This is a genomic window from Cytobacillus depressus (genome assembly GCF_008923245.1).
GTDB lineage: Bacteria > Bacillota > Bacilli > Bacillales > Cytobacillaceae > Cytobacillus > Cytobacillus depressus.
This window is the reverse complement of record NZ_WBOS01000009.1, coordinates 1-57,671: the sequence shown is the minus strand read 5'-3', so window position 1 is coordinate 57,671 and position 57,671 is coordinate 1. Positions and strand designations below refer to the sequence as shown.

Annotated in this window: 43 protein-coding genes and 2 pseudogenes (1 of these 45 running past the window's edge); 15 read left to right on the top strand and 30 right to left on the bottom strand. The window is 35.1% G+C overall.

Going from position 1 to position 57,671, the window contains the following annotated elements:
• Positions 1 to 525 carry the 3' portion of a UV DNA damage repair endonuclease UvsE gene (gene uvsE / locus F7731_RS16955; protein WP_151535996.1) on the top strand. 429 nt of this gene lie to the left of the window's left edge, so only the last 525 of its 954 coding nucleotides appear in the window; its start codon lies beyond the left edge, outside the window; it ends in the stop codon at positions 523 to 525.
• A 140-nt stretch (positions 526 to 665) separates the two neighbouring features.
• Here the strand turns inward: uvsE and F7731_RS16950 are convergent, their stop codons facing one another.
• Positions 666 to 1,313: a YczE/YyaS/YitT family protein gene (locus F7731_RS16950; RefSeq protein WP_151535995.1), complete on the bottom strand. Its 648-nt coding sequence runs from the start codon at positions 1,311 to 1,313 to the stop codon at positions 666 to 668.
• A gap of 756 nt (positions 1,314 to 2,069) precedes the next feature.
• Between F7731_RS16950 and F7731_RS16945 the strand changes: the two genes are divergently transcribed.
• Together F7731_RS16945 and F7731_RS16940 are read left to right on the top strand one after the other, a co-directional pair.
• A complete protein-coding gene (locus F7731_RS16945; protein WP_170289733.1) occupies positions 2,070 to 3,176 on the top strand; it encodes an ATP-binding protein in 1,107 nt (368 codons plus the stop codon).
• Between the two features lie 4 nt (positions 3,177 to 3,180).
• Positions 3,181 to 4,113 (top strand): response regulator, encoded by a 933-nt coding sequence (locus tag F7731_RS16940; RefSeq protein WP_151535993.1) that lies wholly within the window; start codon positions 3,181 to 3,183, stop codon positions 4,111 to 4,113.
• Positions 4,114 to 4,267: 154 nt separating this feature from the next.
• On the opposite strand, the gene F7731_RS16935 is transcribed toward F7731_RS16940, so the two are convergent.
• From F7731_RS16935 to F7731_RS16900, 8 genes and pseudogenes are all read right to left on the bottom strand, one after another.
• Positions 4,268 to 5,446, bottom strand: a complete 1,179-nt coding sequence (locus tag F7731_RS16935) for a M14 family zinc carboxypeptidase (RefSeq protein ID WP_151535992.1) — start codon at positions 5,444 to 5,446, stop codon at positions 4,268 to 4,270.
• A 325-nt stretch (positions 5,447 to 5,771) separates the two neighbouring features.
• A pseudogene (locus F7731_RS16930) lies at positions 5,772 to 6,182 on the bottom strand (cysteine hydrolase family protein); the annotation flags it as partial.
• A 133-nt stretch (positions 6,183 to 6,315) separates the two neighbouring features.
• A complete protein-coding gene (locus F7731_RS16925) occupies positions 6,316 to 7,611 on the bottom strand; it encodes a purine/pyrimidine permease (protein ID WP_151535990.1) in 1,296 nt (431 codons plus the stop codon).
• Between the two features lie 154 nt (positions 7,612 to 7,765).
• The gene (locus F7731_RS16920) at positions 7,766 to 8,944 is read right to left on the bottom strand and encodes a tetratricopeptide repeat protein (RefSeq protein WP_151535989.1); all 1,179 of its coding nucleotides are present in this window, start codon (positions 8,942 to 8,944) and stop codon (positions 7,766 to 7,768) included.
• Between the two features lie 113 nt (positions 8,945 to 9,057).
• The gene (locus F7731_RS26900; protein WP_151535988.1) at positions 9,058 to 10,602 is read right to left on the bottom strand and encodes a xanthine permease; all 1,545 of its coding nucleotides are present in this window, start codon (positions 10,600 to 10,602) and stop codon (positions 9,058 to 9,060) included.
• Positions 10,603 to 10,794: 192 nt separating this feature from the next.
• On the bottom strand, positions 10,795 to 12,222 hold the full coding sequence (locus F7731_RS16910) for a YlbE family protein (RefSeq protein ID WP_151535987.1): 1,428 nt from the start codon (positions 12,220 to 12,222) through the stop codon (positions 10,795 to 10,797).
• A 2-nt stretch (positions 12,223 to 12,224) separates the two neighbouring features.
• Positions 12,225 to 13,769, bottom strand: a complete 1,545-nt coding sequence (fdrA, locus tag F7731_RS16905; protein WP_151535986.1) for an acyl-CoA synthetase FdrA — start codon at positions 13,767 to 13,769, stop codon at positions 12,225 to 12,227.
• The gene (locus F7731_RS16900; RefSeq protein WP_151535985.1) at positions 13,769 to 14,644 is read right to left on the bottom strand and encodes an oxamate carbamoyltransferase subunit AllH family protein; all 876 of its coding nucleotides are present in this window, start codon (positions 14,642 to 14,644) and stop codon (positions 13,769 to 13,771) included. Before F7731_RS16900 ends, fdrA begins: the two co-directional genes overlap by 1 nt.
• 319 nt (positions 14,645 to 14,963) lie before the next feature.
• Between F7731_RS16900 and F7731_RS16895 the strand changes: the two genes are divergently transcribed.
• Positions 14,964 to 16,670: a PucR family transcriptional regulator gene (locus F7731_RS16895; protein WP_151535984.1), complete on the top strand. Its 1,707-nt coding sequence runs from the start codon at positions 14,964 to 14,966 to the stop codon at positions 16,668 to 16,670.
• Between the two features lie 216 nt (positions 16,671 to 16,886).
• Positions 16,887 to 17,603: a 3-ketoacyl-ACP reductase gene (locus tag F7731_RS16890; RefSeq protein WP_151535983.1), complete on the top strand. Its 717-nt coding sequence runs from the start codon at positions 16,887 to 16,889 to the stop codon at positions 17,601 to 17,603.
• Positions 17,604 to 17,755: 152 nt separating this feature from the next.
• On the opposite strand, the gene F7731_RS16885 is transcribed toward F7731_RS16890, so the two are convergent.
• Both F7731_RS16885 and F7731_RS16880 read right to left on the bottom strand, forming a co-directional pair.
• Positions 17,756 to 18,766, bottom strand: a complete 1,011-nt coding sequence (locus F7731_RS16885; protein ID WP_151535982.1) for a serine hydrolase domain-containing protein — start codon at positions 18,764 to 18,766, stop codon at positions 17,756 to 17,758.
• Positions 18,767 to 19,121: 355 nt separating this feature from the next.
• Positions 19,122 to 20,090: a ribose-phosphate diphosphokinase gene (locus F7731_RS16880; RefSeq protein ID WP_151535981.1), complete on the bottom strand. Its 969-nt coding sequence runs from the start codon at positions 20,088 to 20,090 to the stop codon at positions 19,122 to 19,124.
• A gap of 422 nt (positions 20,091 to 20,512) precedes the next feature.
• Between F7731_RS16880 and F7731_RS16875 the strand changes: the two genes are divergently transcribed.
• The gene (locus F7731_RS16875) at positions 20,513 to 21,781 is read left to right on the top strand and encodes a mechanosensitive ion channel family protein (protein ID WP_151535980.1); all 1,269 of its coding nucleotides are present in this window, start codon (positions 20,513 to 20,515) and stop codon (positions 21,779 to 21,781) included.
• 696 nt (positions 21,782 to 22,477) lie between these two features.
• On the top strand, positions 22,478 to 24,079 hold the full coding sequence (locus F7731_RS16870; RefSeq protein ID WP_151535979.1) for an FMN-binding glutamate synthase family protein: 1,602 nt from the start codon (positions 22,478 to 22,480) through the stop codon (positions 24,077 to 24,079).
• 263 nt (positions 24,080 to 24,342) lie between these two features.
• Here the strand turns inward: F7731_RS16870 and F7731_RS16865 are convergent, their stop codons facing one another.
• Together F7731_RS16865 and F7731_RS16860 are read right to left on the bottom strand one after the other, a co-directional pair.
• On the bottom strand, positions 24,343 to 25,482 hold the full coding sequence (locus F7731_RS16865; RefSeq protein WP_151535978.1) for an acyltransferase: 1,140 nt from the start codon (positions 25,480 to 25,482) through the stop codon (positions 24,343 to 24,345).
• Positions 25,483 to 25,794: 312 nt separating this feature from the next.
• Positions 25,795 to 26,562 carry a SurA N-terminal domain-containing protein gene (locus F7731_RS16860; protein ID WP_151535977.1) on the bottom strand — a complete coding sequence of 256 codons (768 nt, stop codon included), beginning with the start codon at positions 26,560 to 26,562 and terminating at the stop codon, positions 25,795 to 25,797.
• Between the two features lie 717 nt (positions 26,563 to 27,279).
• Here F7731_RS16860 and F7731_RS16855 point away from each other — a divergent pair.
• From F7731_RS16855 to F7731_RS16840, 4 genes are all read left to right on the top strand, one after another.
• Entirely contained in the window at positions 27,280 to 28,677 is a 1,398-nt protein-coding gene (locus F7731_RS16855; protein WP_151535976.1) for an amino acid permease, read from the top strand.
• 134 nt (positions 28,678 to 28,811) lie between these two features.
• Positions 28,812 to 29,669, top strand: coding sequence for a MurR/RpiR family transcriptional regulator (locus F7731_RS16850; RefSeq protein WP_151535975.1), 858 nt, complete (start codon positions 28,812 to 28,814; stop codon positions 29,667 to 29,669).
• Positions 29,670 to 29,832: 163 nt separating this feature from the next.
• Positions 29,833 to 30,633, top strand: coding sequence for a nitrilase-related carbon-nitrogen hydrolase (locus tag F7731_RS16845; protein ID WP_246197255.1), 801 nt, complete (start codon positions 29,833 to 29,835; stop codon positions 30,631 to 30,633).
• A gap of 265 nt (positions 30,634 to 30,898) precedes the next feature.
• On the top strand, positions 30,899 to 32,281 hold the full coding sequence (locus F7731_RS16840) for an aspartate aminotransferase family protein (protein WP_151535973.1): 1,383 nt from the start codon (positions 30,899 to 30,901) through the stop codon (positions 32,279 to 32,281).
• A gap of 327 nt (positions 32,282 to 32,608) precedes the next feature.
• On the opposite strand, the gene F7731_RS16835 is transcribed toward F7731_RS16840, so the two are convergent.
• From F7731_RS16835 to F7731_RS16805, 7 genes are all read right to left on the bottom strand, one after another.
• Positions 32,609 to 33,787, bottom strand: coding sequence for a M24 family metallopeptidase (locus tag F7731_RS16835; protein WP_151535972.1), 1,179 nt, complete (start codon positions 33,785 to 33,787; stop codon positions 32,609 to 32,611).
• Positions 33,768 to 34,781 (bottom strand): ABC transporter ATP-binding protein, encoded by a 1,014-nt coding sequence (locus tag F7731_RS16830; RefSeq protein ID WP_246197253.1) that lies wholly within the window; start codon positions 34,779 to 34,781, stop codon positions 33,768 to 33,770. The genes F7731_RS16835 and F7731_RS16830 overlap by 20 nt, the downstream gene beginning before the upstream one ends.
• Position 34,782: 1 nt before the next feature.
• Positions 34,783 to 35,766 carry an ABC transporter ATP-binding protein gene (locus F7731_RS16825; protein ID WP_151536061.1) on the bottom strand — a complete coding sequence of 328 codons (984 nt, stop codon included), beginning with the start codon at positions 35,764 to 35,766 and terminating at the stop codon, positions 34,783 to 34,785.
• 16 nt (positions 35,767 to 35,782) lie between these two features.
• Positions 35,783 to 36,685 carry an ABC transporter permease gene (locus F7731_RS16820; protein WP_151535970.1) on the bottom strand — a complete coding sequence of 301 codons (903 nt, stop codon included), beginning with the start codon at positions 36,683 to 36,685 and terminating at the stop codon, positions 35,783 to 35,785.
• A gap of 9 nt (positions 36,686 to 36,694) precedes the next feature.
• Positions 36,695 to 37,612, bottom strand: coding sequence for an ABC transporter permease (locus F7731_RS16815; protein WP_151535969.1), 918 nt, complete (start codon positions 37,610 to 37,612; stop codon positions 36,695 to 36,697).
• Positions 37,613 to 37,692: 80 nt separating this feature from the next.
• Positions 37,693 to 39,261, bottom strand: a complete 1,569-nt coding sequence (locus F7731_RS16810) for an ABC transporter substrate-binding protein (protein ID WP_151535968.1) — start codon at positions 39,259 to 39,261, stop codon at positions 37,693 to 37,695.
• A 20-nt stretch (positions 39,262 to 39,281) separates the two neighbouring features.
• A complete protein-coding gene (locus F7731_RS16805) occupies positions 39,282 to 39,635 on the bottom strand; it encodes a MarR family winged helix-turn-helix transcriptional regulator (protein ID WP_170289731.1) in 354 nt (117 codons plus the stop codon).
• 494 nt (positions 39,636 to 40,129) lie between these two features.
• Here F7731_RS16805 and F7731_RS16800 point away from each other — a divergent pair, with 494 nt between their 5' ends.
• Positions 40,130 to 41,641 carry an amidohydrolase family protein gene (locus tag F7731_RS16800; protein ID WP_151535966.1) on the top strand — a complete coding sequence of 504 codons (1,512 nt, stop codon included), beginning with the start codon at positions 40,130 to 40,132 and terminating at the stop codon, positions 41,639 to 41,641.
• Between the two features lie 526 nt (positions 41,642 to 42,167).
• Here the strand turns inward: F7731_RS16800 and F7731_RS16795 are convergent.
• Positions 42,168 to 43,763, bottom strand: coding sequence for a hypothetical protein (locus F7731_RS16795; RefSeq protein WP_151535965.1), 1,596 nt, complete (start codon positions 43,761 to 43,763; stop codon positions 42,168 to 42,170).
• Between the two features lie 478 nt (positions 43,764 to 44,241).
• Here F7731_RS16795 and F7731_RS26535 point away from each other — a divergent pair, with 478 nt between their 5' ends.
• Positions 44,242 to 44,394, top strand: a complete 153-nt coding sequence (locus F7731_RS26535; RefSeq protein WP_170289730.1) for a hypothetical protein — start codon at positions 44,242 to 44,244, stop codon at positions 44,392 to 44,394.
• Between the two features lie 143 nt (positions 44,395 to 44,537).
• Here F7731_RS26535 and F7731_RS16790 read toward each other — a convergent pair whose 3' ends face one another.
• Positions 44,538 to 45,965, bottom strand: a complete 1,428-nt coding sequence (locus F7731_RS16790; RefSeq protein WP_151535964.1) for an SIR2 family protein — start codon at positions 45,963 to 45,965, stop codon at positions 44,538 to 44,540.
• 374 nt (positions 45,966 to 46,339) lie between these two features.
• Here F7731_RS16790 and F7731_RS16785 point away from each other — a divergent pair, with 374 nt between their 5' ends.
• Positions 46,340 to 46,771, top strand: coding sequence for a DDE-type integrase/transposase/recombinase (locus F7731_RS16785; RefSeq protein WP_151535963.1), 432 nt, complete (start codon positions 46,340 to 46,342; stop codon positions 46,769 to 46,771).
• A gap of 29 nt (positions 46,772 to 46,800) precedes the next feature.
• Positions 46,801 to 46,989, top strand: a complete 189-nt coding sequence (locus F7731_RS16780) for an IS3 family transposase (protein WP_281352565.1) — start codon at positions 46,801 to 46,803, stop codon at positions 46,987 to 46,989.
• 58 nt (positions 46,990 to 47,047) lie between these two features.
• Here F7731_RS16780 and F7731_RS16775 read toward each other — a convergent pair whose 3' ends face one another.
• The 8 genes and pseudogenes from F7731_RS16775 to F7731_RS16745 form a co-directional block, all read right to left on the bottom strand.
• Positions 47,048 to 48,895: an AIPR family protein gene (locus F7731_RS16775; RefSeq protein WP_151535961.1), complete on the bottom strand. Its 1,848-nt coding sequence runs from the start codon at positions 48,893 to 48,895 to the stop codon at positions 47,048 to 47,050.
• A 12-nt stretch (positions 48,896 to 48,907) separates the two neighbouring features.
• Positions 48,908 to 49,921, bottom strand: coding sequence for a PD-(D/E)XK motif protein (locus F7731_RS16770; RefSeq protein ID WP_151535960.1), 1,014 nt, complete (start codon positions 49,919 to 49,921; stop codon positions 48,908 to 48,910).
• Complete coding sequence (locus F7731_RS16765) at positions 49,914 to 52,613, bottom strand: Z1 domain-containing protein (RefSeq protein ID WP_151535959.1); 2,700 nt, start codon at positions 52,611 to 52,613, stop codon at positions 49,914 to 49,916. The genes F7731_RS16770 and F7731_RS16765 overlap by 8 nt, the downstream gene beginning before the upstream one ends.
• Positions 52,594 to 54,078: an ATP-binding protein gene (locus tag F7731_RS16760; RefSeq protein WP_151535958.1), complete on the bottom strand. Its 1,485-nt coding sequence runs from the start codon at positions 54,076 to 54,078 to the stop codon at positions 52,594 to 52,596. The genes F7731_RS16765 and F7731_RS16760 overlap by 20 nt, the downstream gene beginning before the upstream one ends.
• 90 nt (positions 54,079 to 54,168) lie before the next feature.
• Entirely contained in the window at positions 54,169 to 55,932 is a 1,764-nt protein-coding gene (locus F7731_RS16755; protein WP_151535957.1) for a DNA cytosine methyltransferase, read from the bottom strand.
• A gap of 358 nt (positions 55,933 to 56,290) precedes the next feature.
• Positions 56,291 to 56,815: a hypothetical protein gene (locus F7731_RS16750; RefSeq protein WP_151535956.1), complete on the bottom strand. Its 525-nt coding sequence runs from the start codon at positions 56,813 to 56,815 to the stop codon at positions 56,291 to 56,293.
• 536 nt (positions 56,816 to 57,351) lie between these two features.
• Positions 57,352 to 57,554 (bottom strand): annotated as a pseudogene (locus F7731_RS27335) (hypothetical protein); the annotation flags it as partial.
• A gap of 35 nt (positions 57,555 to 57,589) precedes the next feature.
• A partial coding sequence (locus F7731_RS16745) for an IS3 family transposase (protein ID WP_151536060.1) occupies positions 57,590 to 57,671 on the bottom strand: 82 nt, incomplete at its 5' end.

Sequence of the window (57,671 nt, the reverse complement as noted above, 5' to 3'; positions counted from 1 at the left end):
GCTCACAAAACGGGTTTAATAAATATTCATATTGGCGGAAGCTATGGCGATAAAACAAAGTCATTATATCGGTTCCACCAAAATTTTAAAAAATTACCAGATGAAATAAAAAAGCGAATGACATTAGAAAATGATGATAAAACATATAATGTCCAAGAAACACTCACTACTTGTGAAAAGGAAAGCATTCCAATGATCCTTGATTACCATCACTACATGGCAAATAAAGGAGAGGTTAAACTTGAATCCTATTTACAACGAATATTTAACACTTGGAAAGCCTTTAATACTGTACCTAAAGTTCATCTTTCGTCACCAAAATCGGACGAAGCCTATCGTTCGCACGCCGATTTTGTCTCCCTACCTTTCGTACTTCCCTTTCTGAAAATGGCAAAAGAGCTAAATCAAGACTTTGACATCATGATAGAAGCCAAACAGAAAAACCTTGCCATGCAAAGACTAGTAGAAGAGGTAGCAGCGATAAGGGGGATTAAACATATTACGAGCTCTTCAATAGAATGGTAAATAGTGTTAAATTCAGTCATTATATATCCTACCCCATTGTAAAAATACTAGGAGACAAATTCAATAGTCAATATCTCAATTTAAAAATATGTAAAAAACGGCGAACAGCTTTGATTCTGTTCGCCATTTATACAAATACTTCAATTTTTTAAGTGTGTGTTATCAGTGGGTAAAAGCTCATCTTTGAGGAAAAATGCAAAGATTTTTTTACATTGAGGGATCGACACTCCTAAAATTGGCCCTAACCCAAAAGCAATAAACACCGTGCCTATGCCGACAGGACCGCCTAACAACCAACCTAGAAGAAAAACTAATACTTCAATTCCATTTCGTACCCAAGGAATGCTCCAACCCGTTTTTTCAACAATTAATAGCATAAAACTGTCTCTTGGACCCGCTCCAAGGTTAGCTGAAACATAAAATCCAATGCCATAACCTAGTAAAATAACACCGAACAAATACGCCAATGTTTCTCCTACTAACCCATCAATTGGCGGTAAAAGCCAATTGAAAAAATCAATAAATAATCCAAGAAACACCATATTAAGAAGTGCCCCTATTTTAGGCCAAGCTTTTTTCACCATGGTAATAAGCAACAACAAAAAACAGCCGCTTATGATTGACCAAGTACCAATTGATAGCCCGAACTTAAGAAATAGCCCGTAATGAAAAACATCCCACGGACCAATACCTAATTGCTTCCCTTTTATGGTTAAAGAAATCCCAATAGCGACAATCATCAATCCAAAAACAAAAAATGACCAGCGCAGAAACCATTCTTTTCTCATCATTACTGCTCCTTCAACTTATAGCATGCTGTTCCAATATACCATAGGATTTAAGCAGAAATGGTAATCTATATTTTGCGAATATTTACTTTAATATGTACCTTAATTTCAGTTGAATGGTCGAGCATTCTAATTCCTTATCGCTACCATTCAAAAAAGAAGAAGAGATCAAAATTAGCAATCTTTTAAAACAGGCGAACAGCCTTTGTTCTGTTCGCCTGTTTTTAACTAAATAATCGTAGCTCCAAGTGTATTCTTAAAATGCGTAAGTGCCCACTCGTAACCGTTTGTGTTAAACTCTTTCCACTTCGTTTCAAGTACTACTCTGATGCTATTAATGACCTTTTGTGTTTGGATGCTCAAAACTAAACGCGTGTAATAGCTTGTCAGGATCCTATTCATAACCATTTGCTAATCTTGGCATCGTATGACTTTCCTCCCGCTTCATTAAAGACTAACGTAATACAAACTAGTCTGAATAGACTGTTTTTTCTGTAAATTGTAGCTTTAATTCACATCGATATATATAATTTCTTATATAAAGTTCAGGATGTGGATGGTTTGAATTTTTTACTCAACAAAAGAGATCCTTATATTTTTTTTATGATGTTGATATTGGTTCCTTTGGCGGGTCAATTATTTTTTTATCCTTTCAATGATTCGTTTCGGATTAGTTTCGGTACACCGACATTTTTCTTTTCTTTATTACTTCTACGAAAAATACCGTCTATTCTCTCTGGTTTCATAGTAGGAATCATGGTTGTATTATTTAGAATCCTATTAGACCTGATTATTTACGGTAAGGTGTTTACAGACTCTTTTATCGCTCATTATCCCACTTTTTTTTATTATCTAACTTTTGCCTTTCTTTTTTATACCATAAAAATGAAACGCTTACATCATCGTCCAGTGCTAATGGGGATTTTGGGTATTATCATAGAAATATCATCCAGCATTGCGGAAATCACTTTTCAATACATTGCATTCGACGCTTATACTTCTCCTTCCGCTATACATAAAATAATCGTGATTGCCATTTTTCGCAGCTATTTTACGATAGGATTTTTCAATCTCCTGAAATTATATAAGACCAAACTGACAGTTAAGCAAACACGCCAACAAAATGCTCATCTTCTCATGATTATCTCAAGCTTATACGAAGAAACAATCCACTTAAAGAAAACATTAATAAACAGTGAAAAAATAACACAGGATTCCTATTTTTTATATCAAAAGCTAATGGAGTTTGAAGAGCAAAAGGAGACGCTGCCAATTCAATGTCTGGCCGCCAAAACATTAAAAATTGCCGGAGAGATACACGAAATAAAAAAGGATAACCAGCGAATTTATGCTGGACTTTCCAAATTAATATCGGATGAAAGTTTTAAAGAATACATGACCATATATGAACTCCTTGATCTCATTATACGAGCTAATAATAATTATGCACTTTCCTTAGGAAAAGAGATTGAGTTTAAACAAGAGATTAACGGGGATCATCCGGACTATCATATTTTTAAAATTCTATCGATCCTTAATAACTTAGTAATGAACTCCATTGAAGCCATAAAACAATTAGGAGTTGTGAAGATTTCTGTTTCCAAACAAAATAATTGGGTTCATTTTCAAATAAGTGATAACGGTCCTGGCATCCCAAATAAACGAAAGAATTTAATTTTTGAACCTGGATTCACTTCAAAATATGAAAGCGAAGGAAGTTCATCAACAGGGATAGGACTGTCATATGTACAAAGAATCGTTGAGGAACTTGAAGGCAAGATCCTTTTGAAAAGTGAACCAGAAGTAGATGGTACGATCTTCACTATAAAATTACCAGTTAATTATTTGGTCAAGAAAGAGTGATGTTATGTTCTTTTACATAGTGGATGATGATATAGCCATTCGATCCATGTTAATGGAAATAATCGAAGACGAAGATCTTGGGGTTATCGCAGGTGAAGCGGAGGATGGTACACTCATAGATGGAGATCTATTAACCTTAAAGAAAACAGATATTTTGCTTATTGATCTTTTAATGCCAAAAAGAGATGGGCTGCAAACAATCCGCAATATTAAACCTGAATTTAAAGGGAAAATTATTATGATTTCACAGGTAGAGTCAAAAGAGTTAGTAAGTAAAGGATACACCCTTGGTATTGAGTATTACATAACGAAACCTATTAACAAGATTGAAGTTATATCTATAATAAAAAAAGTGAGCGAACGGATCCGTTTGGAGAAGTCTATATTAAACATCCATCAATCATTGAGCAATATACTTGCGTTGGATCAAATTTTTGTACATGAGCAGGCGGCTTCATTGGTACCAACCATTATAGATTCTGGTCAGATTCTTTTATCTGATTTAGGAATTATGGGTGAAAACGGATATCGAGACCTATTAAATATATTAGAGTATTTATTCCAATGCGAACGGACTGAGACATTTACGAATGGTTTCCCGCGACTAAAGGATATATTTTTGCAATTGGCTCAAAAAAAGCTTGGAATCTCCGTAAGCCAAAGTGAAGTAATGAGAGAAATGAAAGCTTCGGAACAACGTGTTAGAAGGACAATTTATCAATCATTAAATCATCTATCATCACTTGGACTGGATGATTACTCCAATCCAATCTTCGAAAATTATGCTCCTAAACTATTTGAGTTTAAGACTGTAAGGGATAGAATGGCTGAATTAAAAAAAGAGCAAGCACTTTCAACCACTCAAGTTCGGATAAATGCGAAAAGGTTTATCCAAACCCTATATTTTGAAGCAAAACGGCTAATGCCCGAGCTTTGATAATGAATACCTCTGTTTGACTTCTTTAATAATTTTTTTACTAAGTCAAGTTTTTTGAAACACCTCCGATTTTTCGGAGGTGTTTCCTTATACCATTTTCCCTCTAATTACTTAGCAGTCCTGAGCTTTGATGGAGACACAGAATCAAAATGACCTACCAGTACTTTGGTAAGTTGTAGAAATCATTACCGTTAAGCTTGTCTACCGAACCATCAGCCATGCGATTGGCGATACCGTACAGCCCGTTCTTTACTGCTTTAGTTAGCATTCCCTTCTGTTTCTGGCCCCAGTTATGCTGCTGTCCACGAACTTCGAACAGAACTGTTGCAGTACCGTTAAGAGCAAAAGATGATCTGGCCTGACCAGGCAAGTCTCGATCAGATGCGTGGAAATAGCGGCTAGCTCCACCCCAGAATGGGGAAGTTTCGGCATTACCATTTCCAGCGTGATCTTTCATGCCAAGCGCTGCCGCTAGTACGTATCGTCTGGACTTCTCCTGGTCGAGTAGTGGATATTGTTTATATTTAGGATTGTTTTCAGGACCAAGCGGCGGATAGTCTAATGAAACTGTCACATATTGATCACTACCCTCATTTTTGTTACATGCTCCCATGTGATGTAAATCAACGTACGCCTCAACCTCACCAAATTCTTTTTTCAAATTAACATAAAGGTTACGAAGAGCACGGGACTCGTTCGTTAAGAAAAATCCAGGTTGGCTTCCATCTTTAGTCATATCTTCGGCACGAGGTTCATAGTTTAGGTCAGGGTTAAAATCGCGGTTAACATCGAAACCACCGCCTCTAGATGCAGAGTAGTACCAAGCTCGCTTGGCATCTTTAAGCTGTGGAAAAGTGTTTACGACTTCTTCCCATGGGAAAACGTTTTGACGTTGGTTCAAATCTGCTCCATCTGGATTAAACTTTGGCACAGCAACGATAGTTACGTTGTTCCGAATCGCCTGAATTTCGGGATTATTGCCGGATCCCAGCTCCTTTAACATTTGCAACAAAGCTTCAGTACCAGTTTTCTCATTACCATGAATTTCGCTGGTAACAAGCATGACACGATCTCCGGTTCCAACACGGGCTGCATATATGTCCTTGCCAAGGCGCGATTGCCCAATAACATCCAATTCCACACGTCCAAAACTTGTTTTTTCAATTTGGCGAAGACTTTTTACCATTTGTTCGTAGTCGACCCAACCTTCGACAGATGGATCGGTAAGATTACTACAATCAGCGTTACCATTTTGAGCATTTGCGCCTAGTGGAAATTGGGTAATCAGCAGGACTAGGGCAACGAACAAAAAACTGAGCTTACGAATAGGCATCTTGTATCCTCCTTTAAAATAATTGATTACAATCTTTATTTTAAAGATGGACTACAGAAATATACGGAAAAATACAAATATACTAAATATATATATAATTATTCATTAAATTAATTTGAAAGTTGAAAACTTAATATCTTAACGACTTTCCACCCCAAGGGGTTGCCCCCTCTTCTTCAACGAATAACCGGCTAGATAGCAACTTTCTTCTTTTCTCTTACTTTGTACTGCCATAAAAAAGCCCCTTTGCTTTGCTGAGGGTCCCAACAAAGCAAAAGAGGCTACAAGTCTATTTGAAAGAACACTTTCGGATTTCTAGTATTCATAAACAGATATCTGTACAAACACCCACTAAATAAATATCAGTAATCCCTCTTTCTCTAAGTTTTATCGAAAGATCTGTCCCGGCAAAAGCAGAAAATCTTGTTTTATCCATATAATGAACATTCTTTTTCAGCTTATTTTCTTCATAAACTTCTTTCAATACCCCATACAAGTCCCTTCCTTTTGTTCCTCTAATATTATGAGGCGGGAACTGGTCCGTTTCTGGATGAAATGGGTCACCTTCTTCATGGACGTCTATTGCAAAAACGACATATTCATCCTGTTCAATAAAGTCTTTTGTAATTTCTGTAATTCTCTCTTCTATTGCTTGACCAGGTTTTCCGCATGTTAATTTACCGTCATCAGCGACAAAATCATAGGTGTAGTCTACATTAATTAAAGCTTTTTTCATTGCAACGCACCCCTATCATAATAGACTTCTATTTTGAATCACATATTACCAATATTATACTAGCCAATCCCCTTTAAACTCAAAATAAGCGCCTTTAACAGATACTTTATTCGTAATATCCAATTCATCACTATTATGCAATGGCCTTTTGATCAACTTTCCACATCCGTTCAAGGATGATTGCTGAGAATGTGCCTAATAATAAACCATTTCTTGCAATATACTGTATTAAATACGGGAGGCCGTTAAAAGACTCAGCTGATAAAAACATGGTTCCGATTCCAAACAGCAATGAAACACCAATAATAGTTCTATTTCGGTTAGTTAATGGTTGTATTGTTAAAGAGCGAATGCTTATTCCAAGCATCTCGATCAATGTTGCTAGAAGAGCGGCACTAGCTACTGGTAAAGGTAATGAAGCCAAAACACCTACAATGCTTGGAAATAACGAAATGACACTTAAAATTCCACACGCTAAAAGAAACGGAATGATTCGATATTGTTTTGTTAGTTTAATGAACCCAGCGGTAACGGGCAATGGGACAACCGCGATCGTTGAGAATATTGCTGAAATAAAATGAGATACTCCCCCTATCCATGTACCGGAATAAAGCCTGTTTTGTACATTTTCTTGATTGTTAGGGATCGCCTCACCGACCGCGTTCATTGCAGCAATCGTATTTGAAATGAGTAAAAATGAAAATAATACAGCGGTAACGATGATTCCACCATTTACGGCCGGGAGTCCCCAAGGGAATATTTCCGGAAACTTGATCAATTCAGATGAAATGGAGAAAGATTGGTTGCTTTTACCTAAAAGAATAAAGACAAGCCACCCAAATAGAATCCCAAGTAAGATTGCATAACTTTTCAACCAGCCCTTTCCCTTTGCCGAAAGAACAAGAATGAAGAAAAAAACAAGCAGTGAAATTGCAAAACTTAGCAAATCCATTTGCCCCGTGCGACCACTGTTTGAAATCATCCCATTTAAAAAAACACCGCTTAATTGGAGTGCGAGAATAAATAGAAACACACCTGTTACGATTGGCGTAAACAGAAACAGCAACCGTTGAACCCACTTCGTAATTCCTAAAATAAACAAAATCAATCCTGCGATGATTAGCCCCGCTTCCAGTGTTCGTAAGGTTTCGAGCATTGTATTCCCTTGCTGCATACCAAGACTGGCATAAATAACAAAAATGCTTACCCAAGAACCAGCTGGACCATCTGCGATCGGAAATCGGTGTCCAAATTTAGCCTGTAAAAACGAACTCAATCCGACAACTAAAAACGTTCGTTGCATTAGCGCAGATATTTCCGTCCCCGACAGGTGAAATATATTTCCGATAACTATAGGAAGCGCAATCGAATTGGCGAGTAAGTAGATAAACCATTGAAACGTACTTAAATAATTATTTTCAGTATTCATTCATGCTTTCCTTTCAACTTTTGTAACAGGTATTGCATTAATTGCAAAATGTTAAAGTCCGGTACTATTAAAACGCACCGGACAAGAATTTTTTTATAACATAAATTTCGGGAATCCATTAAACAGTCACAAAGTGACACCCACGAAAATTATTCTATTTATTAGTTGTTTGTGTTGCAAGAAGTTTTAAAGATTGTTCTTTATGCAAATGATATAAAGAATTTGTTGGATCATTCGTTATTGCATTTTCAATTGCTGCGATTGCTTCATGATGTTTTCCTAGCGATCTAAGACTATTTGCTTTATGAAAGGAAAAATCGTATCGATGTGGTTGTTGGGATAGAAGTTTATCCATTTCGATCACCGCTTCTTCATGTCTGCCAAGTTCCCTTAAATAATTCGATTTATGGTAACGGTAAAACGTCTCATTTGGGTCTAGTTCAATGGCCTTATCATACTCGTTAAGAGCTTCTTCAGACTTTTTCATTAATCTTAAGCAATTCGCTGTATAGAAATAAAAATCAAGATCTCTTGGATCCATTGTAAGTGCTCGATTGTATTCTTCAAGGGCTTCCTCATATCGCTTCAGCTCTTGAAGAAAGTAACCCCGGTAATAGATTAATTCAAGATTTTGACTTTCATTTTCGAGCGCTTTATCAATCTCAGCAAGCGCTTCATCAAGCTTGTCAATCCTTGCATATGACTTTGCCTTTTTAATATTTTCACTTTTCACTATAAATTCTCCGTTTAAGATCTTAACAACCCTCTGCTGCTTCATTTCCTTTGCATGCTGAAGTGATGACTTTCCATTTCGGTCCGCTAAGTTTACATCTGCTCCAGCATTGACTAAATCTTGAACAATATCAGAATATAAGCGTCCGCCATTTCCTAAAATTACAGACTCTAGCAAAGCGGTCCAGCCTAAATCATTCGCATGATTTACAGGGATACCCGCGTCCAAGCATTTTTCTACAGTTTTAAGATAACCTTTTTCACTTGAAGGTAATAATGCAGTGCCTCCAAAGCGATTCACACTTTTAAGATCAGCACCAAACCCAAGCATTAGGCTCAATATTTCATGAAATCCATTTGCTCCAGAACAAATAAATGGTGTTAATTGTGTAATATCTCTCGCGTTTACATCACTTCCCGCAACTAACAACAATTCCACTGATGAAATTTGATTTTTTTGAGTTGCTGCCATCAAAGCCGTACGACCATCGGCATCTTGAAAATTAACACTTGCACCGTCGTTTAAAAGTCGATCAATCTCAGCAACATCTCCTCGTTCACTTGCATAGATCAGTTCAGTGTTTAAAGCTCGATTTTCCATATATAGTCTCCTCTCTTTATAGCTCTTCAAACTTCACAATCTTGCAAAACTCTTCGCCCTCAGGGATCAAGGGCGAAGTTGCTTTTTTATTTTGGGTCTAAACTTCAGTTTTGTTAAGCTGCTGCTTCCTTATCAGTGTTAATTTCTTTTTTGTTACGATCCATCATATATTTCACTGCAAATAATGCGGCGACCATGAGATAAGCATAGACAAACTGCATTGATGCAACTTGAGCAAATCCCACCGTACTCGCATGAATGACGCCAAAGAGAGATAATAAGGATGCAATTACCGCGGCAGTTACAGCCCGGAGAGGTTGATTATTAATTGCAAAGATTGCTAAACAGCCCCACATCAAACTACTAATTGGTGCACCATTACCTAGATGAATTAATCCGTTGTAATAAACACCCTTTGCAGCAAGAACTTCTGCACCCACTGCCTGTCCCGTTGTTCCAGCAGCAGATAAAACATTATTGGCAAGTGATAACGCCCAGTTGGCAATCCATGGGAATAAACAGATAAAGATCACCGGGATTTCTAGTTTCGGAGTTTCTCGAACAACTTGATTGGCTGTGACAATTCCAACATAAACTAAGATCGGTACTATAGCAACTACCGGAATAATTGCTAATAATAGGGCGCCAATTCCAAAGAGTGAGATAATTAACATAGATGTTCCAGTTGCGAGCGTGTAACCAAGTCCTGCGCCCATTGCCTTCCAACCTGCATGTCCAATGTAAACGGTTACTGGATATGGGTTACCTGCAAAAGCACCTACACAAGATGCCATTCCATTTGCTAACATGACGTGGCGTGTTTTGTAAGGGTCACCTGCAGCATGAGCACTTTCAATATTTTCTAGATCAAAAATATAGTTTGCAAGCCCTAAAGGCACGGCAGAAGCTAAATACGGAAGGGAATGAGGTATACCTGAAATTAGACTCGAAATATGAATTTCAGGGGGATTAAAGCCTAGAGTATGTAAGGCAGCAGTAATTGCCTCTGGACTCTGTAAGCCAAAGCCCCAAGCTAACGCCGTTCCAGCGGCTAACAATAGAAAACCAGTTGGGATTTTGGAAAAAATCGGTGATTTACCAAACCAGTTGAGAAAAATAATAATAAGTACAATAAACGCAACGACAGGTGTTTCAAATGATTGCAACATTGGGTTCATTGCAAGTAATAGTAATCCTAAACCAGATAAACAAGATAAAAGTACTGTCTTAGGTATTATTCTTCTTAGTGTATCACCTAAAAATGCACCAGCCATTAAGATAAATGCTTCAAATAAACACCAGACTAATGCGATCGAGAAGGCAAAATTCGCATCATTTGTTGTCTTATAAACCGGTAGAATAACTAAAAATGTAACAGTAAAAATAGAAGGTGCACTAGGACCAGATGGTAAGGCAGTTATATTTAATCTACCAGTTTCCTTTGCCAGCATTCGTCCAAAAACAAAGTAACAGCAACTTGCTAAAAAGATACCAAGTCCAAATCCTGGAACGATCCTTCCATAAACAATTTCCTCGGGAAAACCTACTACAAATATCAATAATGAAACCATTGTTAATAGATTAGTTAAGTTGTTGGCGAGTAGACCAAAATAAGCAGCCCAGTCACCTTTCATCCACAACTTTAATTTATGTTCCATTGTACTTCACCTCTAATTTTTTTGGTGATCGTTTAATAAGCTATGGGATTCAATAGTGTAAATACTAGTTTCATTTTCTATTTATCTCCATCGGTTGCACGCCAAAGCAGTTATATCGGATAAAGCCTTCATTTAGGATACTGGTCCTTTAATAAGTCAGGACCAGTATCCTTATCATCTTTGTTAAGTAAGTTAGCTTATATTTTCACTTACAGCTAGAAGTGCCTTTTCAAATGCCTCAACTGGCGGATAGGTAATACCTGCTCCAATCATTCCAATACCCGGTTCTTTATGGGCAATCGCCGTATTGATAACTGGAAGTATTCCTGATTGAACAACCTTACGCATATCAATTCCTGTAGGTATCCCACGGAAGTCTAGTAGTGGGATCGTCACATTTGGATTTTCGGCAGTTGTAATTTCCGCCATTTTTGTTGAAAAGCCAATCGCTTCCTCAACTGTTCCGCCAACTAGGGGAACAATTGCTGGAGCAGCTGCCATTGCAAAGCCGCCAATACCATATGTTTCAGTAATTGCACTATCACCGATATCCAAACCCGAATCCTCCGGTGTATATCCCGCAAACATTGGTCCAATTACCTTTTGGGCGGGACCTGTAAACCATTGATTTCCTGCCATACCACTTATTCGAATACCGAAGTCTGTTCCGTTACGTGCCATTGTCGTGACAATCGTACTATTTTCAATGCCATGAGCCGCATCAAGAGCACATTTACAAAGAGCCATCCATGTTGGACCCGAGAAATAATCACTGCTTGCTACGAAATCTAACACTTCACGCTTTTGTTTTGTTGAAAAATCTGTTTCTAAAATATATGGAGATAAAGCTTGAATGAAAAGAGTTGTACCTGCAACGTTGCGGTTATGACACTCGTCACCCATATGTAGAGCTTGTGAAAGCATTAAGCGTAAATCAATTCCATCCTTATTAAGCTTCATTGCATCTCTTAATATTGGACCTAATACATCTCGCATCCAATTAAGTCGCAAAATAACACTCTCATCATTCGCACCCATTCTTAAGATTTTAGACATTTGTTCACTTAAGTTGGTAAAGGCGATGTTACCGTAAGCTTTATTTTCAACGATGTGCACAAACATGGATGCAGAGGTTACACCAGCCATTGACCCTACAGCATTATGTTCATGGCATGGAGAGAAAGTAATTTCTCCGGATGCTGCCAGTTCCGCTGCCTCTTCTACATCCTTTGCTAATCCTTCAAATACAATAGCCCCAGTAACTGCACCTTTCATAGCACCATTCATACGCTCCCAAGTGATTGGTGGACCTGAATGTAGGATAGTCGTTTTCGTCATACCCGGAACAACATTAATCGCCTGATCAAAACCGATTAAAACAGGCTTTGAATTAATAATTCTCTCTACAGCAATTTTGTTCGCTGCTTCAATTTTTTCTGCTAATTCAGCATACTCAAGCTTGTCGAGTGCCGCAATTAGTTCTCGTTTCCCACCTCCTGGAGGAGTCCATTCAAGATGAGATGCCTCTGCATTTTGCTTCTTTATATCGTCTTTAATAAATTCAATTCCAACATTAATGATATTTAGTTTACTTTTAAAAAGTTCTCTGATTTTACTCATCCTTATACCCCTTTCACAACAAATTCTCTTGCTAATAGCCCTGCGTTTGTGCTGCTGCTTGCATGTGTTACTCCGACAGATAGTAACTTTTCGACTTGCTCTTCAATATTAGGCTCATCCATATCTGTGCCAAGAACATATCCTAAAATTTCTAAGTGTCTTCCTTCCTTTGCTGCTAATTGTTTCGCTTCTTTGATTGCCGGAAGCATAACTCCAACCGGGTCTTTATGAGAGCCATAACCTAAGATGAAGTCCATAACAATTACACCGACCGAGGGATCCTTCGCCTCTTGTAAAAACCGTTCAATACGTGAAGACGGATCAATCATTGGATGTGGCTTACCGTTTGTAAAATCATCATCGCCAAAATCAATAAATGTATGTGCTTGACTACTATTGTTATTCTTTAACTTGAAGTTTGGATCTTGATGAATGTTACTATATACATTGTCGAATTTTTCCATAGCAGCATACATGGCTTCGTCACAAAGTGTTCCACCACAGAATAACCCGCGAATATATTTTTGTTCAGGAGTTAATTTTGCTCGAACTTCGTCGATTAAAGGAAGATTTAGTGCACGTTTGTTAATTTTGCTTTCATCAGCACCTGCTAAAAGAACAGCCTTTAGTGCCGCTTCCTTTGACCTTTTTGCAAAATGTCCCCCAGCTTGAGCTACCGCTTCTTCATCACCTCCGATAAAGTAAACGACTACTGGTTTCGTACAATTTTTTATTTCTGCAAGTATTTTTTCCTCTACACTCTTGGCTGGTGGTTTAGAAACAAGTACAATCACCTTTGTTTCTTCATCCTCTGCAAGCGCTCTCATTCCATCCAGCATCATTATTCCGCCGACTTCCTCACTTAAGTCTCTACCGCCCGTTCCAATGAGTTGAGTAATTCCGCCCCCAAACTCGTGAATTCGAACGCTTATCTCCTGACTGCCCGTTCCAGAAGCTGCAACAATGCCAATTTCACCTTTTCTTACTTTATTTGCAAAACACAATCCCACATTGCCAATAATCGCCGTTCCACAATCGGGACCCATCATCAATAATCCTTTATCATGAGCTAACTGCTTTAATGCAATCTCATCTTCAACACTTACATTGTCGCTGAAGAGCATTACATGTAAGTTATTCTCGAGCGCTTTTCTTGCTTCTCTAGCTGCAAAGGTTCCGTTTACTGAAATGACAGCAAGGTTTGCTTCAGGAATACCTTTTACTGCTGAATCAATCGTTGCATATTTCATCTCCGTTTTTTCTTTTGCAGTGTCTTTTTTATTGAATAAGTCTTCAATTCTCTCGAATGCTTCTTTACAAAGTTCCTCCGTTTCCGCTTTTACAACAATCATTAAATCGCCGATTTGCGCTTCGTCAAGCTCGGGTGTACCTAAACCTACATTTCGGATTACTTCTTTATTCATTTCCGTTCCCATACCAACCATGGCTTGCTGAACACCTTCGATTTGGTTAGCTCTTGTTGAAATTGACATTAATGATACTGAATCAAAATAAGTGTTTTTCTTAATCAAAACTTTAGTAGTCATCATTTACCTCCAACTTTTATATTCATTTCCATCCCACTGACAAGTCCCAATGCGATGTCAGTTCCAGATGAAGATCCTATGTTCAATACATTATTTAAAGAGAGAATTAACTCTTCTTTATTACCAGTTATTAAGGAATTGACTAAATGAACTAGTGACTCTCTCACCCTACCAATAGAAGCTTGTTTCATGGCAGCATAACTAATTTCATTTGTTAATGGTTGTGCGAGTTGTACAAATCGTTCTGTAAACTCTTGATAGGAATCGCTTTTCTTGACCTGAAAAGCTGTGATCAATCCTACTAAAAAATCGTCACCAGACGGGGTTAGTCCAGGACCAAGTCCTATTAAACCGGATGCAGACTTTAGTGCATTTGCAACGTTATTATTTGAAATTTCACTAATTAGAGATTCAGATCTTTCAGCTAACATTTTCGATGTCTCTTCTTCAAAAATGTTCTTCGTTGATTCATTTCGCTTCATTCCGCCACATTTTCCATGGCTATCTATGTATTGCTTCATACAAACTAAATTGCTTTTCAATACTTCATCATTTAAAGGATACTGAGGTAAGCTACAGTTCCATTTTTTAGAACCTTCTGTAGCTATTTCCAATTTATTTTCGATGTTAAGTACTTTATTTTTCACATAAACATTTTCATTCACTGCAATATTTAAGTCTTTAAAACTAGTGATATCAATGACTAGTGTATTGGGACCATTATCCATTCCGTCGTATGCGATTGTGTATAATTCACCATGATCTTTACAGTGAATATTAATTGTTCTTTCAAAATGGCTATGAACCCAACCACGAAACTTCAACTTTTCAATCCGTTTAATAAACTCAACATCACCAGATATTGCCTGTCTCAATGTAGCCACCTCTTTTAAAGCTATTTAGGCAATACGTATAAATTGAAGAATTTATTTTTTATATTAACACTGTTAATAGATTAAAAACCTCCCTTACCTTTTCTAAGCTGTATGAATGTATGCGGTTGTTTCTAACTACTGAAGATTGCATTATCCTTGGTTTTTTAATACATTTATAACGAAGGTGTATCCTTTACATATTTCATTCTATGTTACATGTACGTAACCGTCATTGGTTTCCGAGTCCAAAAAGTTTCCGGTTCAATTAGGCATGTTGCCCAATTATTTGTGTTCAAATTATGACCATGGAGTGAGGCATTTGTTAACAATAAAAGACTTATTTGATATAAAAGCGATTGATGGGATAAAGCTCGTTGCTGGAGAGAAAGGAATGAATAAAGAAATATCCTTAGTAAACATAATGGAGAATCCTGATAAATTCGACTGGTTATCGACCAATGAACTTCTTTTATCAACAGGTTATATCTTCAAGGATAATGAGGAACTTCAAAATAAAATAATAATGGAGCTTTCGGAAATTAATTGTTCCGGTTTATGTATTAAAGTTAAACGATATTTTGACAAGATTCCGCAAAACATGATTGACCAGGCGAATAAATACGGGCTACCGCTTTTAGAATTGCCATTTGAATATACATTGTCTCAAGTGATCTCTATTATTAATGAAAAAGTATCTGGAAGATACGATTTATTGAATAGAAAAGCATTAGATTTCCATAATACAATGTTTAGAATTGCACTTGATGGCGGAGGGATTAATAGCATTTCATCGATGTTATCTGAAACAATAAGTAACCCAATCTTATTTTTAGACAAGGATTGGAGCTTACTTCATTACTCTGAACATAAAGATAATAATGTTCTTCTAGAATACTGTCTTGACCTAGCCAAAGGTAGGCAGGCTTTTCCTAAAGAGTTTCTTGATTCAATGCCAAAAAATATTAGTAAAATGAAGAAATCAATTAAACGTATCTTTTATTTAGAAGAATTAAAAATTAAATGCCGCATTCTTCCGGTTGCCGTTGCGAATGATATTTACGGATATATCGTCGTTTGGCAAACAGTTCGTGAGCTGACAGAATTTGATTATATAGTTTTGCAACAAGCTGCAACGATTATGGCCCTTGAAAGGATTAAAGCGAAGGAAATTGAGGAAGTGAAATTAAGAATTCGCCAAGACTTCTATGATGATTTGCTGACAGGAAAAATTACTTCAAGTGACACGATTCAAACCTTGTGTGAGTTACATGGGTTAAATACAACCTATAAGTATCACTGTATGGTTGTTAATATTGAATATGATGAAATTGATTTCTATGAAGACATCGTAGCTAGTAAGAAAAGTTTGGAAAACATGGTGAAAAAATGTGTGGATTTAATATATAGTATTTCGATTAAAGCAAATGGAGAAGTGACCTGCTTTCATCGAAACAACCGAATCATTCTATTGATTGGACAATATAAAAATAGAATACCAATATCAATTTCTGATGCGAAACAATTTGCTAATGTTATTTACAATTTACTCAGTTCAGAAATAGATAATAATTCGTTATTAATTGGAATTGGCAGACAATATGATACTATTCACTCGGTTCATAAAAGCTTTACAGAAGCAATTGAATCCGTTAGGCTCATGGAAAGGTTTGATCAAAAAGAAGGAATATCTCATTTTGAAGAACACTCTATCTATCACTTATTGGATTCAAATATCAAAGACATCGAATTAGAAGACTTTTTCATGAAACATCTTGGAAAAATCTATGAGCACGACCGATTACACAAAACAAATTATATTGTTACATTGGAAAACTACTTTATTAATAATCTTAATATTAGCGAAACAGCTAAAGCGATGTTCTTACATAGAAATACACTTATTTATAGGATTGAAAAAATCAAGGATATTTTAAATACTAATTTAAAGAATTCAGAGGAATTATTACAAATTCAATTGGCATTAAAAATTTTTAGACTATTATATAAAGCCCTAACAGTTGAGTGATCATTAATATAATATAATATAAAAATCGGTGAAGAAGCACGGGGATGATTCTTCCACTTCCTAAAAGGAAGCAAAAGATCCGTCCCCTTGCCTACCAAACCTAAAATATTGCCTATGATTGGAAATCAGTAATCCTTATAGCTATAATAATCAAGAGGAGTCGTACACTATTTAGAAAACCATTATTTCAATAACAATTTTTTTGAGGAGGATTATATGATTTCATTAAGTGGAAAAACTGCCCTAATTACTGGAGCTGGCAGAGGGATTGGCCGTGCTGCGGCTATTGAATTAGCAAAAGAAGGCGTAAATATAGGATTAATTGGATTAAACATGTCAAATCTTGAAAAGGTAAGTGCAGAACTGGAACAATATGATGTAATAGTTTCAGGAGCTGCAGCAAATGTTGCTGACCTTGAATCCGTTCAACACGCTGTTGAACACATTAAATCTGACCTAGGACCGATCGATATTCTGATCAACAATGCTGGAGTAGCCAAGTTTGGCGGGTTTCTTGACTTAACACCTGAGGAATGGGAAAACATTATTCAGGTTAATTTAATGGGTGTATACAATGTAACAAGAGCCGTATTACCGGAAATGATTGAGAGAAAATCAGGTGATATCGTAAATATTGCCTCAACTGCCGGCCTAAAAGGCGCGCCAGTTACAAGTGCATATAGTGCATCCAAATTCGCAGTATTAGGACTTACTGAATCACTAATGCTAGAAGTGAGAAAGCATAATATTCGGGTGACTGCATTAACACCTAGTACAGTTGCCACGGATTTAGCGATTGAAAACAAACTAATCCAAGAGAATACGGAAAATGTTATGCAGCCAGAAGATTTGGCGGAACTTATTGTTGCCGGATTAAAGCTGAATCCGAGAGTCTTTGTGAAAACTGCAGGATTATGGACGACTAATCCTTAATTGTCAGGCTCTGTTAATCTTTAATGTTGATAAATAAATTTCTGACAAAAGGACTTCAAATTTTTCTGAAGTCCTTTTGTGTATTAAGAAAACCATTAGAGTTCACCCATAAATTATTGATATGTTGGAAACTCTTATTCACTGTTTGATTTTCACAAACTTTCTAATAATGAAAGTCCTATATTTTGATCGTCATTTATACCTAATCTATAATTAGCTAAAACTACAGCGGCGACTTTTTTTTCTTTATCAATACCTAAAAAAGAACTAAAACATCCTGTTCCACCGCAATGCCAACTTACATGATTATTTTTCTTTAAAAGCCACCATCCAAGACCCATGTCATACTTCTTTTTTCCATTTCCATGTTTTTTATGACATTGAGACAAATACGGTTTATCTTCGTCAATATTCATTTTTGCATATTTAAGCAGATCCTCAGCCGTTGAACTTATTGCCCCCGCAGGTGATATAAGGTTATTTTGATTCCATTTCCAGTTTCCGCAATCATTATTTTTTTTGTCAAAACCACGTAAATTATTGTTTGATGTTCCTAAATATGTATTTCTCAATCCAAGTTCATTTTGTAGAAATTCATTCATCGTGTCCCAATATCCTTTGCCTGATACACTCCCCAACCCGTAGCCGATAAGTGATATACCAAAATTTGAATATTTCCATGAATAATCTTCGTCTCTCAATTTGTTTCTCTCAGTTAACATTTTCATTTTGTTAAAATCCATATTTAACGGATTATTCTTATTCATATCACCACTGCCACTTATTAATCCTAAAAGTAACCTGAAATATTCCCGTTTATTTAATGGCAGTATTTCTGAATATCCAGAAGCGTGAGTAGCAAGACGGAGTATTGTAGGATAATACTGCTCTGCCCCAAGTTCCTCAAAATATTTTTGTATTGAATCGTTTAATGACATTTTGTTTTCGGATACATATTTCGATAATAAGGATGTAGTAAAGGTCTTGGTTATAGAGCCGATTTCATAATAATATTCTTTATATGAATCAAGTTCTCCATTTGCATTATAAATTTTTATTACAGAGTCATCCCCCGTTAAATAACCAACAGTTAACTTGATATTTTTTCTTCCTTTACAAGCCTTTTTAATTAATCGTAAGGTATTATCACTGATTACAAACATATCTATTACTCTCCCTGAGAATACTTTTTACTTTAGCATATTCCAAATTATCATTAATTTTCCTGTAATTTAAAGTTTGCTATACTTGGTCATATGAATGTAAACTTCTGAGAGTCATTTTCCTTATTCAAGTAATCATTAACTATCATAAGAATTGTCATTTAAAACACAAATGAATCTATCAAAAATCCATTTTAATAAAAGCAAAAAGAAAAAGCATGTATCATTCCATGTGTGAATGATACATGCTTTCTCTTTTATTAATTGGTATGCTATTTTACAGTTGGTGATACAAAAGGGAACGTCTTTCAAAACTGTACAGCTCCCCTTCTATCCAAATTTCCATTAAGCTACTTTATTCAAATAATGGGCTTACAGCCTTTTCATTGTGAATGCGATCAATGGCTTCTACAAGTAATGGAGCAACAGATAGTAAAGTAATTTTATCTATGCATTTTTCTTCATCCAGCTTAATAGTATTCGTAACAACTAATTCTTTAATAGATGAAGACTCGATTCGCTCAATAGCAGTACCTGATAGAACAGCGTGGGTGCAGCATACGTACACCGCTTTTGCCCCATTCTCTATTAAAGCTTGGGCACCCGTTGTAATGGTTCTGGCTGTGTCGATTAAATCATCGATAATAATTGCGTTTTTTCCCTCGGTATTTCCAATAATGTGCATAATTTCTGTTTCATTATGTTCCGGACGCCGGCGATCAATAAGAGCAAGTGGCACATTCAATAAATTCGCCATTTTTCGTGCCCTAACAACTCCCCCATTATGCGGTGCCACAATGACAACATCATCTAATGCTTTTTCCTTAATATAGTCTGCCAAGATTGGAATACCGGTGAGATGATCAACAGGTATATCAAAAAAGCCTTGAACTTGTGGGGAATGGAAATCGATCGTCAAAATCCTTGTTGCTCCAGCCCTAACCAATAGATCAGCAATGAGTCTGGCTGTAATTGGCTCACGAGACCGAGCTTTTCGATCTTGACGAGCATAACTATAGTAAGGCATCACAACATTGATCATTTTAGCAGAAGCCCTCTTTAAGGCATCAATCATAATAAGAAGCTCCATGATATGATCATTCGTAGGCTCTGAAGCCGATTGAACTAAAAAAACTTCACTTCCGCGGACACTCTCTTCAATACGAATTTGAATCTCTCCGTCACTAAATTGTGTAACTGAGCTTTTCCCAAGCTCACAGCCTAAAAGCTTTGCCATCTCTTCGGCTAACGGCCGATTCGAATTTAGGGTAAACAGTTTGAAATTTTCTTTAAGTGAGTAGGACACCTTTTTCCCCCCAGACATTATTCTCTTAACTTCTATATCAACTTTATATTACATGAAATAGGCTTTTTTAGAAACATTCATTAAAACAACATTAGCGGAAAAAAGAGAACATATTTCTATATCATTAGTAAGAAAAAGTCTGCTGCACAGGGAACAGGCTTTTTCCAAAGGGTTCCAATCCTGTAATTCTTTTTATCCCCCTCCTATTTAGCATGAACCCTCTAATTCATTCATAAAAATAGTTAACAAGAAAGAAACAAATAAATGTCTTTCACACGAAGATCGTGACACGATGTTCGGTCTATTGAGTAAATATTCCAAAACATTAAATTCAAATTAAATATCGGTTGAATAAAGGAAAGATTATTATAGTCTGATATAATGACAGATGCGCGTTCTTACATAAGGCCGGGATTTTATTCAAATATCGGAGGAAACAGATGGAATTTATTAAAAATTTTATTTTAAAATTTGACTTGGAACCTACAGTAGCCGAGTATCTTACAATTTTTATTAATATCCTTTTTATCGCGATTATTTGTATTGTCGCAAACTTTATCACTAAAAGGGTCGTCATTCGAGTAATCACACATATCGTGACAAAAAACAAACTCAATTGGGGTAATATGCTTATAGAGCGAAAGGTGTTTCGTAAGTTATCCCATTTGGTTCCAGCGATCATTATTAATTCCTTTTCATCCTTTTTTCCGTCTTATGAGCATTTGATTGAAAAGTGTGTCATTGCTTATATAATCATTGTGGGATTATGGGTCATTAATAGCTTATTAGATGCGATCAATGATATTTATCAAACTTATGAAATATCGAAAGAGAAGCCGATTAAAGGGTTTATTCAGGTGTCAAAGATTATTGTCTTCACCGTTGGGATCATCATAGTTATTGCAAACTTGTTAGATAAAAGTCCGTTTATACTTCTAAGCGGAATTGGGGCCCTATCTGCTGTATTGCTGTTGGTTTTTAAAGATGCCTTATTAGGACTTGTTGCAGGGATACAGTTAGCCGCAAATGATATGGTTCGTGTTGGTGACTGGATTGAAATGCCTAAACACGGAGCCAATGGTGATATTATTGATATCTCTCTAAACACAGTTAAGGTGCAAAATTTTGATAAAACGATCACCATGGTTCCAAGCTATGCCTTGACATCCGACTCTTTTACGAACTGGAGAGGCATGCGATCCTCAGGAGGAAGGCGTATTAAAAGGGCTTTATTTATCGATACCAATAGTATTTCGTTTTGCACAGATGAGATGATTGAACGATTTAAAACGATACACTTTCTTTCCGATTATATTATAGATAGAGAGCATGAGATTGCTGAGTTCAATTCATTACACGATATAAATCGAAGCAACCCGGTGAATGGTCGTGCCCTTACGAATATCGGTGTGTTTAGGGCGTATATCAGTAAATACCTACAAACTCATCCTGGAATCAATCAGGAGATGACATTAATGGTAAGACAGCTGGCACCTACTGAAAATGGCTTACCGATAGAAATTTATGCATTTACAAACACAGTCATATGGACCGTATACGAAACAACCCAGGCTGATATCTTTGACCACCTTTTTGCTGTAGCACAGGAGTTTGGTCTTCAACTTTTCCAAAATCCTTCTGGACAGGATATTAAAGCAATTGTCGATGTTTCTAAAAGGGAAAATTTGATCAGGGAAATGAATCATTAAATGTTTTTTTGTCCCCAGCTCAAAAGGATTGATCCTTTTGAGCTGAAGGGATTAACCCTCCTCTAAGTCAACTTATAGAATGCTGTTCCAGTATAATATAAGTTTGAAACTATTTTCCGGTATCATCCAGAAGTCTATTACACCGACGTAAATAATTCATTCATAATATCAAAACTATGATACCTAAACTACCGGCGCCTTTCTATTTGCACCCCTGCATAACCAACTCTATAAAAATATCCCTCAAATGTTCGTCAAATTATCTTCCTCCATTAAAATAAAGGGCTGCAAGATATCTCGCTGCTTTTATCATTTTATGTTTTCATAGCAACCTCAACATCTACAATACAACTTTTCATTAAAGAGATGAATATTTGAACTATGCTTATAATAAATTATCGATAGCAAGGCATTACAACATTGTTTATTTTAGAGGAAGTACTTTTGATGGCATCAGTCATAACGAGGATTTCCATTAGCTTTAAAGCCCTTGAATTAATAACTCCCCTCTTCCTCGACACTTCCTTCTATAATGAATTTGAATCTCACCTCTGAATTGTGCTGGCAATATGTTCTTTGGATGAGGAAAAAGCTAAACTAAAGGTTCAAGAAAAATTGGTAACCGGTGAATAATCGAATAAATGTCTTTCATACGGGAAAAAATAACCAATACCGACTTTTAATGGAGGGCTTTTTATGAATTTTGCGGATATATTCATTATCGCGGGATTTGTCATTCTAATGCTCATAATTTCTGGGCTTGTGATATTTCTAATATATATGCTTATTTTTGATCGGAATCAAAAGAAGCATTCTATTTTAAGAAATTATCCCGTCCTTGGCAGGATACGCTATTTCTTTGAAAAAATTGGCCCGGAAATGCGGCAATATTGGTTTAATAGTGATACGGAAGGAAAGCCGTTTTCAAGGGATGATTACGAGCATATTGTAAAAAGTGCCAAATATTTACGGGATGTTATCGGCTTTGGTTCAAAACGCGATTTTGACGAAGAGGGTCTCTATGTTCGCAATGATATGTTTCCAAAATTAGCAGAAGAAATGAAAATGGATCGTAACACATTGGTCGCAACAAAAAGATATATCTTGATGAAGGATCCGCTACTTTCACAAAGGGAAGAAAAATGGGAAGATGAAGATTCCAATGCCTATTTACTGCACGAAGATGATGCGGTTGTAATTGGTCCGAATACAGAGCATCCATTCGTCTTAAAGGGTTTGATCGGCATGTCGGCGATGAGTTATGGTGCACTAGGAAAAAATGCAATTACCTCCCTTTCAAAAGGATTAGGCATGGCGAAAGGAACATGGATGAATACGGGCGAAGGCGGCCTCTCCCCCTATCATTTAGAGGGCGGAGTGGACATTATCATGCAAATTGGCCCAGCGATGTTCGGAGTGCGTGATCCTAACGGGGAAATGGATTGGGAAGAATTAAAAAGAAAAAGTAAGATTCCGCAAATAAAAGCATTTGAAGTCAAGCTTGCTCAAGGTGCTAAAACTCGAGGCGGTCATATTGATGCAGAAAAGGTGAATCCCGAAATTGCTGCCATACGGAAAGTGGAACCATACAAATCAATTGATAGTCCAAATAGATTTATTCAGTATAGTGATGTTCCTTCGATATGTGATTTTATTGAAGAGATTCGAAATCAATCCGGAAAACCAGTAGGATTAAAGTTAGTTGTCGGAGGGACAGATAGTGTTCAAGAATTGGCAAAATATATGAAGGAAACGGGAAAAGGGCCGGATTTTATTACAGTGGATGGCGGTGAAGGAGGCACAGGTGCATCCTATCAGGAACTGATTGATAGTGTTGGTTTGCCCATTCGATCTGCCCTCCCTATTCTTGTATCGACACTAGAAAAATACGGCGTTCGTGATCGTGTAAAAATTATTGCATCTGGTAAGCTATTTACCCCTGACCGAATTGCGATTGCCTTAGCAATGGGAGCCGACCTAATCAATATTGCACGGGGATTTATGATTACAGTCGGATGTATACAAACATTGAAATGTCATTCAAATGCCTGTCCTGTCGGAGTGGCTACAACTGATCCTGATTTGCAAAAGGCACTTGTCATTGATGAGAAAAAGTACAGAGTGGTTAATTACCTTGTAAACTTGAGAAAGGGACTTTTTCGAATATCAGCAGCTGCTGGTATCGAATCACCCGTACATTTTCAGCCAAGGCATATTATGTATAAAGATGAAAAAGGAATCGTCATTCCATTAGAAAGCATTATTAATGATATTCAAGGGCAAATAAAAACGAGTTAATGGCACGCTCTGCATTCAATTTAATGCAGTAATAAGTACTGGGCAACTGGCACTAATGTTCTTTGGCATTAATTCAATTATTCCAACTTGCTCGGACTATTAAATTAAACACCCAAAACATCAAATTTAAAAGTGATTATTGATGACTTTCAAAAAAAGGGCTAATTAAACAATTGGAACAATAAAAATAGAGCCTGTCTCTACTATCGACAGGCTCTTTTATTTCGAAAAATTCGCTTTTCCGTCAGCGGCCAGTGTAAAATCTAGCCAAACATTTTTACTTCACTGACCTTTTTCAGCCTTGTACTCTTACCCTTACCAAATAAAATCCATGAATGAGGGATGTAATTGTAAGTAAACCTAACAATCCCCCAACTTCCGATAAACATGATTACAAAGGTAGCAACTTGCCAACCATGGAACAATACCGGTGTTCCTCCCGGCAACATTTTTCGGAGGAAAAATAAAAACAGTGGATGGATTAGATAGATGCCAAATGAAACAGCTCCAAACTCCGTTAGTATCTTTTTTGCCCGAAATTTGAAACTCTCCTTGGCAAAGTTCGCCAATAAAAGTATGGATAAACTGGCAAAAAGCGCGTTGCCGCTCCAAGAAAATTCATAAATCATATTTGACAATGAAATTTGCTCGGTCCTTGTAAAATACATAATTAAAACATAAGTACATGATATAAAACCATAGAGAAACAAAACCCCGCCTAATAAAAAAATGCTCTTTCTCCAGTTTTTCATCCATTCTTTCATTCGGAAATAATAGATTCCGCAAAATGCTCCTGCAAAATAAAACATGAAATAAGACAGTGAAATAGATCCCTTTTCTGTGATGTGGAAATATTTAGAGTTTAAAATCACCCATGTCCATTGAATGATGAAGCCCAACGGTATTGACCATTTTCTTATTAAAGGAAATCTCTTGAATACGATTAAAACTATAGGGAAAATTAGGTAAAATTGTACATTTATAAAAACAAAGTATAAATGCGTATATGCTTGACCTGTTGCCAGTAGTTTCAAGAAATTAACACCCTGTCGGCCTAAATCATCAAAACCGTAATAAAAATACATATTCATCACATAGTAAATAATCGAAAATACTAGGTAAGGAATTAAAATATAGGTAAATCTTTTTTTGTAAAACCTTTTTAACGATTCCCAGTCAATCGGTTTGTTGTTGTAAGAATAGAACAATACGAAACTGCTCAAAAATATAAATGTTGGGGTCCCTAATTTCCCAAACACATTAAAGAAATTATATATAAAGTACATAAAAGAATGTGTTGAAGTCCCCTCTAGGCCTGTGGAACTAGAGTGAACAGCAAGAACCCCGAATATAGCAAAAGCTTTTGCTAAATCCAACTCTTCTAAATGACTTTTCCCCTTCAATTATATCACCAAATTTCCTTTTTTTGTCGCGCAGTGAAGAACGTCTTTCCGTTCGCCAGTTTAAAAAATTTAGTTCTGCTAAATTATAGTGTGGCACCTAATACATTCTTAAAATGCGTAAGTCCCCAAATTTATCCTCACGAGTTGAATATTTAATATAACGGACACTTCGAGGCTTTTACCCGCTTGAAGTGTCCGTTATCGACATTCTAATGGAAACTCTAGCATCTTTCCCGCTTCAAATATCTATCAAATTATCTTCCGCCATTAAAAAAATATGGCCTCAAGTCTGTTCTTTTCGTGTATATCATCTTAAATCTTAATATCAATTTTCACATTTTTCTTTAGCTCTTCAATCTGCTGAGCGAGTTTTTCCTGCTGTTTTTGCTGTTGAAGAGATTGTTTGATTTTTGATTTTAATTCTTCAAGCTTTGGAACTTCTTGACCTGTGCTCTTTCCTTGTTCCACATATTGATCATACGTGTTTTGAATTTCTTCATCGGTTATTTCACCAACCGCCACTTCTTTCTCAACGTATTGTTTAAATTTAATATCGTCAGCTATTTGAGTTTGAAGTGTTTTCATATCCATGCCGGATTTTTTTAGAGCAGCTTCGAATTCTTTTTCTGTTTTAAACAGTTTTTTCGTTTCGTCCAACTGCTTTTTAATATCTGCCTCTGATGCTTTATAGCCTGTTTTATCTGCCTCTTGAAGAATAAGAGTTTGTCCGACTAAGCTATCAATTGTTTGGTTTTTCAATTGCTCTGCAGCTTCTTTGGAAGTCGGATCTTGCCCCATTTGCAGCATTTGTCCTTGTGTAGATGCTAAGACGCTGTTGTAGTCGCTTCCTAAAATTTCTTTATCATTCACTATAGCGACAATTTTCTTATCATCTACTTGCTGCGCTTCTAATTTCTTTTGCATTTCTTCCATTTGCTTTTGCTGTTCCTTCTGCTGTTCGGTTTCCGCTGTTTTTGCTTTATCATCATTTTTAACTTCTTTTCCTTCTTCATTTCCTCCGCATGCTGCTAAAACAACGGCCATTAGACCGGTTATTAATATTAACATCATTTTTTTCATAATAGTTCTCCTTCCTTAAGCTAGAAGTATAATTTTTTCCCAAAAATCATCTAGTGTGCAGTATAAATTAAATTTTTCGGAAAAGAAACCTTATGCGGCCTTTCTTAAGATTTGTAACAGAGTTGAAACGTTTATGATACAGGAATACCGTTAACAGTATGTTCTTTTTATTCAATAAATTCTCGAGGAATCAATGGTTCTATGTCTCTGGGTGATTATTTTTATACCCAAACCTTATTCGGGATGTATTACTAACTTTTAAGGGATATTTCTTAGACATTAGGAATGATTTCTTTTATTATGAGCAGTTAACAGTTCGTTTAAAAATAAGAAGCTTTCCTTTTCTCTTTTCGCTCAAAATGATAGTGCAAGCCATACTTACAGATTTCTTTAGTCCAATTAAATATAAGCTCTTATCTTTATCACTTGCTTCAAATTGTAGTTGAAAAATATCATTCTCATAAGTAATTAATCCCTTTGAACTTTCACTCCACTTAGTCATTGTTGAGCTTACACTGACTTATTTATTTGAAGAAACTGATTTTCGGTCATTATTAAGCAATAATTATTTCTTTTTTCGAAATTTTTGAATTTTATATTTCAAATTGAGGGAAAATTGTGTAAACTGAAGTAAGCATGCATGTAAATATTTCTGAAAGTAATTAAAATTAATGCCTGTTTTCGTTTTCGAAATCATTTCAGTGAGGAGGTTTTTTAATGCAACAAAACAAAGTTGTGCTGCAACAATCTTTAAAATCCCGCCATATGTCTATGATTGCTCTTGGCGGTGTTATTGGAGCTGGTCTATTTGTTGGCAGCGGAGCCGCTATTCATAAGACAGGTCCAGGTATTTTAGTATCCTATGCCATTGCAGGTACTCTCGTATTCTTAATCATGAGGCTGCTTGGCGAGATGGCCACTGCAAATCCGACAAGTGGATCATTTTCCGAATATGCACGGGATACAATCGGCCCATGGGCTGGTGTAACTGTGGGATGGTTATATTGGTTTCAATGGGTTGTCGTCATTGCTATTGAAGCAATTGCGGGGGCAGCGATCATCCATTTATGGTACCCAGAGTTACCGATGTGGTTTCTTACTTTTGCATTAACCCTTTCACTGACTTTAACAAACATTTATTCAGTCAAATCTTTTGGTGAATTTGAATATTGGTTTGCTATGATAAAGGTAGCGAGTATTATTGCCTTTTTAATTCTAGGAGTATCTATCATTTTTGGATTTTCATCAAGTTCTTCAGTGGGAGTAACAAACCTTGTGCAAAATGGCGGATTTTTCCCACATGGAATTAGTGCTGTCTTCCTTGGGATTATCACAGTCTTTTTTTCTTTTGCAGGAACAGAAGTTGCCACGATTGCTGCTGCAGAATCGAAGGATCCGGTGAAATCTGTTGGTAAAGCTATTAACAGTACAATTATGCGTGTATTGATCTTTTATATCGGATCAATAGCAGTAGTTGTAACTTTACTTCCTTGGGATTCAGCCAATGTTTTACAAAGCCCATTTGTAGCTGTTTTGGAATATCTAGAAATCCCCTTTGCCGCTCATATCATGAATTTTATCGTATTAACAGCTGTACTATCATGTTTAAATGCCGGTTTATACACAACATCACGAATGATGTTTTCTTTAGCTAATAAAGGTGACGCACCAAAATATTTTTTGAAATTGAATAAAAAAGGAGTCCCTGCAAGAGCCGTTTTTGCATCCACTATTTTTTCATACGTGGCTGTCATCATGAGTTTTATTTCACCTGAAGTCGTCTTCCTTTTCTTAGTTAATTCATCTGGAGCGATTATTTTACTCGTCTATTTGGTCATTGCCTTCTCGCAGCTGAGAATGAGAAAAAAATTAGAAAGAGATAATCCTGAAGCATTAAAAATGAAAATGTGGTTATATCCGTATTTAACATATGCAACGATCATAGGCATTATTGCCATATTAGTTTCGATGGGATTGATTGAATCTACACGGAGTCAGCTATATTCGACGCTGATTTTGACGTTTTTAATCATTGTTTGTAATCATTTATTCAGAAAAAACAAAAACAACGTGGAAGAACCCACCATTAACCCAAATAAAAAGCTTAACTATTAAAGAAACAAACAGTCATGTGCTTTTTTACATGGCTGTTTTGTTTATCTTGCGATCTATCTGAACTTTGCAATCCTGAATGTGTTAAAATGGAAAAAATATAAATATCTTTTCACGTGTAGGAGGCTTATTAGAAAATGCCGAACGTATATCATAATATTGCCGGAAAAATGGATCAAATGAGCAAATCACAAGTTAAAATTGCTAAATATATTTTAGAACATCCAAACACAGTGCCCTTTTTAACAGTTGAAAAGTTAGCAAAAATGGCCAATGTGAGCGATGCTACGGTCGTACGTTTTGCTACATACCTTGGTTATTCTGGATATCCTGAACTTCAACAGTATATGCAAGACTCTGTTCAACAACAACTGACAACGACAGAGAGATTAAAGATATCGAATCAAGTGTATGATCAGGAAGAAAAAGGAGTTTACGAGATTTTCCAGGATGATATAGCAAATATTAAATCCACAATGGAGAAATTGGATGTAGATGCTTTCCATAAAGCAGTAGAGCATTTACTAAAAGCAAAAAGAGTTTACATCATCGCAAATCGAAGCGCGATGTCATTAGGTGTATTTCTCCAATATTATCTTCATATGATATTGGACAATGTAGAATTACTTCAATCCATTGAGACGTCATCTGAACAAATATATAAAATAAATAAAGATGATGTAGTTATTGGGATTAGCTTTGCTCGCTATACAAAAAGTACCATTCGGCTATTCTCTTATTCAAAAGCAAAAAATGCAACAACCATTGCAATAACAGACAATTTATTGTCTCCCCTTATCCCACATGCAGATATTTCACTTACTGCATCAAGTCAAATGCCAACATTTATCGACTCATTTGTTGCACCTTTAAGTTTAATTAACGCTTTAATCACGTTCGTTGGCAAGGAAAAGCAAGAAGTTTTTTATGAACGGTTAGAAATACTTGAAAATATTTGGAGCCATTTTGATATTTTTCATACAAAGCAGAAATAACGTACAAACGCCCTATGATATTTTTGTAATAATTAATTCAAGCAGGGTTAAAATAGGTAATTATTATTGCAAAAATCCAATGATTCAAATACTATTAATATATAGGTTTGAATTTTCAGAACAGTTTATAAACCTAGTATATACTGCAAAGGATGTGCTTCGATTGTTGAAAGTTGCCGCAATACAGCTACAGGCTTATCCGAGCCAAAGGGAAACGAATATTAATAATTGCATACAAATGGTGGAGGAAGCTGCAAAGCAAGGAGCCGAGTTAATTGTTCTACCCGAACTTTGGATCAGTGGCTATTATTTATCGAAAGAGGAATTTCAATTGTTTGGGGAAGCTCCTACAGGAAAGACTGTTGGATTGTTCCAGGACCTAGCAAAGAATTTAGGCACAGTACTAGTTGTTCCATTTGTTGAAGTGGAAAATGAACAGCTCTTTATTGCTTTAGCTGTGATTGAAACAACTGGCGAGGTAATAACAACTTACCGTAAAGCGTTTTTATGGGGCAGAGAGAAAGACATATTTACCCCAGGAGAGAGAGTATTTAATCCAGTCGAAACATCGAAGGGCAAAATTGGCGTTCTAATTTGCGCAGATATAGAATTTCCTGAGCCGAGCCGGATTCTAGCCTTGCAAGGAGCAGATCTTATCGTTGTTCCATCTGTTTGGAGTTATGGAGCCGAAACAAGATGGGATATTCAACTTCCAGCACGTGCTCTAGATAACACAGTGTTTATTCTAGGTGTAAATACGGTAAATGAAGGAAGCTGTGGAAAGAGTAAGCTCGTTGCTCCGAATGGAGAAGTACTTTGTGAAGCACCAAGAGATGAAACTTCTATTTTAATCCATGATGTTGATTTTTCTTTGATTCCAAAAACTAGAATCGATGTTCCTTATTTAGATGATTTAGATAAGGATTTATATCCGGCGACTATTAAAACAAAGTTACCTGTATAATGCAATTTGAGAAAGAGGATGCGCTAGAAAACAGCATCCTCTTTCCATATGTAAAACAAACATAAACTTACTTCAAATTCCCCTACTCTACTAGAAAAGCAACTGCCAATAAGAGTCATCCTTCATATGTCTAAATTATCAAAAAAGTTAATTCTTTCAAACTAATTAGTCTTCACAAAATGGAAAAAAAGTTGTATTATGAAATATATATTTCATAAATTTATTAAATATGAAATTTAAATTTCTATAAATGAGGTGGATAGTGATGACAGTAAGCAGTGTAAGTAATGAAGTAGAAGAGTATATGAAAAAAACTCCGAAATCCAGGGAGTTTGCATCAGAAGCCCATAAGGTCATGCCTGGCGGTGTGACTGCGAATATTAAGTCTTTTGATCCTTACCCAATAATAATGGAAAAAGGAAAAGGGGCTTATTTGTATGATATAGATGGTAACAAATATATAGATTACCTTCTCTCTTATGGCGCCTTAATGCTTGGTCATGGACACCAAGACATTGTTCAAGCTATCCAAGCGCAAATGGAGGAAAATGGAACCTTCTTATTCGGCACACCTCACCAGCTTGAAATTGAGATGGGTAAGAAAATTCAACAGCTCTACCCGAGTATGGAAATGGTTCGCTATACGAATTCTGGTACAGAAGCAACTCTTCTGGCAATCCGAATGGCATATGCGCATACAGGTAAATATAAAATTGCTAAGTTTGAAGGGCATTATCATGGAGGGTATGATCAGGTACTGTTAAGTGTCAATCCCCCCGTCCACGCTGCAGGTCCATCCAATGAACCAATTCCGGTTGTTGAATCTAAAGGTGTGGATCCGTATCATGAGGAGCATACTGTCATTCTTCCATTTAATAATCTTGATGCAACAGCTGAAATTTTAAGGAAAAGAAAGGATGAAATTGCCGCTGTTATTCTTGAGCCAATTCAAGGCGGATTTATTCCAGCCGAGCAATCTTTTATGGATGGATTAAGAAAGATTACTAAAGAATTAGAAATCCTGCTTATTTTTGATGAAGTGAAGACTGGATTCCGCCTTGGGCTTGGCGGAGCGCAATCTATATTCAATATTCAACCTGACATCACAACACTCGGAAAAGTTGTTGGTGGAGGTTTCCCTGTTGGTATCATCGGTGGAAAAAAAGATATTTTAATGGTCAGTGCGCCAACCTCTTCTTCTGATGTATTTGATAGCAGCCAAAGTAAAAAATCAAGTGCCAAGGATGTTCTTTTTCACAGCGGTACATATAATGGCCACCCAACGATCCTTGCTGCAGGGTTAGCCACGATTAAAGTGCTAGAAGATGAAATTGATCAAGTACTTCGAAATACTGAAAAATTAAAAACAGGTATTTGTAGCCTATTTGCCAAGCGTGGAATCGCAGTGCAAACGGTAGGTTTAGGCTCTATATTTAACGTCGTTATTACAGAGAAAGAAAAGATTTTTAACTACCGCGACTTCCAGCATTCGAATTTTGCCTTAAGAAAAAAATTAGACTTCCACCTGCTAACGGAAGGGATTTATACGAAGCCATTAAATCGCTACAGCATGGCTACCGTTCATGGAGAAAAAGAAATTAATTACACACTTGAAGCTTATAATAAAGTATTAACTAAATTAGTTTAAGAAATATGTATTTAAAAAAATCAGCAAAGCCGATCAAAATCTCAACGGCTATGCTGATTTTTTTAATCCACATAATATGTTCCTACCCTTGACGTTAATAGTCAGAGAAAATGGGATTGCTCCCTATTTTATGGAATTAAAGGAGAAAAAGAGTTGAATGAAACGTTAAGAAGTGAAGTAGCTGCCTTTAAATATGACTTAATCGCCCAATTGTTCTGTGACAACTACAGGTTGTGGAGAGGTATGCCCTTTTAAAGGAAATTGCCAATCAATTAATCCATCAAAAATAGTCTTCCCGCCATGAGAAGACTATCATTAAATTATTTATTAGCAAATAAGTGAATCTAAATCTCTTGGATAATAAGTTAACATTTCTATTCCACTATCTGTTACTAATACCGTATCTGAATGTCTAAATCCACCAAGACCTTTGACATAAATTCCTGGTTCGACCGTAACTACCATACCAGGTTCAATAATTGAATGATCACCTAAATCAAAAAATGGAGCCTCATGGCCAAGCAATCCAATGTTATGACCTGTATGATGACGTGTTAATTCAGTGGTTCCTTCTTCTTTAAAATATTTCTGAACTGCCTCTTCGACAGACGAATAGCTTGCTCCTGGTTTTATAGCCGAAAATGCGACATCCTGCGCCTCATACATATAATTAAAATATTTTTCTTGCTCTTTTGATACTTCCTCAACAAACATTGTTCTTTCAAGTTCACTATGATAGCCAAATACGTCTGCCCCAGCTCCAGTTACCAATGTATATCCTTTTGCCATTACAATATTTTGAGTCACAGCATGAGGAAAAGCAGATTCTGGTCCAACTTGTCCTCTAAAGATTGCTCGTGCAGTGTTACCATGAGGTCTATAATCTGGTCCTAATGTTTCTATCATTGCCATCGTAGCTTCCATTGAAGCTCTACTAGTAATCTCAATTTCACTTAAACCTATTTTCGTATACTTTTGCAACAAGCGGTGTGCTAGATTTCCCCATCGACAAGACTCTTTAATAAGTTCAATTTCATTTGGTGATTTAATAAAGCGCATCTCTTCAATAACACCATAAATTGAAACAAAATTTTTCACTTCTATTAATTTATCTACTGACGGCCCCCGATATCCTTGGGAGGAGCCATAACCTAAAGAATCATAGCCGACCGTTTTCCCACCCACTCCAAACTTTTGCAATACTTCTTTGAAGTATTGCATTGGGTGCTTAATTCCAGGATATTCAGGATAGGAATGTACATAGTCGACAACACTGTATTCCTCTGCATGTTCATGTTCTAATTCAGGTACAAAAAGATGAACTTTTTTGTTTGCGTCAATGATTAAACCGATTGGCCGCTCTGTAGGATGAAAGTGAAAACCAGTTAAATAAAATATATCTGTTACTCCAAAAATTATTGCAGCATCACAATCCCTTTCTTCCAATTTTTTAATGAATTTATTTTGCCGCTCAATCATTTCGAATTTAGGTATAGATAATAGCATGATTTTTTTCCTCCTTATTATTTTTTTCTGTATATAAGTGGCAGTTAACAGCATGATTTTCCCCGAATGTTACCTTCTCTGGAGTGACTTTTGAACAAATATCCATAACATGAGGACATCTAGTATGGAACGAACAACCTGATGGGGGATTTGCTGGACTTGGTACATCACCTTTTAAAACAATACGCTCTTTTTTCTCTCGCGGGTGTGAGCTTGGAACAGCGGATAATAAGGCCTGCGTATAAGGATGTTTCGGATCCCTAAATAATTCTTCTGTTTCGGAAATCTCTACTATTTTCCCTAGATACATTACCGCTACCCTGTCAGTCATATGTTCAATTACACTAAGATCATGTGAAATGAATAAGTATGTTAATCCAAATTCATCTTGTAAATCTAACAATAAATTTATGACTTGTGATTGTACTGATACATCAAGGGCAGAAACTGGTTCATCGGCCACGATAAAGTCTGGCTGAAGTATAACGGTTCTTGCAATACCAATTCGTTGACGTTGACCTCCTGAAAATTCATGAGGATAACGATCTAAATGTTCTCTAGACAATCCGACGATTTCGAGAATTTTGATTATTTCCTTTATGCGATCTTTTTTAGGAAATCGATTATGAACACGAATAGGCTCCATTAATATTTGTCTGATTGTTTTTTTAGGGTTTAGAGAAGCATATGGATCCTGGAAAACCATCTGCATTCTTTTGCGTAAAGACCTCATTTCTTCATATTTAAGAGATAATATATTCTTACCATTAAATGCAACTTCTCCAGAAGTTGCATCAGTTAATCTAAGAATGGCTCTTCCAGTCGTTGATTTTCCACAACCAGACTCACCAACTAAAGCAAATGTTTCTCCCCTTCTTATTGAAAAGCTGACATCATCTACAGCACGAACTATTATTTTTTCTTTAAATAATCCCTGTGAAATCTCAAAGTGTTTCTTAAGGTTCTTAACCTTTAGTAACGGTTGTTCTTCCAATTTAATCACCTCCCTCATATGTATCATTTAACCAACATTTACTTAGATGTTCCCCTATTTGAAAAACAGGTGGAGATTCAACATGACACGGAGTAAAAGCATGTGGGCACCTATTTGCAAAAGCACAACCTTTTGGTATTTCATTTGGCTTTGGAACTTGCCCCTTGATTGAATATAGACGATTTTTACGTGTGTTTTTTGACGGCAAAGATTTTATTAATCCTTGTGTATACGGATGTCTAGGATTATCGAATAGCTCATTCACTTCAGCCATTTCAACAACCTCTCCAGCATACATAACGACTACCCTGTCACACATTTCTGCTACAACGCCTAAATCATGCGTTATTAGTAATAAACTCATATCATTTTTAGTTTTTATATCTTTCATTAGCTCTAGTATTTGGGCTTGAATTGTCACATCAAGCGCTGTAGTAGGTTCGTCCGCAATCATTAATTTAGGTTGACATAATAAAGCCATTGAGATCATTATCCTTTGTCTCATTCCACCAGATAGTTGATGGGGATATTCATTTATTATTTGTTCTGCACGGGGAATACCAACTTGTTTTAATACATTTATAATTGATTCAGTAATTTCATTTTTTGTCATCTTTTTATGTTGAATTAATGGTTCACTAAGCTGTTCTCCAATTGTAAATACTGGATTCAAAGATGTCATTGGCTCTTGAAAAATCATAGAAATTTCATTTCCGCGCAGCTTCTGAAATTGCCTTTCACTAAATGTTGTTAATTGTTTACCGTTAAATATAATATCACCATCAATAATTTCACTAGATCCTTCCGGTAGTAGACCCATAACGGATAAAGCTGTCACACTTTTTCCACTACCAGATTCTCCAACAACCCCCAATGTTTCTCCTTTTTTTAAAGAGAAATTCACTCCCCTGATAGGTTGAACTTTCTCTTTACCTCTCCTAAATTGAATTTTCAAATTTTTTATTCTGAGAATTTCATCCGACATTTGTATAACCACCGTATCATTCTCCTTTTAGCTCTGGGTCAAGTGTATCCCTCAGCCAGTCTCCAAATAAGTTAACCCCCAAAGCCGCGATTACGATTGCTATTCCAGGAAATGTAATGAGCCACCAAGAACTAAAAATATAATCTTTCCCTTCATTTAGCATATTTCCCCATGCTGGTGTAGGAGGTTGAACTCCAAATCCTAAAAAACTGACCGAAGCTTCAGCAATTATATAAGTCGCAACCTGTAAAGAGGCAAGAATAATCATCGGGGTAAATAAGTTAGGAACGATATGTTTCACAAGTATCTCAAGTCTAGATACACCTGTAGCGATACATGCAGTAATAAATTCTTGTTCTCGAAGGGCAAGTACTTCACTTCTAATTACTCGAGCAAATATTACCCAGCCACCTATTGCTAACGATATAATTATATTTCTAAGACCTGTTCCAATAATTGCGTTAACAACAAGAACTAAAAGAATAAAAGGAAAGCTCAGTTGAACATCAACAATTCTCATTAACACAATATCAATAAAACCTCTAAAATAACCGGCAATAATCCCAACTATAGTTCCGAATATTCCAGCAATTAGAACCGTAGAAACCCCAATCAATACAGAAACTCTTGCACCTACAATTAAGCGGGAAAGTATATCCCTTCCAAGGTGGTCAGTACCTAATAAATGACCATCTGTTAATGGCGGTAATAATTTTTTACTAAATTCAGCATAGAGTGGATCATATGGTACTAGCCATTGGCCAAAAATGCTAACGAATAGTAAAAGGACAATAATAAGGAACCCTAACATTCCGGTCCAGCTTCTCGATAGACTAGAGAAAAAATAGATTATTTTTGAGGTCTTCTTATATTCTATATAGTCATTTTCCAGTATATATTTACTCTCTGGAAGGGCCATTTATTTCACCTACTTCACTCTAATTTGTGGATTTACATAAGCATATAAAACATCCGCAACAAAATTAATAACTGAATAGAATACGGCAATAAGGAATACACCAGCTAAAACAATTGGAAAATCACGATTCAGCAATGATTGCATTAATAGCCTACCAAGACCCGGCCAAGCAAAAACAACTTCTGTTATAACAGCCCCACCAAGTAATACACCTAAATCTAAAGCAACTAGAGTAATGATTGGTATTAATGAATTCTTTAATGCATACCGCATAATGAGTCGAAAGGTAGGTGCTCCCGCTGCCTTAGCCGTTCTAATATAATCTTTCCTTAATACATCGAGCATTGTTGATCTAGTAAATCTAGTAAATCTCGCAACACTATACGATGCTAATGTTACTGTAGGTAAAATCAAATGTACCGGTGTACCTCCACCGCCTGAGGGCAATATTTTAAGTTGTGCTGCAAAAAAATAGATTAATAACAAACCTAGCCAAAAACTTGGTACAGCCTGTCCCATAACCGTTAAAGCAACACCGATTTTATCAAAAACAGTGTTACGTTTGTATGCAGAAAGTACCCCTAATGGGATTGATATGATTAAAGAAAGAATTAGTGCGGATATAGCTAGTTGAGATGTCGCTGGGATCCGATCAAGAACTAATTGTAATGCATCCTCGTTACTTCTTAATGAATCACCAAAATCTCCTTGAATAGCATTAATCATAAAGTCTCCATATTGAACATAGAGAGGTCGATTAAATCCATACGATTCTTTATAAGCTTCTATTTGTTCTTTTGAAGCGTCCTGAGGTAAGAAAAGTGAGACCGGATCACCAGACAAGCGAATTAAAAAGAAAACAGCAGTAAGTACTAAAAGCACTACTAAACCAACCTGTAAAAGTCTTTTGATAACAAAGTCTAGCATTAAAAGCTCCCCTCTTTACCTTTACGATTATATTGTAAAAATTGAGGTAGGAAAAATCCTACCTCATAAGATTTATATGTTTATTTCCAGGACATATCAAAAGCATGAAAATATTCATCAACTCTTGGTTCAAAATTTAAATTTTCACGAATTGCATATAAATCGGCTTGTTGCCATAACGGTACCCAAGCGGCGGCCTCTACTAGCTCATGCTGTACTTTTTCAAATGCTTCATATCTTTTTTCTTCATCAAAAATTTCATTGGCAGCATAAATATGTTCTTCGATTTTTTCATCATAAAAGCTACTATAAGGTGCCACTTTCGTAAATAAATTTTCTATCGTAGATTGTGCTTCATAAGCTGGGCCCCAGCCTAATATATACATATCTCCCACTTTTCTATTTTGAATTTTCTCCAAATGAGTACCCCATTCATTAACTTGTACGTTTACCTCTACTCCAATTTTTTGAAGTTGGGAGGCAATTCCCTGTGCGACGTGTGAATCCATCGGATATCGACCCCTAGGAGTTTCTAAAGTAAGTGAAAGATCCTTAGGTTCATATCCAGCCTCTTTTAATAGCTCAATAGCTTTATCTGGGTCATACCCGTAATCTGCTGTTTCAGTATAACCTGAATTTATTATCGATAAAGGACCTGTCATCTTAGTACCATGACCATTCAAAATAGAGTTTAGTAATTCATCGACATCAACTGCATAATTGATTGCTTTCCGAACTCGAATATCTTGCATTGGACCTTCCGTAAGAGTATTTAATGCTAAATAATTTATTCGTGAGGAAGCTACATCGGCAATTTTAGAATTAGCAGAATTCTCAATTTCACTAATAGAGTCTACTGGAATATTTTTGAATAAATCAATCTCACCACTTAAGAATGCAGATAACCTTGCACTAAATTCTGGGATATAACGAAACTCTAATTTTTTAATATTTGGAGTTCCTTGCCAATAATCTTCATTAGCCTCTAATTTCAAATGATTATCGCGAACCCAATCAGTAAGTTTATAGGGTCCTGTACCAACCGGTTTTTTTGCAGCTACATCATTTCCAACTTCTTTAACATAGCCAGGTTCCATTATTAATAAATCTGAAGCCACATACTGCAATAAATTTGGAAATGGCTTAGATGTAATAATTTCAACTTCCGTAGGTGAAAGAACTTTAACTTCCTTAACATTAGCCCAGCGTGATCGATAAAAAGATCCATTTTTCTCATCTAAAATAAAATCGATATTAAATTTCACTGCATCTGCATTGAAGTCTGCACCATTATGGAACTTAACGCCTTCCCTTAATTTTATGCGCCATGTTAGGTCGTCAATGTTCTCCCAGCTAACCCCTAATCCAGGAGTCAGCTCCCCTGTTTTGGGATCGCGATTTATTACTGAATCATATATGTTTCTTATTTGAGCAGTTGTAATATAATTGACATCCCAATTAGCTAATAGTGTTGTAGCATCGGACTCAAAACCAATTACAAGACTATCTTTTTTATCCGTTTTACCATCTTTTCCTTGAACTGAAGTATTTTTATTTGTGGTGGTGCCGTCTCCACTTGTGCCCGCTGTACAGGCAGTTAACATTAGTACGGTGCATATTGCAAAAAAAAATGAAATAGCCTTTTTCATATTTTTCACCCTTTGTTATTTTATTTACCTAGTATTTGTTCAATTTTTTCCATTGATTTTAATGATATTTTTATATCTTTCTTGTCAAGATGTTCTATCATTTTTTGGACACTTAGACTTGCCCTATTAGCTAAATCCCTTAATTCCTCTTCACCTTTACTTGTAATCTTTAAATATTTGATGCGCCGATCTACTTCGGAAGAAACTCTTATGATGATATTTTTATTCTCAAACGAATTTAATATTCTACTAATATAGCCTTTGTCTAAATGGAAATATTTCGCTAAATAAGATGCCGTACAAGTGTCGATTCTATTAATTTCGAACAATACCATTGCTTCTGTAGCGGTGAAAGGGCTCTCTTTGGAATACATCGAAATAAGCCCCATTTTTCTGACATAAAACCTATTAAATTGTTTTATTCTCTGCACTTTCAGCAATATTCAATATTTTCCCCCTTTTCTGTATTTTGTGTACATTTTAATAATTATTATTGCTTATGTCAACTTTATTTTCTATAATTAGTAATGAATTCTTTGTTATTAGATTAATAAATATTTAATGGGACTATTTCTATAAAAAACTAGATTCTAATTATCTATCAGTTCGTATTATTAAGGAGAGTCTTAAAATGCCCCCCAACCTCACGGAACCCTTCACTTTAATTTAAATCAAACAATAAACAGTAACTGAAAGCCACGCTGAAAAAAGCATGAGCAGTTGTTGGAAATGATCACCCACTCGTTAGCAATACAATTATTGTCAATTGAAAAATCCAATTCATAAACTTATAGGGATTTTTAAAAAAGGATTTATCAGTTTAAAGTCCTTTTTAAAAATAAATTTTTAAGTATATAGGAGGAAAATGATGCTAAATCAAAAAAATGTACCACATGCAGCTAATCGGGATTGTGGGGAAGGACCGTTTGACAAGTTAGTATTAAAAGGAGCCATTCTAATTGATGGGACGGGCGCCCCAGCCGATGGGCCAGTCGATATTCTTATTAAAGGAAACCGAATTAAGGAAATTGCTGTTGGCGGATTGTCAGAAGGTGCACTTGAAGGTGCTCATATAATCGATTCAAATGGGATGTACGTAATGCCTGGATTCGTTGACACACATGCACACATTGGCGGAACTAGACAGGGCGTTTCGGCTGACTATGTGTACAAACTTTGGATGGCTCACGGGGTAACAACAGTTCGAGATCCAGGATCCTTTAATGGCGCAGATTGGACAATCTATGAAAAGGAACGAAGTGCTAAAAACGAAATTGTTGCCCCACGGATTTATGCCTATACATGGGAACATAATTGGGATAAACTTGATGGCTCATTAACACCATCTGACGCTTATGATTTTGTTCATTGGGCAAAGGAAAAGGGACTTGATGGATTTAAATTTATTAATAGATGGAATCCGCAAGCCATTAAAGCGGTTATCGAAGAAGCAAAAAAACAAGGCTTAGGAACTATGGCACATTTATCCCAAACTACTGTCCCTCGTCTTGATGCTTTGGAGGCGGCCCGTTGGGGTCTCGGTTCTTTAGAACACTGGTATGGATTACCAGAAGCATTATTCAATAATCGCACTGTTCAAGATTACCCTGATTATTATAACTATTCCAATGAACATAATCGTTTCAGCCAAGCGGGAAGACTTTGGAAGCAAGCTGCTTCACCTTACACCGAAAAATGGAATAAAGTTATGGATGAACTTATTGAACTTGATTTTACAATGAATCCGACATTTGCCATTTATGAAGCTGCTCGCGACGCGGCAAGAGCTCAAACTGCTGAATATCATGAGGATTACACGATGCCTTCTTTATGGGAATACTATCAGCCAGATCCTAAAAAGCATGGGTCATTTTTCTCCGATTGGACAACAAAAGATGAGATTGAATGGAAGGAAAACTACCGTCTGTGGATGGCATTTATTAATGAATTTAAAAATCGCGGCGGAAGAATTTGTACAGGTTCGGATTCCGGATTTATTTATAAAACTTATGGCTTTGACTATATTAGAGAACTAGAACTGTTACAAGAAGCTGGTTTCCATCCTTTAGAAGTAATTAGGTCAGCTACCATGAAGGGGGCTGAGCTTTTAGCTAAAGAAAATGGAACAACTATGGAATTTGGAATAATCCAGCCGGGAATGTTAGCAGATATTGTGATAGTTGAAGAAAATCCACTACACAATTTCAAAACCCTCTACGGAACAGGTTCTATGAAAATCAATCCTAAAACTGGAAAAGTAGAACGTGTAGGCGGGGTGAAATATACCATTAAAGATGGAATAATTTTTGATGCTAAGCAGCTGTTGGCAGACGTAAAAGAAATGGTAAAAGAAGCAAAAGCAAACAGGGTTTTAGTATAATAATTTAAGGGTTTTGACTAATATGCAAGAAAAACGGTGATTTTACTTACTCACATGCGTTTATCACCGTTTTCTATTTTTTATAGGTAGTAAATTATTCATTAGTGTTGCTTTAATTAAATTCCACTCCATGCATAAATATAAAAAGTTTTAGCTTTTCTTAATTAGGCTGCTCGCGATGACCGCAACCTTTGCCGGTTCCCCTGGTAAACAGCCAGCAATTGTAAGTGCTCAAAATCATTGATAAATTGACTAAACCCGCTTCTGCTTAGGAACGCGCCAGATAATATAAATAGGAAGACAAATGTGGCGGAAATGCCGATTGCTATTCCAAAAACTCCATAAGTAATCAATAATTCTTTTCACACTGAACCCACCATTTCCGAACACACCCGGAATAATTGATCCAAGGAAATTGTATAAAAGAAATATTAATTCCAGGATTGCCAAATTCCCCACTACTTTTTTGGGCTGTCTACTCTACATGGGTAAGTTCACATGTAAGGGCTTTTATTTTATCTTTAATCTATTTTTCTAAGGAGAATCCACCTTTGTACCTAAACTCAGGTTGAATAATATTTATCCCTAAACAGTTCTGTTTACTCATCTTACTATCGAAATAGTTTGAAGCGTTCTGAATATACTTCTCCTCGATTAAAATTCGGGATAATTTCTCCAAATCTCCTTTACTTTCATCCAGTGCTTTTTCTAACATTCTAATATTTACAATTTTATATGTGCTTCTATCAAGAAGACCACTTCCCACCGAAATATTTGTTAAAACAAAATAAAAATAGTTAATAGGTGTTTCACTAAAGTTATTTCCGAATGCTTTCTTAAGTGTTTGTGAAGTACTTTCTTCCAATGCATTTTTATATGTTGGCAACTGTTTCTTTAATGCTTTTTCCAATGATTTTTCTTTCTTGGTAATTTCCGATGGAGTGAAGGGTTCAATTATCCATTTTAATTCGAAACAGATTAAAGTTTTGGAATTTTCATCAAAAACAATATAGTCTATATCAGATCCAGGAATATTGACTGAATCTTTTTTATACTTGTAGTTATTAAAAACATAATTTAGTCTATCGATAAATATATCTTCTCTTCTAGAATCATCAGTCGGAACCTTCACTCCATGGTTTTGGTAGTGACTGATGTATTTATCAAACACTTGAAGACTATATCTTTCCGGTTCATGAGTTAATATTATATTAGCAATAACAATGTACCTTGAATCAGGTAATTGTACAATTGGTTCGGAGATAAGTGATGAATGAATTACACCAAGCTTCTTTTGTCCATTATAACTAAACATCTCAAGCAAATTACCAACAATTTCATAAGTTAAAGTTCTCAATTTCCATTTACTTGGATTTATTTCTAATATCCTAAAGTCGTCTAGTTTATCATGAATTAATTTCTTTTTACCAGTAGCTAGTATTTTGAATAAGTTGTAATTATGTTCTTTTATTTCCCAAGCGTCATTATATATATGGAACCAAAATTCTTTTAATTGTCTAATTGAATATCCTAGTACACTGTAATCATCAGGTAATTCAAACTCAATGTTTAGAAAATGATTAGCATGATACCGGCCATTAATATATCTTTTAAGCTTCTTACCGCTTGCTATTGCATTAGCAAACCATTTAGCCTTATTTTCTCTATAATCTGTTATTAATAAATTATTAACATTTTCATAAAACTCAATTTCCTTACTTGCGTAATTAAATTGTACCGTTTTATTTTCTAAAATTTCGGCTTTAAATATATTAAAATGTTCTGATAAAAATGCAACATTTGATTGATGTACTTCATATACCTTATCAAAATAATCTTGAAATATACTAAATGTAATATTGCCAATATCACTATCTTCAATATAATCTTCTTCCCAAACCCATTTTGTAATTTCTGCAACTATCTGAGTAATTTTAGTGTCACTTTCTATAAATGAATTCTTTAATATTAAATGTCTGTAAAATAATTCTTCATAATACCTACAATAAAATATTATAGTGTTATTACTTCCTACTTTACTAATAACGTCTTTAAAAAATTCTTTTTTAAGTTTATTTACATTTTCTAAATTTTTGCCAGAAATCGATTTAAGAGTTTCCAAGAATATCTCCACCTATTAACAATAATCTTCTAATGATGACTTGACAATATTTTCTCGCTTGCATTCTTTTCAAGATAGTTAATTCGCAATAATGGAATATTGTTATTATGACAAAATTTGTTCTTATTTGCATCATTTTCTTGTCTATTTCAAAATGCTTCTTCACCCCAAAGAGGCGATTAATAATCCGCTGATGGCATATTCAATCCCCAAAAACGGGCGTTATTTACTTTTTTCAAGCAAATTTTCATTATGGAACTTTGTTTGTACAAGGAAATCAAGCATTTTATTGGACAATGAATGTGAAGGCTATTGATTCGTTCGATTCTGTATTCTGTTAGAAATAGAGAAAACGAAAAGTATCAAGTGTACGCCTTTGAGGACACAACAAAATTACGCAAAGACATAGCAATTCTCACTGGCCATGAATTCGATGAAAATTTTTAAAAATAGCATTCTCGGATTGTGGCCCCTGGAAATGGCGGCTTTGTATGTCGTCTTATTTTGGAATGCTATTTTTCCATATGATGAGGAAGTACACAGCAGAGCAAAATTTGCTAAAGACAAATCAGAAATCAAAGCAACGGCAATTAAACAGATGCAGATAGAATACATACAGGAACATCACTAAACGTTAGTGCTTCGTCACTGGCGGTTTTATTATGTTTTCCCTTTAATTCTAGACAAAAAATTACTAAAGAAAACTAACAACGAGCTAAAGTATAGCAAATGTCTTTAACGAATAAATAAAACGATACCGACTAGGTATCGTTTTTAGTCTTCTGATGGGTATGATATTTCTCTACCGTCAATATTTATAACATATGGTTCCATGTCTTTAACCTTTTTAAGCAAGTGTACCATATTCGTGGAATATCTACTAACACCGTTCATATAGACATGGTAAATATTATTACTCCCACGTAGCTTAATGCCAGTTTTATCATAAACATCATTAATTAAATCATAAGCATAAGACCAAAAAGACTTTTCATAATCATAAACTCTTTCGCATAGCTCCGTGGCAGTAAGAGTAAACTGTACTGCTAGTTGATTAGGGTCTTGAATGTCTGCAAATGTAACAAGAGTTCTCGTAGCAGCTTGTTCATCATTAGCAGTAGGAATAGTAAATGCGTTTAATAAACTCTCTCTGTCTGTTAGGTATCGTAAACTTGCAATATCAACTTCAAGGTTGGTAATAGTGTCGCTTTTTACTACGTTATAAACTGTTTCTTCAATTTGCTTTAGGAACTCAATATCAACAGAATCTTGGTAAAGGGCTTCGTACAACTTTTCATAAGTATGTAACTGAATATAATTAACCCTCACCGATTCACCATTACCGACAGAAATAGGTTTTTCTCTGGGTGGCGTGTAATCAGGGTTAATTGGTTCCCTACTCCAATCAATAAACCACATATTATCAATCATGGGTTCTACATCAGCATCAATAATTTGCTTAACATTGTATAATATGGATTTAATATTTTCATCGCTTAAACTGTAACCAATAAAAATTATTGGGTGTTCCATAAAATATGTAAATAGTTTAGCAATTAAGTAGATTTGCTTATTAAAGAAGTTTACGTAATCTTGTTGTTCAATAACTATGCTATCACAATCTTCAACTGAGCCATGAATTTTTAGTATATGACCAATATCAGTTGATTTCTTTTGGCGAATTACCTGTTGTCCGACTATTGCTTCATATTTAGGAAACAGTGTTTCCAATAATTTATCATAGTTGGTAGTAATAATAGCCTGTGGGTTTAAATTTTTTATCAATTCAATTTCGGCATTTAACTCATGTGTTTCAGCATCGAATTGTCCCATAAGGTCAATTAGTATACTTGCAATTTTATATTTCAAGTGAATACTTCGTGAAGCAGATTCGAAAAGAAAAGGAGGAAATCGCTCTTCATCGCTGTGATTTTTCCAGGCATATGTACGATAGTAATCAACTAATTCAGAAGCAATTTTTGCATTATCACCATTATGTTCTTGAATAAAAAATTGCATTGGCATATCAATTTCAGGATTTTCATCTATTAACTGTTTTAATAAGCCAGCCCAAGTAGGAGAATTGATATACCTCTGGGAGAAGCCAGAACCAATGAATAGAATTGGCCTACTTTTCATATCAGTAATATATTGTTTCAAGTATTCTAGCGAACTATTTAAATATGAATCATAGTTTGACATATCACTGCCCTCCCTTGACAAGTTGATAATAATACCACTTTACCACTATTTTACCTATAAAACCACTTTTTGGTAGTATTTAGCTAATTAGTGTCGTAAATTGGAAGTTAAGAGGTGATACTAATGGAATCAAAGGTAAAAGAATATATAAAAGCACTTGAAGAAATTGGAACCGAAATTGTATGTAGCTATTCAGGAACTTCATAAGAAAGAAAATCTGTGTATTTTCTTTCTTTGTGAAGTTGCTGGTATATCGCGAGCTGCTTACTATAATTGGCTAAAACGTAGCCTTCAGCGAGAGAACTTCAGAATAAAGAAATCATAAAAGAAATGACAACTCTTCATGAAAAAGTGGAGGGCATCTACGGTTATCGATGAACATCAATCGAAGGTTCGGCCAAAACTTCAATCACAAGCGCATTTATCGACTGATGACAGTCGCTGGTATTCAGTCAGTTATTCGAAAAAAGAAGAAAACTTATAAGCGTTTAAACCCCATACATATCGTAGAGAACGTGTTGAATCGGGATTTTACAGCTGACAAACCAAATGAAAAATGGGTAACAGATGTAACAGAATTTAAATATGGTTCATCCCAAAAAGCATATTTAAGTGCGATTCTTGACCTATTTGATGGATCAATTGTTAGTAATGTTTTAGGGCATTCAAATAATAATAAACTTGTATTCAAGACTATTGACAAAGCTACAGCTTTTTCGGATTGGAATCATCCCCTTATTCATAGTGACCGTGAATTCCAGTACCCTTCAAAGGGATTTAGAGAAAAATCGAGAAAGCAAAGCTGAAACAAAGTATGTAACGAGTCGGCAAGTGTATCGATAATGGACCGATGGAATCTTTTTGGGCCCACCTAAAATGTGAAAAGTATTATTTACATAACTATAGGACGTTCGAAGAACTGTTAAAAGCGATTGATGAGTACATCCATTTTTATAATCATGATAGGTATCCAAAACGACTAAACGGCCTTAGCCCTATGGAATATAGAGCTAAAGCCGCTTAGCCTGTTTTTATTAATTCCACTGTCTACTTGACAGGGGGCAGTTCACACCAAAAGTTCACTAAACCATTCCACTTAATACAACAGCCGATTCCTTAATAAAACCTTTCCAACAGTCTTCTTTTTTCGCCCATTGTGTAACGTTTTGATCACCAGCGGATTCTCTTAAATAATTTAAAGCATTATTAGCAATAGTTCGTACAATATCCTCCCACTTTTCAGAAAGAGCTTGTTGTTGCCATATTTCCATTAAATTTATTTCTTCATAGTACAAATGACTTAGCATAGCTACTGTGTAATAAATTACATTTGCTCTATAACCTTTTAAATTCATACTTTCAACAATTCTTGTTATAAATGCATTAATAATTCTTCTAGCAATAAGCTTTTTATAGTAGTCACTATCGATATTTAGAATACTTTTTGTTACTTCACCTTCATCATTTGTAACGGAGCTTTGTTTCCAATATTGGCTATTTAAATCCATAAAGCGTTTAAAAGCTTCTTCTCCACCTTTACTAGATACATGTGGAAAGCCTTCCCAAGACATAAAGTATTTTGCCATTTCCACTTTTGTTATGACGTTTTCCTTTGGGTATATTTTTTTGAAAGCAGTTTGTTCTTTTCCTTTCGAACGTCTACTAATATCAACCATATACTGTCCGCGAGCTCGTTCAAAATACCATTTTGACTCTTCTTTACGATTATCTTGTGTTGGAATCCAGACGTTGCGAGATAGCTTTTCAAGGTCAGACATAAATCTGGTATTAGCGAGCAAATCTGATTTATTGATTTTATTTTGCGTATTTGCATATTCGGAGATTTTTGCTATCATTTCATCTTCAAGTGCATGACGATCCATTTGAACATCAATATTCTCAATTTCTTCTGGAACGTTTAATATAGTCAATTTTGCTTGTATGTAAACACCCTCTAAATCAATATCATTTTTATAAGCTTGATGTATAGAGGCTGTAGTTTGACCTCCATTAACAATTTGCCAACTTGTTAATGTATTAATTTTATAAAGATTTGTATCTCCAATTTGCTCAATATCTCCCGCTTTTGCAACACTTGAAATACCATTATTATATGCAACAAATAATTCACGTTGACTTTCAACCTTTAATGTATCTCGTATTCCCTTATTCGTGCCTCCACGAGCTTGTAAAAAAGAACGTACATTCCTTTCTACTAATTTTGGTCCCCAATCATCATATAATTTAGCTAAAAGTTTTGCTGGAATAACCCCGATATAGCAATCTATTAAACCCTGTTTCATATTATTTGGAACTTGCATCATTTGTAATGCTAGACCATATTCCGACTTAAAATGAATATCAAATTCTCGTATACCTTGCTCCGCTTCCGACAATTTAAATATTCGATCCATATCCCAAACATGTACATTTACTGTTTCCACGCCTGGAATTATTAGATCAATCGGCTTGTTTGAAAGATAAAACTTACTTGTAATCACAAAAATATTGACTTCTTCAATTTCGTCTCTTTTATCTACAATCATTTTTGTTACATCATGGTATTCCATCGAACGATCTGCAAATTGCAAAATTGATTCTGCATTTGTATAAAAGCGCTTTGCTTTATTTGCGTACTCTTTTAAAGATGTCATATTAGCAACTGGCAATTCATCCTCTTCCAAAAAAGGCTCATATTCCACTACATACAAGCTTAATGTATTATTTTCCTCCTGAAATAAATAACCATTAAGTTGTATTTTCGTTTCTTTTTTACTGAAAAAAATAAGCGCTGGCTCGTCTTCAGAGTTTATGTACGGCAATACTTCTTGCAAAAAGGGGGTTTGACGACTTCCTAATACCCGCCCCTTTTGTTCAACTGTATCAATAAATTCATTATAATAATCTAGCTTTCTTTTAGTTTCATTCATTGTGAATCATCCTTATTTATTCAAATTGAATATATCTTCTAACGAAACCTTAAAAGTTTTACAATGTGACAAATCAATTGAATATGAAACATTTGTAATGCCTGTCGGCAGATTTTTTGAAGTCAGTTTTGGAAACTCTTCGACTGCTTTGTATGCTAATTCTTCATGCACAAAAAAGAAGTTTTTATCATAATCCTCGCTCATTATTCCAACTTCTAGTAACAAATCCTTAAAATTCACTGCTAAAGAAGGAGCTCGATTAATAAGTTGTTCCTCAATTACTTCAATCATATTTCGCAGAGATTTTCCTGTTGAATTATTTACTTCAATCTTTAATACATAAAGGAACAATGTATCTATAACCGGATTAAGCTCTAATTGTTTTTCATTTGAAATTTTAATTTCATCTCTTATTTTAGGTGCAACAGTTTTAATCTCGACTCCGCAGTTCTTAATAACAAAATCGATTCTGTTTTTTAACGGTCCTTTCCAATCTTTAATAATCAACGGTGGGTCTTGCGGAAAAAATTCAAGCCACTTATTAATATAATAAAGCTCCCCAAATAGCCCCATCTCTTCCTCTAATTTTAGTTTGGTATCCCATTTTCTCTTAAAAAAGTTATGCCACCTATCTAGAACTTCGTATACTACCGTATAAAGCGGCATCTCTTCTTCAAATAAAATATGATCTACTAAATATTGCAGTACCCGCTCAAAAATCTCTTCACTATCTTCTACATTTTGAGAAATCACTAAAAAATTTTTTTCTTTTAGTGGACCAATTTGCGAAAAGAATTCTTGTCCTATTTCAATACCACGCCACTTTGGAAAAGACTTTAATTGATCTTCATCCCAATCTTCACTTGTAATATCTATATATAAGCGTCGCTGAAAATTTAATAAGTCAATCCCAATTAATATAAATGGTTTTTGAAAATAAATTGGCTCTAATCTGTAAATATCATCAGACTCCTTATTTTTTGATTGCTCCATCATTAACTTGAACCTTTCCGAAATATTAATCATTAGAACCACCTTTTCCAACTGTATTGTTGTAGATATAAACTCCTTCTCTCTTTAGTCTTTCTCTTAGATTACCGTCTGCAACAGGTACTTCTATAATATCTGGAAATGAGAATGCTAACCCAATTGGTACTAGATTTTCATTAAAATCAATATTTAATTTCTTAAATGATTTTACTTGCGGATGTAATGGATAGACTAGTAACAGGGGATTTTCATTCGCCCTTAGGTCTATATTTTCTCTTTTATCTGTGGATCGATTTTCGATATCAATAAACTCCTGATTAGCTGCAACAATAGCACCTAAGTCTACAACACTAATCCCCTTACTTTTATCTTGATCAATACTACGAATAACTGCACTTTCAATCGATAATTTCCCTAGATTTACTCTCCACTGAGTAATCTCATTATCAATTGCTTTCTTGCTGGTTAATGTAGCATTCGTTATATCTACAACAGCAATATTAAATTTTTCAAACAGGTTTTCTCTATTCATTTTGCTAATATAGTCTGCAATTTTTTTGCTATTAACTATTCGTGCTGAAGAAATAGTTTGATATTTTTTCAAGTAATCGATAATAAGGTGACTAGGAACATCTTTAGCAATATGATACTTAGTCCCTTTAATTGTCGTTTTAAATTCCTGTTCTACACTATTAATAAGCTCAATTGTAGCCTCCATATTCTTCATATAAAATTCCTTATTTTTTGCAAAGCTACGTGTTTGCTGCATTGTTCCAGTATAAGATATAGGCGATTCAGCCGTCCCCATTTTTGCTGGACTTGTTACTGTCATTGTGTTATGTGTTAACATTTTAACAGCATATTCTTCCGGCGTCGCACCATCTCTCACAAGTTTTTCAAACTCTTCTCTTAGCTCGCTCATAACAACAGCAAGATACTCGAAGTTTTCAGCGATTTCCTCGCAAGTATATATACGACATAAGTCCATATATCCTTTACGGAAGCCAAACCATCTCCCCATTTGCATTAGTGTGTCATACATAGAGCTACTTCGATAGTAATAAGAAATCGTTAAGCCTTCTAATGTTAAACCTCGAGATAGTTTATTTCCCCCAATTGCAATTACATATAGTCCATTTTCTTTGTATTTTTCATACTCAAGAGCATCTTCACTCTCCCCGTTAATCTCCATTACTTCAATCTTGCCTGCTACAAACTTAATTTGTTTATAGATTTTTTCCCAAGCAAGCACGCTGAATTGGCTTGATGATTCAAAACTACTTTGTACCTCTACAAAATCATTCTCATATAGCTCTTGTAACTTTGTTATATATTCACTTTTCGAATTGTATATTAAATCATTTGATAATTTCCTGTAGAACTCTTTAATAACACCGCACATAGAGTTTTGAACATCTGTAAGTCTTGAAGTATGTATCAACATTGAATTATGCTCGCCTGTCTGACCTCTTAAATTTCTAATTGCTGTTGAAAGTAAAAAGGCAAAGATAGCCTCCTGCATTGATTTAGGAACCACTGTAAATAACCCAGCATCGTCTTTTGTTCTCAATGTATCTAATATAGAAATGTCTTCTGGACTTAAGTTTCTAATAAACATCGGTTTATTGTCTTCTTTATAACCAGTAGTATTGAAGAATTCATCAGGTCCACAATAACCTTCTGGTTTAGGCAAAGCAATTACAAAATCTTTTGGATATAGATCTTTTCCTACATCAACATGGTTTGCATTTGCTTTAATTAGCAAATTAGCAAATGGTGTAGCTGTATATCCTACATAGGATTTTTGTTTAAACAAACTTAGCAATTCTCTAATTAGTCGATTAATTTTACTAGGATCGTCATTTGTTTTTCCAGAGGAATCAACACTAGCTTGATCCGCTTCATCATCTATTATTAATACCGGCGGACTCATCCCTGAATGTTTAATACTATTACTTATTAATTCTATTAGTTTAGGGAGTACATCCTTTTGTTTTTTAACTACTAATAAAATTGGCTTATCTAAATTTTTTATACCAATTGCATTATTAGTCGAAATATCCTCTTGCACCGTCGTCCATGTCTCAATTTGCGAACCACCTGTTTTAACAAGTGCTACGCCTTGTTTTTCACCAGTAATGGTATCAATAGTTCCAACCACTTCTCTTTCTAAACGAAGTTGCGTTTGAGAACGTAAGTCATTGTGCATACCCGCTAAAACAATGACTAATTTATATCCAACATCAATCGCTTTGTTGATTAGACCTGTAAAATTCGCTGTTTTTCCGGATTGAACATGACCTAAAACTAATCCCCTCTTATCAAATGTCTGTTTATTTTTAGGATTTCCAATGCTTTTTAGAATTTCGTTTGTTGTATCATCAATAGTTTCCACTGTATCACGTGGCCACTTCTTAATTTCTATTAAATACTTTTCATATCGTGGCCAAAAATAGGAGTAAGATGGATGTGTATTTTCAAACCAAGGAATATTATCATTACTTCTTATTGAACTTGCTTTACGGACATTTATAGCGCCATATTTCGAATAGGCCTCTAACGCTAGCCCCTCCCAAACCTTTGATTCTAAATTACCATAGGTCTTAATAATTTTTTCTTGAGCTTTTTCCATTGCTACATCTAAAGGTTTTTCAAAACCAGAATTTTTAAAAGCCGTATACAAATTCTCTATTGTATAAAGAAATTCCTCACGTATTATTTGATGCATTTGAATTCACTTCCTTGTCAATAATTGTTCTTATTGTATGAATCTCTATGCCTTCAAACCCAGCCATCATAGAGATTGTTTCCGCAACCTTCTCAACGTCTAATTCAATACCTGTACTAAATAAAATTTCAGCATAATCAACTATCAATTTCATAGATTTTTCATCTATTTGCTGCTCCTCCTTTTTTACCATATTAGCAGTTTTTAATAAGTTGCATGGTGAGCCTAATTCAACTAATTTAAGATATACATTAATTTTCCTTCTTAAATCAATATCCACTGCTTTAAGTATCTCGGTTAATACAGGATGTGTTCTATTTAATATATAAGAACTATTTATATCATCCGTTGAAAGTTCCCAAGTATTTAAAGTACCTTTAATTTTTTCTCCTGTTCGAGTAGCTTTTGTACGGTATAGCATCATCTCTTGTGATAATTGTCTATAATATTTTGCTATTGCCTGTAAATCTTCTTTAGCTTCATCGGGAACTGAAATCGAAGATTTTTTAACGTCAATTTTCCAGTCATCATCTGCTTCATTTGAAAACTCTATTTTAATTCTGACTAATTCCGAAGGAACATCCTTTGGAAACATACCAAACCAATCACCATAACTAACCATTCGATTTTCTCTATAAATATAGAACCCTTGTTGATCACGCCATCCTTTTATACCACCTGCATACCGATATTCCACTTGGTTAAAGGTAGTTGGATGAGGTAATACATATGGGGTAATATTAACAAGCTTTTGATTCACTCTTATTATTTGCTCTTCCCCTTCAATTCTTCTTTGATTCCCTTCTAAAAAGGGATTCCAAGGGTATAAAGTATTCCCGTTAATTGTAATTATTAAGCCTTTCTCTAACATCACATGAAAGACCATTTCTAAATATTTATGTATACGCTTAACTTTAGAATAATAGCTATCTTGTTTCAAAACTTTCTTAGTACCATATCCACAAAAACGGTCTAGTCTATCGACAAAAACAATGGTTCCGCTATTTTCCCCTACTTGACCAATTTTATCTTTTATTTCACTTGGAATTGTTTCATACAGAAGCCATTCATTTTTATCACTAACATAATCTAAATCCCAGCAACGTTCAGAAATTATCCCATTCTTCTTTGTAATGACACATAAACGTTTCCCCATGGAAAACGATGCCGTTTTTAAACCCATTCCAAATCGTCCCAGCTCTTCCTTAGCTCTTTTTTTCCTAGGATCCTTTGAGCCAATAGTCATTGCTTGTTGTAATTCTGAGTCAGTCATTCCTATACCATTATCTTCTATTCTGATAAAACCGCTATCAATATCATAATCAAATTCAATTTGAATATAATCAGAATTTGCATCTATACTATTATCAACAATATCCGAAATTGCTGTTTGTGCATTATAACCAATACTTCTAAGAGCCTGTATAACAGGAGCTGCTGAAGGTTGTGTACGAATAGTAGCCATAAATTCCACCTATTTTTTTCTTTTATATTATTCTAACAAACTCAAAAAAAAAAAACAGCAAACCACTCCAAATGGATTGCTGCTTTTATACTAATTAAATTCATCCTTTAAGTATTTCTTAGGGGCTTCCCCTAAATAATACAAGATTTGTTCAGCCATTGCTCTGGCCATTAATGGCGGTACTGCATTACCAATTTGTTGATATTGCTTATCCTTTGATCCTTTAAAAACATAATTATCCTTAAAAGATTGTAATCTTGCAGCTTCTCTTATACTTAGGGCAACCGCTTTTGTAGGATGTTGCCACATAGACTTTCTAACATTAATCACCGTTGGAGATGGCGAATCATAATCCAATCGCAAATAAATCGTGTTTTGAGTCCTAGATGCATCTGAGTACGAAACTTCTTGGAGTTCAGTCGATAAACTATGGAAGTTTTTACCTCCTTTTTTCTTTATTTCTTCAAACCTTTGTTTACTTAATTGTTCACTATCTGTATTAATATGATTATAAATCACGTTTTCCCTAATGCCTGAACGATAATAATTTTGCATTTTTGTTTTTTTAAATTCAACGTTGTAAACTAAACCATTGTCCTCAACATTCTTAGTAGCATCAATATATTCTAAATCACCGATTGCATCTTCTACAGTAAAATCCTTGTCAGTATATCTTTCCGGAAATTCAATTTCGGCACATTCTATTTTGTTAGATTTTACACCTAGTATAATAAATCTTTGTCGTCTCTGAGGAACAAAATAATGATTAGAGTTAGCTGTATCTAGTGTTATCTTATAATCTAAATGAGCAAAGAATTTTTTTAGATAAACAACAATGTTATATGACTTGACTTTAACTACAACTTTTAATCTTCTATCGCCAACCACTTCAGGAATTCCTAATTTCACAATATTTTCATCTTCAATTTCCTTTAGGTACCTTAACAATTGATTAATTTCAATAAATCCTTGGAGATTGTTTAACATTTTTCCATTGTCAGTGTTACTTCCATTAGCTATCTCATTAAATGTATCAATAGCTGTTTTTCTTATATCTTTCATTTTTTCTTCAGTATTCAATTCACCAAAGTCATAATCTAAAAGGGAAGAAATAATTTGTTTTATCTCAAACAATTCTTTTTTCCCATTATCTAAAGTTGGATTGTAAGGTTTTGTTTTCTTTAACTTACGAACTACACTTCTAATTCTTGAAAGTTCAAATTCGTTCGTAATAAACGGCGTAACTTGTCTCTTCTCAACAATTCGATTAATTAAATCTTTATATCCTACTTTGTCTGTTTCAAGTAAGATTAACTCGTCTTCTTTCCAAAACGGATCTTCGTCACCATTGATCTTCTGTAAATGCTGTTCGGAACTATAAGCATAAATCGAATCATCTACATGTTTTGTAACAAAAAACTTATGTGTAGCAGAATTCATTGTTTTGACATTTTCCATTAAAAAAGCTACAGGTCTAACTTCATCTATAGCACGTGCATACTCTTTTACGAGCTGATTATTACCTGATATCAAATAATTCTTTTGTCTATTTGCATTTGAAAAACCTTGGCATGGTGGTCCACCAATTACTACTGTTTCGGAAGGGTCTATTCCTTTTTCTATCATAAATTGCTTAAAATCTATTTTACTAATATCACTATCCTCTGAATCGGAAGGTTTAATGATTAGGCTTTTATCACTTCGGTGATTATATATATATGTTTCAATAGCTTCTTTATTAATTTCAACAGCTCCAACTATTTCAAATTTTCCTGTTTGTTGAAATCCGTTACTCAAGCCCCCCGCACCGGCAAATAAATCTATTAATTTATACTTCTTTTCACTTGAATTCAATTTTTCTCTCTCCTAAAAAAAACCTTCTACATGCAGCATATAACATCTGGCATTAGATTACAATAATTAGCGAATGTATTTTCTAGGTTTTTTCACAAAGTTTTATTCATGTTATTTTCTAAATATCACCAAAAGGAACGCTGCCTAATTATTACCTAAAGCTCATTTCGGAAATTGACTCTGTTTTTCAAAGCTAACTCCTGTAGGATCTTAATCGACTTAAAAACAAAAAATCTTGAAATATAAGGTATATAGCAAAAGCAACCTTTTAGACCTTCATAAGAATTTAAGAAATGAATTCATGATTAATGTCACTATCAATTACTAAAGAAAAAATACAACAATCAGCCACTTTATTTTATTTACAAAAATCCTCTTTGTATTCCATCAATATTTCTTTAATATATCCCCAAACTATAACATTTTCATTTTCTATCTCAAATACTTTTCCATGAGATTTTGGTGAGTCGATTTTCATTTGATTAAAGTTACCACGGAAATCTCTAACATAAGTGTCACTATGATTTATTTCATCACTACACCTTTTTTCTAAGGCATTCAAAGGTACGTAACCTAATTCACTCTCAATTTGAAAATAAGCTCTTACAATTTTATGATTATACTGATTTGACTTTTTTGCCCACCTAGGGATTCTAAATATTGCCTTACCAGTGTCTGAATTCGCTTCCCCATTTACTCTAGTATTTTGTAATACTGTTGATGTTTTATATATTTCAGATGCCTTTGAAAAGCTATATGATATATACTGCCTCATATATTTTTCAAGTACATCACCTGCATCTTCTTTATTTAACAATAATGCGAGATTAAATTTTTCCAAAACATCTTCATTGATACAACAATGATAAGTTGATTTACTCATTCATGTCCTCCTGCACACAAAAACTTAATATACTAATTGACTAAAAATACTCATTAATATTCATTATACTATAACTAAGACTATTTTACATCGTAAAGTTCTGTTTGTTATTGTCTGGATTCCCAAATTGCTCTGAGACAGTTTATAGTAGCTACTTAGAAAGGTTTCTCAATATTTTTGTTGGTAATATCCCCCCAAAAAGACATCCAATTAAAATTGATACACTTACGTAGCTTTGTGCAAACCTTCTTAATATTAATCAAATTTTTTCCGCATATTCGAACTTGATTTTGTTATATTTTTTATTATTACAGTTTCAAGATGGAATATTTACACAGTTGGAACCGAGCTAGTAAAGGCGGTATCTTTCTCTTATTCTTTAACTACATCAATTTTTCCAAATTATTGCTGATTGTACTTTAAACCATATACATGCCGAAACTTGTACTTCTTTTATCGTAAAATCATTAGGGCCTTCCAAATTTCCTCGAAATTCAATTTAGTTAATGAGAAATAGCATTTCCATAATGAGAAGACTAACAAATATAACCCAGTTTCCGTAATAAAAAATTCTTATTCGCCCTCAGCACCAAATACGATGGCATTTCCATTTCCAATTCCCAAATAAAGCTCATTTGTTTGTTTACCAGAATGGCTGACATAATCAGCTGTCCTAAGAAGACAATCGGAGATGTGTGACCGTTCTCCTTTTATTTTCCCTTACGAAAAGAGCGATTTTGAAGTGACCCCAAAAAGTTAGACACGGTTATTTCATCAGGCAGCTTGCTCAAAATGAGTTCGGTATTGTACCGGGCTCATTTTTAACTTCGCCTTCATCCGTTTTGTATTATAGTAT

Excerpts from the sequence above, each read along its gene's own strand:
- F7731_RS16950 (WP_151535995.1), bottom strand. The coding sequence starts at position 1,313 with ATGAGAAAAGAATGGTTTCTGCGCTGGTCATTTTTTGTTTTTGGATTG.
- F7731_RS16945 (WP_170289733.1), top strand. The coding sequence starts at position 2,070 with ATGGTTGTATTATTTAGAATCCTATTAGACCTGATTATTTACGGTAAG.
- F7731_RS16940 (WP_151535993.1), top strand. The coding sequence starts at position 3,181 with ATGTTCTTTTACATAGTGGATGATGATATAGCCATTCGATCCATGTTA.
- F7731_RS16935 (WP_151535992.1), bottom strand. The coding sequence starts at position 5,446 with ATGCCTATTCGTAAGCTCAGTTTTTTGTTCGTTGCCCTAGTCCTGCTG.
- F7731_RS16925 (WP_151535990.1), bottom strand. The coding sequence starts at position 7,611 with ATGAATACTGAAAATAATTATTTAAGTACGTTTCAATGGTTTATCTAC.
- F7731_RS16920 (WP_151535989.1), bottom strand. The coding sequence starts at position 8,944 with ATGGAAAATCGAGCTTTAAACACTGAACTGATCTATGCAAGTGAACGA.
- F7731_RS26900 (WP_151535988.1), bottom strand. The coding sequence starts at position 10,602 with ATGGAACATAAATTAAAGTTGTGGATGAAAGGTGACTGGGCTGCTTAT.
- F7731_RS16910 (WP_151535987.1), bottom strand. The coding sequence starts at position 12,222 with ATGAGTAAAATCAGAGAACTTTTTAAAAGTAAACTAAATATCATTAAT.
- fdrA (WP_151535986.1), bottom strand. The coding sequence starts at position 13,769 with ATGACTACTAAAGTTTTGATTAAGAAAAACACTTATTTTGATTCAGTA.
- F7731_RS16890 (WP_151535983.1), top strand. The coding sequence starts at position 16,887 with ATGATTTCATTAAGTGGAAAAACTGCCCTAATTACTGGAGCTGGCAGA.
- F7731_RS16885 (WP_151535982.1), bottom strand. The coding sequence starts at position 18,766 with ATGTTTGTAATCAGTGATAATACCTTACGATTAATTAAAAAGGCTTGT.
- F7731_RS16880 (WP_151535981.1), bottom strand. The coding sequence starts at position 20,090 with ATGTCTGGGGGGAAAAAGGTGTCCTACTCACTTAAAGAAAATTTCAAA.
- F7731_RS16875 (WP_151535980.1), top strand. The coding sequence starts at position 20,513 with ATGGAATTTATTAAAAATTTTATTTTAAAATTTGACTTGGAACCTACA.
- F7731_RS16870 (WP_151535979.1), top strand. The coding sequence starts at position 22,478 with ATGAATTTTGCGGATATATTCATTATCGCGGGATTTGTCATTCTAATG.
- F7731_RS16860 (WP_151535977.1), bottom strand. The coding sequence starts at position 26,562 with ATGAAAAAAATGATGTTAATATTAATAACCGGTCTAATGGCCGTTGTT.
- F7731_RS16855 (WP_151535976.1), top strand. The coding sequence starts at position 27,280 with ATGCAACAAAACAAAGTTGTGCTGCAACAATCTTTAAAATCCCGCCAT.
- F7731_RS16850 (WP_151535975.1), top strand. The coding sequence starts at position 28,812 with ATGCCGAACGTATATCATAATATTGCCGGAAAAATGGATCAAATGAGC.
- F7731_RS16840 (WP_151535973.1), top strand. The coding sequence starts at position 30,899 with ATGACAGTAAGCAGTGTAAGTAATGAAGTAGAAGAGTATATGAAAAAA.
- F7731_RS16835 (WP_151535972.1), bottom strand. The coding sequence starts at position 33,787 with ATGCTATTATCTATACCTAAATTCGAAATGATTGAGCGGCAAAATAAA.
- F7731_RS16825 (WP_151536061.1), bottom strand. The coding sequence starts at position 35,766 with ATGTCGGATGAAATTCTCAGAATAAAAAATTTGAAAATTCAATTTAGG.
- F7731_RS16820 (WP_151535970.1), bottom strand. The coding sequence starts at position 36,685 with ATGGCCCTTCCAGAGAGTAAATATATACTGGAAAATGACTATATAGAA.
- F7731_RS16815 (WP_151535969.1), bottom strand. The coding sequence starts at position 37,612 with ATGCTAGACTTTGTTATCAAAAGACTTTTACAGGTTGGTTTAGTAGTG.
- F7731_RS16810 (WP_151535968.1), bottom strand. The coding sequence starts at position 39,261 with ATGAAAAAGGCTATTTCATTTTTTTTTGCAATATGCACCGTACTAATG.
- F7731_RS16805 (WP_170289731.1), bottom strand. The coding sequence starts at position 39,635 with ATGTATTCCAAAGAGAGCCCTTTCACCGCTACAGAAGCAATGGTATTG.
- F7731_RS16800 (WP_151535966.1), top strand. The coding sequence starts at position 40,130 with ATGCTAAATCAAAAAAATGTACCACATGCAGCTAATCGGGATTGTGGG.
- F7731_RS26535 (WP_170289730.1), top strand. The coding sequence starts at position 44,242 with ATGGCGGCTTTGTATGTCGTCTTATTTTGGAATGCTATTTTTCCATAT.
- F7731_RS16790 (WP_151535964.1), bottom strand. The coding sequence starts at position 45,965 with ATGTCAAACTATGATTCATATTTAAATAGTTCGCTAGAATACTTGAAA.
- F7731_RS16785 (WP_151535963.1), top strand. The coding sequence starts at position 46,340 with ATGAACATCAATCGAAGGTTCGGCCAAAACTTCAATCACAAGCGCATT.
- F7731_RS16775 (WP_151535961.1), bottom strand. The coding sequence starts at position 48,895 with ATGAATGAAACTAAAAGAAAGCTAGATTATTATAATGAATTTATTGAT.
- F7731_RS16770 (WP_151535960.1), bottom strand. The coding sequence starts at position 49,921 with ATGATTAATATTTCGGAAAGGTTCAAGTTAATGATGGAGCAATCAAAA.
- F7731_RS16765 (WP_151535959.1), bottom strand. The coding sequence starts at position 52,613 with ATGCATCAAATAATACGTGAGGAATTTCTTTATACAATAGAGAATTTG.
- F7731_RS16760 (WP_151535958.1), bottom strand. The coding sequence starts at position 54,078 with ATGGCTACTATTCGTACACAACCTTCAGCAGCTCCTGTTATACAGGCT.
- F7731_RS16750 (WP_151535956.1), bottom strand. The coding sequence starts at position 56,815 with ATGAGTAAATCAACTTATCATTGTTGTATCAATGAAGATGTTTTGGAA.